Origin of the sequence: Arthrobacter sp. NPDC093139, assembly GCF_044754165.1 — a bacterium.
Taxonomy (GTDB): Bacteria; Actinomycetota; Actinomycetes; order Actinomycetales; family Micrococcaceae; genus Arthrobacter.
Window position 1 is genome coordinate 262,644 of record NZ_JBIVOO010000004.1, and the last position, 55,134, is coordinate 317,777.

Sequence of the window (55,134 nt, forward strand, 5' to 3'; positions counted from 1 at the left end):
CCGCGGTGGCCACAGCCGGTGAACCTCACGTGGGGCGACGTGGTCCTGGTTGAGGTGGAGCTGGGCAACTCGAGTCCGGAGCCGGTGTTGTTCAGCCCCGGCCAGCTCCGACTGAAACTGGCCCCGTCCGCCACTACTGTCACTCCCCAGGACGCCGGCCGCAACTCCGGGACCATCGCCCCGGGAACAACGGAACACCACTGGATCAGCTATCTGGCCCCCTCCGGCTCCTCAGGCATGGAGCTGGAATACACCGATCTGTGGCATGGCCGGACACAGGTCCTGTCGCTGCCGCCGCTGGCAAGCGGCGTGCAGCGGCCGTGAGCGTTTCTCCCCTGCCTGGCGCTCCCGTCAGTAAAACGGCTTCGTCAGTAAACGGGCTTCTGGGGCTCCACATCCCTGACCCAGGCGAGGATGCCGCCGTCGAGATGGCTCACGCGCCGGTAGCCGGCCTTCCTGGCTGCGGACAGCACCGCGGAGGACCGCGCCCCCGACTTGCAGTGGAAGACAATGTCCCTGTCCTGCGGCAGCTCGCCCCACGCCTCGCCGGAGAGGATCCTGCCCTGCGGGATGAGGACGGAGCCGTTGATCCTGACGATGTCGAACTCCCCCGCCTCCCTGACGTCAACGAGTTCGAAGTCCTTCAGTCCCGCCTCGCGGGAGGCCAGCATCGTGGCCAGCTGCGTGGCAGTAACGGTGTGTTCCGTGTCGGTGGCTTCCGGCGGGGTGATTCCACAGAATGCCTCGTAGTCCGTCAGCTCGGTGATCGGAGGGGCTGCCGGGTCCTTCGCCACCCTGATTTCGCGCCAACTGCCTCCCAGGGCGTCATAGAGCGCCACGCGGCCGAGCAGGGAACGCCCGACGCCGGTGATGAGCTTGACTGCCTCCGTCACCATCAGGGATCCGACCGCCGCGCACAGCATCCCGAACACTCCGCCCTCGCCACAGGAGGGCACCGAACCCGCCGGCGGAGCCTCCGGATACAGGTCCCGGTAAGTGGGGCCGTGCTTTTCCCAGAACACGCTGACCTGGCCGTCGAAACGGAAGATCGAACCCCAGACATAGGGCTTCCCGAGGATGGCCGCGGCATCGTTGACCAGGTAACGGGTGGCGAAGTTGTCTGCCCCGTCAAGGATGAGGTCGTAGCCAGAAAACAGCTCCAGGGCGTTGGAGGAGTCCAGCCTGACGTCGTGCAGGCGAACGTCCACCAGCGGGTTCAGGGCCGCGATGGCATCGCGCGCCGACTCGATTTTGGGCCGCCCAACGTCTGCGACGCCGTGGATGATCTGGCGCTGCAGGTTGCTCAGGTCAACGTCGTCGTCGTCGATGATCCCGATGGTCCCCACGCCGGCAGCGGCGAGGTAGAGCAGGGCCGGCGAGCCGAGTCCGCCGGCCCCAATCACCAGCACGCGGGCGTTCTTCAGGCGGCGTTGGCCGAGTGCGCCGATCTCCGGAATGATGAGATGCCGGGAGTAGCGCTCCACCTCATCTGGCGAAAGGCCCGGCGCCGGTTCGACGAGGGGAGCCGGTAAGGTGCGGGTTGCATTTGCAGTGTTTGCAGTGGACGGAAAAGCCATACTTCAATGTATGCCCGAAGATACCGCTGGGTCATATTACCTCCGGGTAAAGTGAATTTAACTGAAACGGAAAGAAGGCCCACAGTGATTCACGATGCACCGGTTGACCGACCCCAGGGTACGCAGTCCCCTGCAGGCGCAACCCGCGCCACCGGGCAGCGGTCAGCCAGGCTGCCCCGCGATGAACGCCGTGCCCAGCTGCTGAATGCCGCCCAGGAGGTCTTCGTTGCCAACGGCTACCACGGTGCCGCCATGGATGAGATCGCGGAAACGGCCCATGTGAGCAAACCGGTGCTCTACCAGCACTTTCCCTCTAAGCGCGAGCTGTACCTGGCACTCCTGGACAGCCACCTCGGTGTCCTCACCGACCTCATGATGGGGGCACTGAACTCCACCACCGATAACAAGGAGCGGGTCCAGGCCGTCATGCGGGCCTATTACCGCTTTATCGACAGCGATGACCAGGCGCATCGGCTCGTCTTCGAATCGGACCTGATCAACGATCCGGACGTCAGCTCACGCCTGGAGACCTTCAACAAGACCTTTGCCGATGCCATCGCGCACGTCATCGCCGAAGACACGAAGCTGCCGCATTTGGAAGCGCAGCTGCTTGGCCGGGCATTGGCCGGAATGGCCCAGGTGAGCGCGCGCTACTGGCTCGAAACCGACGGGAACCTGGACATCGATGTGGCCAGCGACCTGATCTACCGTTTAGCTTGGCGCGGAATCTCTCGCTTCCCCAAGGAGACCTAGACTACAAAGGGAGAACTACCCTTTGGAATTGCATCAACCTTGATTGGCTGGGAGGCCTTGCTGTGGAAGTAAAGATCGGCATTCAGAACATCGGCCGCGAAATTGTGCTGGAATCGGCCCAGGATGCTGACGCTGTGGCCAAGGTCGTGGCAGAGTCCCTCGCCAAGGGGACCGAGCTCCGCCTGAGCGACGAGAAGGGCCGCCAGATCATTGTGCCGGCCAACGTGCTGGGCTACGTCGAGATCGGCGCGGAAGAAGTCCGCCGGGTCGGCTTCGGCGCACTCTAGGACAGGACGTGCTGTCCCTCGTTATCGTCGCACTGGTCACCGTGGCTGCAGGCTTCATCGTCTGGGCGAATGACCGGCGCCACGCCAAGTACGGCATGTTCCTGCCGGCCGGCGTGGCCACGGCAGTGGGGATGCTTGCGTGGATCATTTGCATGGCCGCCGGCCTTGGCTACCAGCCAGGGCTGACCTGGATTCCGTGGATTCTTCCGATGGTGGCTGGCGCGGCTGCGGCCGTGGCGGTGGCTGGCTACCTGGGCAGGTTGCGCGCAAAACGGGACACGCAACGGCTCACGGCAGCTCTTAAGAAGTAGCCGCTTGGGCCCCGGTGATCACTCCCCGAGGTCCGGTCCGTGGCCTTCCTCGGTGCAGAGGCACAACTGGTTTCCTTGAACATCAGTGACCACCACCCGATGGGGTGCGTGGTCACTGTTCGTTGAGGCGCCCGTCGCCGCCACCTTCTCCAGGACAGGGCCCGATTCGGCCTTGGACCGGTGGATGTCTACGTAGAGGCGGTTACCGTCCGGCGTCGGCCCCTGCCGGAACGATACTCCGGGGCCACGGCCGTACGGGTCCACGAGGTGCCCGAACCGGCCCTTGCGGTAGCCCAGCGCGACGCGCCAGACCTCAGAGATCTCGCCTGCGTCCGCTGTCTCGATGCCGATGTCCACGGACCGGTACAGGCCCGGCTGGGCCTCCGCGCCTGCCGCCGCGGCAGCTTGACTGACCGACGCCGCGGCGCCGGTGTCACGTGCCGTTACCTCGCCTCCGACGTCGTGGGAGCTGAACCGGATGAACACCCGGTTGTAGCGCCAATCCAGGTCGGGATGGTGGTCACTTTCCTCGGCAAGGCGCCCGACGTCGGCAATCAGCGCAAGCGCGCCGGCCGCCGTCGGCGTTTTAAAGACGGTCACCAGGCCGCCGAGGCGGTAACGCCAGTCCGGCAGGTCCGCGAGTGCCGCGTCGATCTGGGGGCGGGTGAGGATGTCGTCCCTGGCGGCCACGGCTGCCTCCTTGGCGCGGGTTCGTGGGGTGAGCCTGCCGTGCCGCGGGGCCCCGGGTGTCCGGACTAGAGGAACTCTGCCCGGCCTTCCATGGCCGATGACGCCAGTGCATGCTCGCGGCGCGGGATCCGCCCGGCCGCTTTCGCCAGCCTACCGGCGATAACGGCGTGTTTGAAGGCTTCGCCCATGAGTGCCGGGTTCTGCGCCCGGGTCACGGCGGTGGCGAGGAGCACGGCATCGCAGCCGAGCTCCATGGCCAGGGCGGCATCCGATGCGGTGCCTATGCCGGCGTCCAGGACTACCGGGACGGAGGCACGCGAGACGATCAGTTCAATGTTGTGGGGATTGAGGATCCCCAGGCCTGTGCCGATGGGCGAGCCCAACGGCATGACCGCCGCGGCGCCCAGGTTTTCAAGACGCAACGCCAGGACGGGATCGTCATTCGTGTAGGCGAAGACCTTGAACCCGCGGTTGACCAGCTGTTCGGTGGCGTCCACGAGTTCCACTGCGTCCGGCAGGAGGGTGTGTTCATCGGCGATGACTTCCAGCTTCACCCAGTCAGTCTCCAAGGCCTCGCGGGCGAGCTCTGCCGTCATGACGGCGTCGCGGGCGGTAAAACAGCCCGCGGTGTTTGGGAGCACGCGGATGTCGTGGTCCAGGAGCAGCTGGAACAGGGACCCTGTCTCGGCCGGCGAATAGCGCCGCATGGCCACAGTGGTCAGTTCCGTGCCGGATGCCAGGAGCGCCGCCCCCAGCCCGTCCAAACTCGGGGCGCCGCCCGTGCCCATAATGAGCCGCGAGGTCAGTTCAACGCCGTCAATGACGAGGCGGTCAGCTGCGTCCGCCACGGTTCCGGGCTGATCTTCCGTTCCCGGCGGTGTTGCCTTTGTTTCAGTCATGGTCCTTATCCTCCCTGAACTGCCGTCACAAGCTCGATCTCGTCGCCCTCGGAGAGTGCCGTGCTGTGCCACAGGCTGCGGGGCACTACCTCCGCGTTGCGTGCCACTGCTACCCCGAGCCGCTGGCCGTCGGTGGCGTGTCCGTTGGCGGCCAGGTCCCGCCCGGTGACCTCGCTGACAAGCGTGGTGACGGAGGCGCCTGCCCCCACAGCGTGGGCGTTGCCGTTCAGTGTGATGTTCATGCGGGTTCCTTCTCCTGGTCAAATGTGACTGTGTTCGAAGCGGCAGTGACCGGCGGGGCGCTGCCCGCTCCGCCCGTCCGTTCGGTGGAGAACCGACCGGGACGGAAGGCCTTCCAGCGGCTGTCCTCCACGCCGTCCATCAGCTCGCGGCAGATGACGGCGGCGGCGGGCGTCAGCAGGACCCCGTGCCGGAAGAACCCGGTGGCGATGATCAGCCCGGGCACCACTGCGTCGGGCCCCTGATCGCCGCCGGAAGCTTCGGAGCCGGCGGCGGGTTTAAATCCGGCCGCGGGTTTGGAACGGGCGCCAGATTTGGATCCGGCGGCAACACGGCCCAGCAGGGGGGCGTTGTCCGGCGTTCCCGGCCGCGCCCGTGCCGTCGCCTCGAGCAGCTCCAGTTCGGCTACCGCGGGCACCAGCACCTGGGCATCCCTGAGCAGCTGGTAGACACCGCCGGCGCTGGGCGCGGCCTGTCCGTCCTCCCGCTGGGTGGCGCCAATAACCACAGTGCCGTCCTGCCGTGGAACAAGGTAGACGGGGATTCCGCGGACCATGCCCCGGACGGTAGCAGTCAGCAGCGGACGGAGCCGGTCCGGAACCTTGAGCCTGAGAATATCGCCGTACACCGATCGCAGGGGCAGATTCAGTCCCTCCGGCAGCCCGTCCAACGAGGCGGCCCCGAGACCGTTTGCCACCACAGTTTCAGCGGCCAGCACGCCGCCGCCGCCTGCAAGCCGGACACCCGTGACCCGTCCGCCGTCCTGTCCGTTGTCCTGGCCCCTGTCGTCCTGGCCCCTGTCCCAGAGCAGACCTACCGCGTTGTCACGGACCGCGTAGCCGTTCTCGGCGCCGGCCACGGCAGTCCGCGAGCCGGGTTCATGGCAGGCCAAGGCAGCTGCAATACTCGCCACCAGCTTCCGAGGATCCACCTGATGGTCCGCCGGGATGTCCAGCGCGCAGGAAATGCCGGGGCTCAGCAGCGGCTCCCGCAGCCGCGCCTCACGGATGGTCAGCGGGTCGACTGCCAGACCGGCGGCCAGCTGAACTTCACGCAGGTCCATCAGTGCGCGGCGGTCGGCAGGGTCCGCGCCCACAGCGATGGTCGGCGTCGCCAGATACCCCGTGTCGCGGCAGGCACCGTCACCGGTGAGCGCCGCCGCGAAGTCGGGCCACCGGGCCGAGGATTCGAGCATGAGCTCCAGGAGTTCCTCCTCCTGGTAATGCAGCTCGCTGACAGGGGCCAGCATCCCCGCGGCAGCCCAGCTCGCGCCTGTCCCGGGCTCCTTGTCGATGAGGACCACGGACCGTCCGGAGCGTCTCGCCTCCCAGGCGATCCCGTGGCCGATCACACCGCCGCCAATCACAGCCACATCGGCGTGGATCAGCGATACGGCAGAATTGTTCCCGCCGGTTCCAAGATTCATGGAAATCCTTCCCTACGCCGGTACTAACCGGATCAGGTCAAGCGGTCGGCTCTTACGCCCTCTCAGCCCTGCGCCTTTTGTGACAGCTGCAGCGGGCTCCCGCGGTACCAGCCCAGTTTAGAGGAACTAGGCTGGTTGCCATGACCGTGCCTGACATCCATGAAGCCCGCCTGTACCTTTGCACCGATGCCCGTAAGGAGCGCGGCGACTTCGCCGATTTCGTCGATGCGGCCTTTGCCGGTGGAGTGGACATCATCCAGCTGAGGGACAAAACCATCGAGGCGGCGGAAGAACTCGAACTCCTGGCAGTACTGCGCCAGGCCGCTTCCCGGCATGGCCGGCTCTGGGCCGTCAATGACCGGGCGGACATCGCTTCGCTGGCGGAGGCTCCGGTCTTTCACATCGGCCAGAAGGACCTGCCGCTGCCCTCGGCACGGAAGCTGCTGGACGACTCAGCGGCGATCGGGCTTTCCACCCACTCCCCCGACCAGATTGATGCCGCCATCGCGGCCGCACAGGCACCGCAGGGCCCTGACTACTTCTGCGTCGGACCGGTGTGGGCCACCCCCACCAAACCCGGGAGGGCCGCCGTCGGACTTGATCTCGTCCGGTATGCGGCCGGAGCTGTCGGCAGTGCCGGCGGGGAAAGCGGCCGGAGTGTTCCGTGGTTCGCCATCGGCGGGATCGATCTCAGCAACGTGGAACAGGTGGTCGCGGCGGGCGCAGAGCGCATCGTGGTGGTCCGGGCCATCACCGAGGCACCGGACCCGGCGGCCGCCGCGGCGGAACTGATTGCTGCCCTGGACGCCGGAACAGCCGGTACCGAGGGAGCGGACGCCGAGGATCGCCAGTCGTCGTCCTCTGCGCGGTCATGATCTGGCTATGCCACTAGAAGGGTCACTCTAGGCGGCCGTGAACTGTGCCCAGTCGGGAAAGGGGTCCGCGGGCAGAGGTGGGTCGAAGCTGGCGGGGTTGTCCGGCTCGGGGTTGTCCGGCTCGGGGTTGTCCGGCTCGGGGTTGTCCGGCTCGCGGTTGCCGGGCTCGAGGTTGCCGGGCTCGAGGTTGCCGGAGTCTGGGTTGTGGGGCCAGCGTGGGGGTTCCCGGTCCTGTTCTTCGCTTGGATAGGACCGTCCCGTGGGTGAGATCCAGCCGGGCGGACTGTCACGGGTCGCCTCGACCGGCTGCCAGGGCGTGGTGTGTTTGAGGCGGTGGTGCTTCCGGCACGGCTGGCCAAGGTTGCTGATACCGGTCCCGCCGCCTGCGGACCAGGCCAGTAGATGATCCGCCTCGTTATCCAGGGACTGGTTGCTGCAGCCGGGAAACGGGCACCGGCCGTCCCGCAGCCGCAGCCATTGCCGCATCGCCTTCGGCACACGGTAGCTGCTCCGGCCGATCTCCAGCGGCGCCCCGTCACGCGGATCGGTCAGCACCCGCAGAAACGACCCGGCCCCGTTCGCGACAAGCCTGCGGGCCATGGACGCCGGGATCGGCCCGTACCCGTCCAGCGCGGCCGGTTCCTCACCGGCCCCCAGCAGCGAGAACACCGGCACGGTGACCAGGACCTGCGCCGCGGGGGACGGGATACCCTCCGCCACACCGCCCAGCAGCCAGCAGGCGGTGACGTCCGCGCGCAGCTGCGCCAGGGTCCGGGATTCTCCAGGACCCTGCAGGGCGCGCCCGGCCTCGGTGGCCCGTGCCCAGATGCCCGCCGCGGTGTCCGCGGGCAAGTACACCGACAGCCACGCCATGCCGTCCCGGTCCGGCACGAACTCCATCCGCCGGTCCTTCACGCTCCTGCGGTGGCGGGCCTCGATGCCCACCGGATGGTGCCGCTCCCGCCAGGCACGCGCCCTGGCGCGGAACCTGCCCGGCACCAACTCCCCTGCCAGGCAACCCCGCGCACGCCCGGAAACACCCGTACCCGAAAGATCAGGATCCAGGACTCCTTGGCCCGGAAGATCAGGGCCCAGGGAGTCTGTTCCCAGGAAATGGGCTTCCAGGGCGGCCACAGCGGCAGGCTCCAGCCCTGAGGTTTCATCACACAGAACCCTGGCGTGCTGCCAGGAAATACTCCCTTCCTGCAGCGCGGCCAGCGTCAACGGCAGCCCGGTGGTCAGGGCGCGGGCCTCGGACAGCAGCGCACCGGCACCGCGTTCGCCCACCGTCAGCACACACGCAACCTCAGCGGTCACCGCCATCTCCTGGGCCGTGCGCTCCTGCGGCGAACCGGCCGGCGCCGCCAGCGCCTCGGCAGCAGCGGCGTACCCGGCCGCGAACTGAACCTTCAACGCGGCCACCCGGGCTTCCAACCTGCCAACCTCCGCCAGACCATCCAGACACGCCTCCGCCCAGTCCCGCACAGGATCAGCACCCGCAAACGGGCCAGCACCTGCCAGAGGGTCAGCACCGGCCAGAGGATCAGCACCCGTAAAAAGGTCAGCACCGCTCGAAGCCACGGTGCCGCCGCCGCGGCCGGCAACAGCAGCCAGCGCAGCGACAGAGGCCTCGATGCCCTCCAACGTGTCCCCGGCTGCCCTGCCATCCATTCCCACAGCATGACATCAGCCACCGACAAAAACGCCGCGATGGAATGCACCGACACATAGCCCGTGGCGCTCCTGCCGGAGCACCCAATTACGCCCTAGCCGCTCAGCCCAAGCTGCACCATCCGCTTGGAATGGTTTTCCGCGAGTTCCCTGGTGAGGCGTTGCACCAGTTCCCTGGCCGCGGCATGGTCCGCACCGCTGTCGGCTGCCGTGATCAGCTCGGTCAGGAAGGCGTGTTCGTAACCCACCCGCTGGGCCTGGGTGAGCGCTTCACCCAGGAGCCGCCGGCCCCATAACGCCAGGCGGGAGGCCAGCCGGGGGTCATCGGCCAGGGCCACCCGCAACCGCTCCCTCAGCACGGCCGTTGCTTCCTCGGTCGCCTGGATCTGCTGGATCAACTCCCGGGTCCCGGGATCCACATAGCGGGCCACGGCCTGGTAGAAATCGGCCGAGACCGTATCCACCACGTAGGCCTTCATCAGGGATTCGTACCAGTCGGCAGGCCGGGTCCGTTCATGGAAGTGGTCCACGGCGGCCTGGAACGGCACCATCGCGTCCTCGACATCCACGCCCATGTCCGCGAGCTTTTTGCTTACCAGCTCGTAATGCTGGAACTCGATGACGGCAATCCGGCCGAGCACGGCGCGGTCATGGAGTGTCGGGGAGTAGCGGGCGTCTGATGAGAGCCGTTCGAAGGCGGAAAGCTCCCCGTACGCCATCACACCGAACAGGTCAGCGACGAAACGATCGTAGTGAGCGGTGTCAGCCGAGGATGTGCCCATAACCCAAGACTAACTGCGGAAATCGGACTAACCTGATTTTCGTGCCACATCATCGCCTGTCCCCCAGCGTCCACGAACAGACCAACGCCCTGGCCGAGGCCCTGAGTGCGCTGCGGACGGAGCTGGAGCTTCCCGGGGAGTTCGCCGACCACGTACTGCGGGAGGCCGAAGCGGCCGTGGCGCGGCGGCGGCTCCCGGAGCTGGACCTGACCGGCGTCGAATTCCTGACCATCGATCCGCCGTCGTCCACGGACCTCGACCAGGCACTCTTCATTGAGCGGTCCGCAGACGGCTACCGGATCCTTTACGCCATCGCTGACGTGCCGTCCTTCGTAGTTCCCGGCGGTGCCCTCGACGCCGAAACCCGCCGCCGCGGCCAGACCTTCTACGCTCCGGACGGCCGCATCCCCCTGCACCCGGAGGTGATCAGCGAGAACGCTGGCAGCCTGCTCGCCGGCCAGCTGTGTTCGGCGTTCGTCTGGGAGTTCGACCTCGATGCGGCGGCCGAGGTTGTCTCCGTGCTGGTGCGTCGGGCCATGGTCCGCAGCCGGGCAAAGCTCAACTACAAGGGCGTCCAGGCAGAACTGGATGCCGGGACTGCCTCGCCCGTGCTGCAGCTCCTGCGCGAAGTGGGACTCAAGCGCGTGGAGCTCGAACGGGCCCGCGGCGGCGCCAGCCTGAACATGCCCGAGCAGGAGATCGTGCAGCTTCCCGACGGCGGCTACCGGATTGTGGCGGCGCCGCAGCTTCCGGTGGAGGACTGGAACGCCCAGATTTCCCTGATGACCGGCATGGCCGCCGCCTCGATGATGCTCGACGGCAAGGTGGGTATCCTCCGCACCATGCCGGCGCCGGACGAACGGTCCCTCGGCCACTTCCGGCGCCAGACGGCCGCCTTGGGGAAGCCGTGGGACGGAACGGTCAGTTACGGAGAGTACCTGCGCACGCTGGATCCCACCGACCACCGGCAGTTGGCCATCATGCATTCGGCCGGAATGCTCTTCCGCGGGGCCGGCTACACGTACTTTGACGGAACGGTGCCCGACGACGCCATCCAGTCCGCCATCGGCACGGCCTACGCCCACACCACGGCACCCCTGCGGCGGCTGATCGACCGCTTCGTCCTGGTCATCTGCGAGGCGCTGAGCAACAACCGCCCCGTGCCGGCGTGGGCGCGGGAAGCACTGCCGTCCCTGCCGGAGATCATGGCCGCCTCCGACCAACTGGCCGCCAAGATGGAGCGTCTGGCACTGGACACGGTGGAGGCGGCGCTGCTCATCAACCACATCGGCCAAGAGTTCGACGCCGTGGTGATCTCTGGGTCCAAACCCACTAAGAACAACGGCTCCGGCGGCAACAATGGCAACGGGAACGGCAAAGGCCCCAACGGCGGTGGCCCGTCCGGCATCGTCCAGATCGCCGAGCCTGCAGTCACCGCCCGCTGCGCCGGCGAAATGGAACCCGGTACCCGGGTGCGGGTCCGGCTGCTTTCCTCGGACATCGCCACACGCGACGTGCATCTCGAGCTGGTCGGCTGAGTCTGAGGCACAGGCTAGACTGAAGGGGTAGAAATGGATGCCCGGTCGTTGATTTCGTTTATTTTGAATCAACAAGCCCGCCCCTACGCGATCTTGAGACAGACCCGTTGGTCCCCAGTGCCAGCATTTAGATAGCCCGCGATCGGCTTCCACTGGAATTGCTTGCGCGCCTGAGTGTGCTCCGGATCGGCCCATCCGGCCGGCCGTTGAGCATGCGGCGCCAATGCCCAAATGAATAAGGAAACTCCACTGTGAGTGAATTGCATACCCACCAACTGCTCTCCGATGACTCCGGAACCGAGACCATTGAGCCGGAAGAGACCATCATCTCGGATGAGAAACCGCACGAGATCGCAGAGAAGTCCTTCTCGGACTACAACGTTCGCCCCGACATTGTCGAGTCCCTCGCCGACGCCGGCATCACCCATCCCTTCCCCATTCAGGCGATGACCCTGCCCGTGGCCCTGTCCGGCCACGACATCATCGGCCAGGCCAAGACGGGTACCGGCAAGACCCTCGGCTTCGGCATTCCCGCCCTGCAGCGCGTGGTGGGCCAGGACGACCCGGGCTTCGAGAAGCTGCCGGCCCAGGGCGCCCCGCAGGCGCTCGTGATCGTGCCGACCCGCGAACTCGCTGTACAGGTCGCCAACGATCTACAGACCGCTTCCCGGAAGCGCAACGCCCGCATCGCAACCATCTATGGCGGCCGTGCCTACGAGCCTCAGATCGAGGCGCTGCAGAAGGGCGTGGAAGTCGTCGTGGGTACGCCCGGACGCCTGATCGACCTCTACAAGCAGCGCCACCTGGTGCTGAAGAACGTCAAGATCGTTGTGCTGGACGAAGCCGATGAAATGCTGGACCTCGGCTTCCTGCCCGACGTCGAGACCCTGATCGCCGGTACGCCCCCGGTCCGCCAGACACTGCTGTTCTCGGCAACGATGCCCGGCCCCGTGATCGCCATGGCCCGGCGGTACATGACCCAGCCGACACACATCCGGGCTGCCGATCCGGACGATGAAGGCCTCACCAAGCGCGACATCCGCCAGCTCATCTACCGTGCGCACAGCATGGACAAGACCGAAGTCGTCGCCCGCATCCTCCAGGCCCGCGGACGCGGACGCACCATCATCTTCACGAAGACCAAGCGCACCGCCGCCAAGGTGGCTGAGGAACTCGTTGACCGCGGTTTCGCCGCGGCGGCCATCCACGGCGACCTCGGCCAGGGTGCCCGCGAACAGGCACTCCGGGCCTTCCGCAACAACAAGGTGGACGTCCTGGTGGCCACCGACGTCGCAGCCCGCGGCATCGACGTCGACGACGTCACGCACGTCATCAATTACCAGTGCGTCGAGGACGAGAAGATCTACCTGCACCGGGTGGGCCGCACCGGCCGCGCCGGCAACAAGGGCACCGCCGTGACGTTCGTGGACTGGGACGACATGCCGCGGTGGGGCCTCATCAACAAGGCGCTGGGCCTGAGCGTCCCCGAGCCCATCGAAACGTACTCCTCCTCGCCGCACCTTTTCGAGGACCTGGACATTCCGGAAGGCACCAAGGGCCGTCTCCCCCGCAGCAAGCGCACGCTGGCCGGCGTGGACGCGGAGGTCCTGGAGGACCTCGGCGAGACCGGCAAGAAGGTCTCCCGCGGCGGACGCGACAGCAGCCGCTCCGGTGGTCGCGAGACGGCACGCTCCGGCGGGCGTCGCAGCGACGAAACGGGCGGACGGTCGGGGGACCGCCGTCGTCGTTCCTCTGACGCGGCTGACGCCGGCACCGCACCTGCTGCGGCGGCAACCGCCACCGCAGCCGGAACAAGTGCCGAGCAGCCCACCCGCGCGCGGCGCACCCGCACGCGTACCCGCCGCCGCAACGGCGAGGTCGTGGCTGGCGGCGAGTCCACATCAACCGGCTCACAGCCGGGCAGCACCGAGGCCTAACAGCCTCAATGACTGAACCTGTCTGGGCGCCGGACGGCAGCAACCTGGTGGTTCACGCGGACAACGCGGAATTCCTCCCCACGCTGCCGGACGGCGCCTTCACACTCATTTACGTGGACCCGCCGTTCAACACCGGCCGGGCCCAGCAGCGCCAGGAAACCAAAATGGTGCTGAACGCCGACGGCGACGGCGACCGGGTCGGCTTCAAAGGCCGCTCCTACGACACCATCAAAGGCGCCCTGCACCGCTACGATGACGCGTTCAGCGACTACTGGTCCTTCCTCGAACCCCGTCTGGTGGAGGCCTGGCGCCTGCTTGCCGACGACGGCACCCTGTATCTGCACCTGGACTACCGCGAGGTGCACTACGCCAAGGTCATGCTGGACGCCATCTTCGGCCGGGAGTGTTTCCTCAACGAGATTATCTGGGCCTACGACTATGGCGCGCGCGCCAAATACCGCTGGCCTACCAAGCACGACAACATACTCGTCTACGTCAAGAACCCCGCCAGGTACCACTTCGACAGCGCCGAGGTGGACCGGGAACCGTACATGGCCCCGGGGCTGGTGACACCCGCGAAGCGTGAGCTGGGCAAGCTGCCCACCGACGTCTGGTGGCACACCATCGTCTCGCCCACGGGCAAGGAGAAGACCGGCTACCCCACCCAGAAACCCGAAGGCCTGGTGCGGCGGGTCGTCGCCGCTTCCAGCCGCCCCGGCGACTGGTGCCTGGACTTCTTCGCCGGGTCCGGCACCCTCGGCGCAGTGGCCGCGAAGATGGGACGCCGGTTCGTGTGCGTGGACCAGAACCAGCCAGCCATCGACGTCATGGCCAAGCGGCTCGGCACGCACGCCGAGTTCAAGTCCTACCCACGTAACTAGCTATACGGGGCGCGGTCAGCGAATGACCGCGGTGCCGGTAGCGAGCTCCTCCATTCGCCCAAACACCTCGGGTGACGTGAGGTTCTCCCCCAGCCGGTTGGGTTTGCCGGCGCCGTGGTAGTCCGATGAGCCCGTAATGAGCAATCCGTGCCTGGCCGCGAGGCCGCGCAGAAACTCGCGGCCTTCCTCGGAGTTGTCGCGGTGGTCCACCTCGAGGCCTGCGAGTCCGGCGTCGATCATGTCCCGGTACGTGCGCTCCCCCACGACGCGCCCGCGCGAGGACGCCACCGGATGGGCAAAGACCGGGACGCCTCCGGCTGCACGGACAAGCTCGACGGCGAGCGCCGGCTCAGGCGCGTAGTGCTGCACAAAGTACCGCGAATGCGAGGTCAGGATGGAGGTGAAGGCTTCGGACCTGTCCGCCACCACTCCGGCGGCCACGAGCGCATCGGCGATGTGCGGCCGTCCCAGCGTTGCCCCCGGCGCGACATGGTGAATCACATCATCCCAGCTCAGCGGGTAGTCCTCAGCGAGCAGCGTCACCATGCGTTCGGCCCGCGTCTGCCGCGCATCCTTGGCCTTGGTGATCTCATCCAGCAGCCCGGTGTGGGTGGGGTCGTGTAAATAGCTGAGGAGGTGCACGCTGATTCCCTGCTCCGTCCGGCAGGAGATCTCCATGCCGGGGACCAGCGCCACGCCGTATTCGAGCGCCGCGCTGGAGGCCTCGGCCCAGCCGTCAGTGGAATCGTGGTCGGTCAGTGCGATGACGTCCAGCCCCGCCGCCGCGGCGGCAGCCATGACCTCGGCCGGCGCCTCCGTGCCGTCGGAAACATTTGAGTGGGCGTGCAGATCTATCCTCACCAGCCCAGCCTAGTAGATGGCGGGCCTCCCCCGGCCCGGACAGGCTGGTTCCCCTTCCGTTCTGGCTGTGGTTCCCCACGCCGTTCCCCAGCAGTTCTGGGTGTGGTTCCCCCTGCGGGTACGACGTTGGCCTCAGCTGCGGGGCTGGTGAGACGATGGGACGGTGAACGATGCAGAAGACACCTACAACGGTGAAAATAAAGTCTCCCAGCCTCTCGAGGAGCGGGTCAACAACCGCTCGCAGCGGCCCAGTTCCGAGGCCTTCAAGGCCTTCATGGCCAGCAACTGGGCCCCGTCCCCGCAGGTAACCCCTGAGCGTGACGCCGTGGCTGACCACGCCGCCCGCCGCCGGCGCGTCATCTCCGGCCAGTTCAAAGGCGAACGCCTGGTGGTGCCGGCCGGTCCGCTCAAGGTCCGCTCCAACGACTGCGACTACCGTTTCCGGCCACACTCTGGCTTCGCGCACCTGACGGGTCTGGGCCTGGACCATGAGCCTGACGCCGCGCTCATTTTCGAACCGGTCGAGGAAGGCACCGGGGACGACGGCGGTAACCACCGCGTCACGCTCTACTTCCGCCCGCTGGCCGGACGGGACACCGAGCAGTTCTACGCCGATTCACGGTCCGGCGAGTTCTGGATCGGCGCACGCCCCACTCTGGCGGAGTTCGAAGCCCGCCTCGGCCTGCCGACGGCACACATCGACGAGCTCGAAATGGCCATCACCAAGAACGTAGGCGCCCCGGAAATCGGCGGCATCTCCATCCGTCTGGTGCGCAAGGTGGACGAGAACATCGACGCCCTCGTGGACACGGCGCGCTACAACACCGCCAAGGATCCGGACAACCTGGATCTGGGCGTGCTGGACGCCCTCGACGAGAAACTGTCCGAGGCCCTCTCCGAGCTCCGCCTGATCAAGGACGAATGGGAGGTGGAGCAGCTGCAGACCGCCGTGGCCGCCACGGTGGAAGGCTTCGTCGAAGTAGTCAAGGCCCTTCCCCGGGCACTGACCCATTTCCGCGGCGAGCGCGTTGTGGAGGGAGCTTTCTTTGCCCGCGCCCGCGAGGAAGGCAACGAGCTCGGCTACGACACGATCGCCGCCTCCGGCAACAACGCCACGGTGCTGCACTGGACCCGGAACACCGGCAGGATCCATGCCGGTGACCTCCTTCTCGTGGACGCCGGGGTCGAAGCCGATTCCCTGTACACCGCGGACATCACGCGCACCCTGCCCGCCACCGGTACGTTCTCTGACATCCAGCGCAAAATCTACGAAGCCGTTCTCGACGCCGCCGACGCCGGATTCGCCGCCGCGCAGATCGGCACGCGCTTCCGGGACATCCACACTGCGGCCACCACCGTCCTGGCGGAACGCCTTGCCGAATGGGGGCTCCTTCCGGTTCCCGTCCAAGAGGCCATCAGCGACCAGGGGCAGCAGCACCGGCGCTGGATGCCGCACGGCACCAGCCACCACCTGGGCCTTGACGTTCACGACTGCGCCCAGGCCAAGCGGGAGCTGTACCTGGACGGGGTGCTCGCCGAAGGCATGGTCTTCACCATCGAACCGGGCCTGTACTTCAAGAACGAGGATCTCGGCATCCCGGAGGAATACCGCGGAATCGGCATCCGGATCGAGGACGACATCCTGATGACCGCCGAGGGCCCGGTCAATCTCAGCGCCGCGCTCCCCCGCACTGCCGACGACGTCGAAGCCTGGATGGCGGGCATCTGGCAGGAGGCCAACGGCAAGGGTTAGCCCCCGCCGGGTTTGCGGCCAGCCAGGCTCTACAAGCGAAAAGGGAGGGGCACCGGATTTCTCCAGTGCCCCTCCCTGTCGGCTCGCCAAGCGCTAACGCTTCTCGTCCTCGCCCTGCGCCGGGTGGTTGGCGTCGTTGACGCGCACGCCGTACTGCGGGCGGCCATCAGGCAGGTCGGGGTAACGAACAGATGCCGGACGCTGGCCAGCGCGCTGCCCGGCGTCCTGGGCCCCGACGCCTTCCGGGGCGCGGCCGGGCTGGCCGGCCTGGCCCTCGACAGCCCCGTACTGCGGTGCGCCCGGAACCGGTGCGCCCTGCGCCTGGGACCCTGGAACCTGGGACTCGGGGTATTGTCCCTGGGCGTCCTGGGTCCGCTGGCCGTAGGGGTCGTTCCAACCGGCCGGCCGCTGGGGCGCCTGGCCCTGGTACGGGCCCTGGTGCCGGCCGGGCTCGGCGGGCTGCCCAGGCTGACCGGACTGGCCGGGCTGCCGGTACGGCTGGTTGTGGTAGTCACTCTGGGTGTAATTGGAAGGCCCTGTGTAGTGCGACGGCCCTGCGCCGGCCGTGGCGTCGGACGGCGTCATCGGCAGCTGCTGCAGCAGCCGGCGGGCCTCGTGTGCGGCCTCGAAGGAGACCACGACATCATAGTTGGTCGCAACCACCTGGCTCGTCGACGTAAAGTCACGCTTTCCGCGCTGCATGGCGTAAGTGACGATCCCGAACAGCATGAAGAACGCCGCGCCCATGAGGACTGAGCTGATAATCGAGAACGTCCCGCCAGCCGGTGTGAAGAACGACAGCATGACACCGACGAAGAGGCCAAACCACATGCCGCTCAAAGCACCCGAGAGGGCCACTCGAGGGTAGCTGAGCCGTCCCGTCACCCGTTCCACCATCTTCAGCTCATTGCCGACGATGGACACCATGTGCACCGGGAACTGCTGATCGGCGAGGTAGTCGACAGCCTTCTGGGCGTCCAGGTAGGAGGTATACGTGCCGACGGTGTCCCCGGTGGGGACTGCCCGGGATTCGTCGGAGCCGTTCGGGACGCCCTTGGGACCACCAAAAATGTTTGACATACACCCATTCTTGCCCATAAGGATGTGTGCGAGCTGAAATTCAGCTAAAAGAGAGCAGACTCGGTAGCCTGTAGGGGTGAGCACAAATCCTACACGCGTCTTCGTGGCGCGACTTCTGGGACTGGACGTCTTCGACCCCCTGGGCGACCGCCTGGGGCGGCTTCGCGACGTCGTCGTGCTCTCCCGCGGAAGCCGCGGCGCACCCCATGTGGTGGGCATCGTCGTCGAAGTGCCCGGCAAGAAGCGCGTCTTCGTTCCCATGACCCGGATTACGTCCATCGACCAGACGCAGATCATCTGCACCGGACTGGTCAACCTGCGCCGCTTCGAACAGCGCGGCGCCGAGACCCTCGTGGTCGCCGAGATGTTCGACCGGCGCGTGACGCTGCGTGACGGCAGCGGTGATGCCACCATCGAGGACATCGCCATGGACCAGCACCGTTCAGGCGACTGGTTCGTCAGCAAGCTGTTCGTCCGGCGCGGCCATTCACTGGCCCCGCTGAGCAGGCTCCGGCGCAACGAAACCATGATCATCGACTGGGCGGACGCGCACCAGGGTGCCAAGACCGAGCCACAGGCCGCCACGCAGTTCGTCGCCAATCACGAGGACCTCAAGCCTGCCGACTTCGCCGAGGCACTGCAGGAGATGAGCGACAAGCGGCGGTTCGAAGTGGCCAGCGAACTCCAGGACGAACGGCTTGCCGACGTGCTGCAGGAGCTGCCGGAGGACGACCAGGTGGAGATCCTCTCCGCGCTCGACGTCCAGCGCGCGGCCGATGTCCTGGAGGAGATGGACCCCGACGACGCCGCCGACCTCCTCGGCGAACTGCCGTCCGCGCAGGCCGAAGAGCTGCTGCAGCTGATGGAGCCGGAAGGTGCAGAGGACGTGCGCCGCCTCCTCGAATACGACGAAGACACCGCCGGCGGTCTGATGACCCCTGTTCCCGTCATCCTGCCGCCCGAGGCCACGGTGGCCGAAGCCCTCGCCCACGTCCGCCGCGAGGAATTGTCCCCTGCCCTCGCCTCCTCCATCTTCATTGCCCGGCCGCCGCTGGAAACTCCCACCGGCAGATTCCTGGGGGTGGTCCACATCCAGCAGCTGCTGCGGTTCCCGCCGTTCGAACCCCTGGGCAACCTGGTTGACAAAAACCTGGAGCCGCTCTCGGACCAGGCCCACATCAGCGAAGTTGCCCGCACCCTTGCCACCTACAATTTGAACTCCCTTCCGGTGGTCAACCAGGCCGGCCGTCTGGTTGGGGCAGTCACCGTCGACGACGTCCTTGACCACCTGCTTCCGGATGACTGGCGGGCAAATGACGGCGAGGCTCCGATCAGAAGGCTTGGAGGCCGCATTGGCTGAAAATACTGCAAAGGCACGGGGACGGGACAAGGCCGCCGGCAAAGGCAGCTTGGACACGCCCCTGAGCGGGCGTCAGCGCATCCTGCCGAAATTCTCGCCGGACCCGGACGCCTTCGGCCACGCCACGGAGGGCTTCGCCCGTTTCATGGGCACGCCGCAGTTCCTGCTCTACATGACGGTGTTCTGCGTTTTCTGGCTGGCCTGGAACACGTTCGCGCCCACTGACTGGCAGTTCGACAAAGTGGAGCTCGGCTTCACGCTCCTGACGCTGATGCTCTCGCTGCAGGCCTCCTACGCGGCACCGCTGCTGCTGCTGGCACAGAACCGCCAGGACGACCGCGACCGCGTCTCCCTCCAGCAGGACCGCCAGCGCGCCGAGCGCAATTTGTCCGACACCGAATACCTGACCCGGGAGCTGGCGTCGCTGCGGATCGCGCTGCGGGAAGTGGCTACCCGCGACTACGTCCGGGCCGAGCTGCGCAGCCTCCTGGAGGACCTGGTTGAGGCGCAGGAGGAACTCCGCAGCCACGATGCGACCGGGCAAGGCAGCCACGAGTCGCCGCGGGAGCTGGTCCGGGAAAAACTCAAGGAAAAGCGGCAGCGCAGTCCGCGGACCCAGCAGATCCCCAAGGTCAAGCCTGACAAGCCACGCCAGAGCCGGTCAACCGAGCCACGCCCCACCTCCCCCGAAAGCTGAGCATCCACAGCATGAGCACGTCCCTCGCCCCGGCAGTAAACGCTGCTTTGGCTACCGTTATCGACCCCGAGCTGCGCCGTCCCATCACGGAGCTCGGCATGGTTGATTCCGTGGAAATTTCCGACGACGGCACCGTCCGTCTGTCGGTGCTGCTCACCATCGCCGGCTGCCCCCTGCGGGACACGATCACGAAGGATTCGGAGGCCGCTTTGCTGGGCGTACCCGGTGTCACCGCCGTCAAGGTCGAACTCAAGGTGATGACGCAGGCCCAGCGCGATGCCCTCAAGGAACAGCTTCGGGGCCCGGGTGGCCAACGGGGCATTCCGTTCAACCAGCCGGGATCGCTGACCAAGGTGTTTGCCGTGGCCAGCGGCAAGGGCGGCGTGGGCAAATCATCGGTGACAGTGAACCTGGCCTGCTCCCTGGCCGCCCAGGGCCTCCGGGTGGGGATCGTGGACGCGGACGTCTACGGCTTCTCCGTACCGGGCCTGATGGGCATTACCCAGGCCCCCACCCGGGTGGATGACATGATCCTTCCCCCTGTGGCGTACGGCGTGAAGGTCATCTCGATTGGCATGTTCGTCGCCGGCAACCAGCCAGTGGCGTGGCGGGGTCCCATGCTGCACCGCGCACTGGAGCAGTTCCTTACCGACGTCTACTTCGGCGACCTCGACGTGCTGTTCCTCGACCTGCCGCCGGGCACCGGCGACATCGCGATCTCGGTTGCCCAGCTGCTTCCCAAAGCCGAAATCCTCGTGGTCACCACCCCGCAGGCTGCCGCCGCCGACGTCGCCGAGCGTGCCGGGGCCATTGCCACCCAGACCGGGCAGACAGTGGCCGGCGTCATCGAGAACATGTCCCACCTCGAAATGCCCGACGGCGGGCGGATGGAGCTGTTCGGAAGCGGCGGCGGGCAGCTGCTCACCGAACGGTTAAGTGCCACGACGGGCACGCCGGTACCGCTTCTCGGACAGATCCCGCTCGACATACTGTTGCGGGAGGGCGGGGATTCGGGCCAGCCGATCGTCCTCGGCCGCCCCGAAACACCCGCCGCGGCGGCGTTGTCCGCCATCGCCGGCAAACTGGCGTCAAGGCCGCGTGGCCTGACGGAAATGAAGCTGGACGTCCAGCCCCGGTAAGGGGAGGCCGAAATCCGACTCCAGTGACTGGGCCGTCGAAACCCAGGCCGGATGAGGCCCTAGGTGGCTTCCGTGTCGAACGGCGCGGCCTCGCCGTCGGGCAACCGTTCGACGGTTCGGCCGGGCCGCGATGCAGACTGGTCCACGGCCCCGGACACGGCCGCGCCGGCGGCGGCAACTGCGGGCCCGCCGGGGCTTACTGCCTTCGTGGTGTCTTCGAGCAGGGCTTCCCTGATGATGCGCCGGGGATCGTACTGACGGGGATCGTACTTCCTCCAGTCGACATCATCGATGTCTATGCCGACTTCTTCCTTGATCTGTTCCCGCGCACCGGACGCCATCCGCCGCAGTTCCCGAACGAGGTTTGTCAGTTTCTGGGTGTATTCGGGCAGGCGCTGGGGGCCGATCACCAGAATGCCGATGAGCAGCAGAAGGAGAAACTCCGGGCCGTTGATTCCAAACACTTTAGGAAGATTACCCTCTCCGGAGAGGCGCTGACGATTTCGCCGCCGTCACGGCGGCGCAGCGCCGCATCACCGCGCCAGGTGCCCGGTCATCTTGTCCAAGTGCAGGGCGAGTCTGCGCAGCCCGCGTTCCAGTCTTTCCACGACTGACTCATCGCCTGAACCTCGCGTCTCCGGGCCGGGGTCTGCCGCCACGCCATGGTCCAAACCGACCTGGCTTACAGGGCGTCCGGCCGCAGCCAAGGCTGCGACGGCATCGTCAGCAGCGTGCGCGGGCAGGTCCGATACGTACGTGAATGTGCTCCTGCCGGTCTGGTAAATGGCGCTCCACGGGGCGGTGGCCTTGATCCAGAGCCGTCCCGCCCCTGCGGGACCGGCCGCATTGACGGCCACGAAGCCATCGCTGCTGGCGGGGTGCCCCGTCAGGGGGTTGACCGGCACCTCCGGCAGGGCGGACGCCGCGGGCAGCTCCGGGTTGCTGGCTGCCGGCGCTGAGCGCTGTTCGAGGACAGTTGCCGTGTGCTGTCCGTCCGAGAGGCGCAGCTCCACGGCCGGCCGGCCAGCGTAGACCTTTGACGTGGCAGACACGATGTGGAAGCCCATGACCTGGAGATCGGGGCAGGCCCAGCCGTGCGAACGCAGAACCGCCACGTTCGAGCCGGCTGCGGGATCCGCTGACACATCCGCGCCGGAGCTGTCCCCGGCCTCCGTTCCGCCGCTGCCGGCGGCGTCCGCGGAACGCTCCGCCTGTCCTGAGAAAGCAGCGGCTGCGTACGGCCGCGGTTCCCCGGCGGCGATGTACGCGCCCGCCATGACGGCACCCGCAGCCACGATGGCAACGCCACCGGCGGCCAGGCCTGCCAGCCTGAACGGGTGTGCCTGCGGGGCCGGCGCGGCCGAAGCCATGGCCAGTTCCCGGGTGTTGAGCAGCAGCCGAGCTGTCAGCTCGTCGCTCGCCGCCGGGACAGCTGCTTGCCGAAGCCGTGCAAGATACTCGCGCTGCCGGCGGAGGGCAGCGGCGCAATCGGCGCACCCTCGGACGTGGTCAGGGGTACCCGGATGCCGAGACCCTGCCAGGGGCAAGGATGCGGCCGACTTCTTGGCCTTATGCAGCAAGCGGTTCAGTTGATGCATGGCGCCGATCAGAGAACGCCGGCGATGCGGGGCAGCTTGAGGCGCGGCTTGCGTGCCTGCTGCGGCCTCGGATCGCGGTGGGCAAGCTTTTCACGCAACATGGTGCGGCCACGGTGAATGCGCGAGCGCACCGTACCGAGCTTCACGCCCAGCGCTTCGGCAACCTCATCGTAGGACAGGCCCTCCAGGTCGCACAGCACTACCGCCGCCCGGAAGTCCGGGGGAAGCTCCTCCAGCGCAGCCTGGACGTCCAGGTCCAAATTGTTGAGCTCGAAACTCTGCTCGGGTCCCGGCTCGCGCCCCGGAAGGCGGGACTCGGCATCCTCCGCCAGCGCGTCGAAGCGGATCCGGCTCTTGCGCCGGGCCTGATCGAGGAACAGGTTGGTGGTGATGCGGTGCAGCCAGCCGTCGAGCGTGCCGGGCTTGAAATTCTCCAGGGAACGGAAGACGCGGACGAACACCTCCTGGGTGAGGTCCTCGGCGTCGTACTTGTTACCGGTGAGGCGATACGCAAGCCGGTAGACCTTTGCCGAGTGGTTGGTCACCACCTCTTCCCAGGTAGGCCTGACCCAGTCGGCCCCGGACTCTTCAACTGCAGGGACAGGTGCCACAACTGATCCTGACATCGTCCACTCCCCTCGTGGATGTACTAACGCCTGATGCGGTTTACATCATTGGTTCGGCGCCGATCACCACTTGGATGAGCGGATAATTATCATTTCAAACTTCGCTGGGAATTTCCTGACTGTGGGTCCCCCTTTAGCCGTAGGCGCAACCGAAACAGAGCCGGCGGCGGCCGGGCGCCCGTGGTATCCGGCATCACAGCCTGTCCCGCCGTCACCTTCCCGCGCCATGCCGCCGGACACAGTACTCTGTTAGAAACATCCACCTGCCGCCCAGAAAGCGAAACCCATGAGCGCCGATAAGTCCACGAGCTGGTCCTACGCAGAAGATCTGCCTGCCGAGGATGAGGTCCTGCTGCGCGCCCGGGAACGTTCGTTCGAACTGGGCGTAACGCCCATCGGCCGCGGGGTCGGGGCCGTGCTGACGGTTCTGGCCGCAGCGTCAAAGGCCCAGACGGCCGTCGAGATTGGCACCGGCGCCGGGGTGTCCGGTGTCTGCCTCCTTCGCGGCCTGGGTCCGCAGGCGGTGCTGACCACCATCGATGTGGATGTCGAGCACCTCAAAGCAGCACGCGAGGCCTTCCAGGAAGCCGGCAGCCCCGCGAACCGGACGCGCACCATTTCCGGCCGTGCCGGGGACGTCCTGCCCAGGCTGACAGACGCCGCATACGATCTGGTGTTTGTCGACGGGGACAAGCCCAACTTCCCGCGCTACGTGGACCAGGCCGTGCGCCTGCTCAAATCCGGCGGCCTCCTGATCGTCAACGATGCCCTGGACAAGGACCGCGTCTCCAACCCTGCCGCCCGTGACGCCACCACGGTGGTGCTGCGGCAGGTGGGCAAAGCCGTCCGCGACGACGACCGGCTCGCGTCCGCGATGCTGCCCACCGGCGACGGCCTGCTGGTAGCGGTCAAGAAGTAAGGCCGCGCTTAAGAAGTAAGGCAGGGCGCGCACCTTTCCGGTGCAGGCCCTGCCTGGCAATCTATTCCGTAACGCCGACGAGGCATTCCTTGAGGTTGGCCGCCTCGGCGGCATTGAGTTCAACCACCAGCCGCCCCCCACCTTCGAGCGGCACACGCATGATCAGGCTGCGGCCCTCCTTGGTTACTTCCATAGGGCCGTCGCCGGTGCGTGGTTTCATAGCCGCCATGAGGAATATCCCCTCCAGTAGTCCCAGGACCGAGCAGCCCGGACGGGCTGAGTCCGCATGGTCAAACAAGCCGCTATGGCGGCCGGTTCGGCAGCCGCCATGACTGAACTCTTCGAATGCTTTTTGTCCTTGCTTAGCTCCTATTATCCTGTAATTACCCGTCTGTAGCTAATCGATGGATATTCGATGGGGCACGGATTCACACGGCGGCGGCGCAGGTGTGGCCACGGCATCAGGGCGGATAGTCCCCGCCGCCGGGCAGCTCAGCCCAGGCCCACAGCCAGACCACCCAGACGATCTGAAGCAGGACGAACATGGTCAGGACAGCTCCGCGGTAGGCCCTCGACCGCGAGACCAAAGCCGCACCCAGGGCCAGCGGAAACAGCGGCAGCAGCATGCGGAAGGTGCTGGTCTGCGGGTGCAGGAACACCAGCAGGTATCCCATGTAGCAGGCGCACCACAGCCGCAGTTCCTCACCCAGCTGCAGCACAGGGCGCGAGAGCATGAGCAGCGCGAACACGGCTACAAAAGCGAACGGCGCCACGATGCCCAGCACCGGGCCGAACAGGAGCACACCGGTATCGAACCAGGGTTTGAATGGCACGAGGTCGTGCCCGCGCCACACGGTTTCGGTCTTGGTATAAGCCTCCATGTCGCCGGTTGCTGCCCACGCGATGGCTGGCCACAGGACCGCTGCTGCCCCACAGGCTGCGGTCAGACCGGCCAGCGACCACAGTTCCCGCGGACTGTGGGCCGCCGTTTGTGCTTGAAGACCGGCGGCAGTCTTCTGCCGGACGCCCCGCCACGCCTCCCAGAGGCGGTAGAGGAAGAGGATCCCGGCCATGGCTGCGAACGGAACACCCGTGGGCCTGGACAAACACATCAGCACGGCCACCGGGATCGCCGCAAGGTAATGCCGGCGGAGTACCAGCAGGAGCGCCGACGCCAGCAGGAGGATGTTCAGGGACTCGGCGTACGGAACCTGCAGTACCGGCGAGACGGGGAAGCAGGCAAAGAACGCCACGGCCCACAGCGACGGCACATGAGCTGCCCGGTGGCGGAACAAGGCGTAGACCACGAGGGACGCACCGAGGCCTGCCAGCATTGCGATGAGCGTGAGGGCGACTCCCGGATCGATGCCCGTGGCCGCCGAGAGAGTCCGCCCCAGCAGCGGGAAGAGCGGATAAAAAGCCCAGGCGTTTTCTTGGACGTTCCCCGCTTCGTCGACCGGAAGCTCTGAGGGATAGCCATTGACGATGACCTCGCCATACCAGCGGGCGTCCCAGATGTTGATGAAATGCCAGTAGTCGGGCTTGGCCGGGAACCAGGGGTTGACGCCCTGGTGCAGCGCGGCCGACATGAAGATGCACGCACTGACCAGCCTGGCCGCCGCGTAAATCACCACGACCTGGAGCCACCACGGCCATTGTGCAGCCGCCGCCCACAGACGTGCCACGGCTGCGCTCAACGCACCCGTCACTGCAGAGGGCCGACGCACCTCGGGGGTGCCGGACGCTGTCCATTCATTGCTGTCTGTGCGTGGACGGGAGCCTGGCCCGCCGGATGCTCCGGCGGCCTGCGGGCCGTGACCGGAGGCGGAACCGGTCAAGACTGCTCCTCTGCCACACGCCGGTCTGCCTGCATGGGCGGCTCCGCCGTTGCTCCATGGTTCGTTGCTGCAAGGCCCGGTGCAGCATGGTCCGTTGCTGCATGGTCCGTTGCTGCATGGTCCGCTGCCGCAATGTCCGCCGCCACGGACTGCTCCGCGGGGACAACGCCGGAGCCCTGGCCGCGAAGATGGGCGCGCAGACCGGCGATTTCGGCATCCTTGGAGGCAAGCTGGTCCCTCAGCTCATCAAGCACCTGGTCTACCTGATCCATCCGGTACCCTCGCAGCCCCAGGGAAAACCGGACACGGTCGACGTCGGCCGGCTTGGCCTCAGCCGGCAGCAGGACCGGCGGCAGCGAGGCCACAGGCTCCTCAAAGCCGTCGTCGAACACCATGCTGGTGGGGCGTTTTCTTCGGAGGATTCGAGCCCCGAGGTCTGTCCCGATGACAGCCGTGACCCCGATCAGGACGATCGCAAGGAAGACAAGGAAGAAACTCACATCACCCATGGTGCCAGACCCCGGCGCCGCCGCTACTCAGGCCGCTGGTCCCCGTTGGCCGACGGCGGGCGGACATGTCCGTGGAGGACGAGGTTGACGGCTTCTTCCGCGGTGTCCACCACCTGGATCAGGTCCAGGTCCTTCTCGGACACCATGCCCTCGGCCACCAGGGTGCCCTTGATCCACTCGATCATGGGCCCCCAGAAGGTGGTGCTCAGAAGAACGATGGGGAACGAAGTCACCTTCTGCGTCTGGACCAGGACCATTGCTTCGAACAGCTCGTCAAGCGTGCCGAGGCCGCCCGGAAGGACGATGAAGCCCTGCGCATACTTGACGAACATGGTCTTCCGCGCGAAGAAGTAACGGAAGTTGATGCCCAGGTCCACCCACTGGTTCAGGCCCTGTTCGAACGGCAGCTCAATTCCGAGACCGACGGAGACGCCGTTGCCTTCCACGGCTCCCCTGTTGGCGGCCTCCATGGATCCCGGACCGCCACCCGTGATGACGGCGACCCCCGCTTCCGCCAGCTTGCGTCCCACGTCGACGCCCATTTCGTAGTACATGCTGCCCGGTTTCGTGCGCGCCGAACCGAAGACACTGACGGCTTGGCCGAGGTCGGACAGCGCTCCGAAGCCTTCCACGAATTCACTCTGGATCCGCATGACACGCCATGGATCGGTGTGGATGAAGTGGCCCGGGCCCTTGGTATCAAGCAGCCGCTGGTCCGACATCTCCACCGCAGCCTGCTTGCGGCGCAGCTCGAGGGGCCCTTTACGGCGGGGCTGGGCGGATTTAGACGGATCTGCGTTGATGCTCATCGTCCAAGGCTAACCTGCTGACGTGCAGGTATCTCTTGAATTACGATCAGCAGGAAGTCGGAGTGATTGCGGTCATAAGTGCGTGATGTTCGATAGATTCTTTCCATGACTACTCAAGTGCCCGGCAATGCGCTCGTCTCCCTGAATGCCGTGAACAAGCATTACGGCCAGCTGCATGTTCTGAAGGACATCAATCTCCAGGTCCGCAAGGGCGAGGTCGTTGTGGTCATCGGGCCTTCGGGCTCGGGCAAGTCCACGCTGTGCCGCGCCATCAACCGCCTTGAAACGATTGATGACGGCGACATTTCGATTGACGGCAAGATGCTGCCCGAGGAAGGCAAGGAGCTCGCGCGCCTCCGCGCCGACGTCGGAATGGTCTTCCAGTCGTTCAACCTCTTTGCCCACAAAACCATCCTTGAAAACGTCACCCTCGGGCCGATCAAGGTTAAGGGCATGTCCAAGGCGGAAGCGGACAAGGAAGCCATGGCCCTGCTCGAGCGCGTCGGAGTCGGCCACCAGGCTCCGAAACTCCCGGCCCAGCTCTCCGGCGGCCAGCAGCAGCGCGTGGCCATCGCCCGCGCACTCGCCATGAAGCCTAAGGTCATGCTCTTTGACGAGCCGACGTCGGCCCTGGACCCCGAAATGATCAACGAGGTCTTGGACGTCATGATCCAGCTGGCGAAGGAAGGCATGACCATGATCGTCGTGACGCACGAGATGGGATTCGCCCGCAAGGCTGCGGACCGCGTCGTGTTCATGGCGGACGGTCAGATCGTGGAGGATGCCACGCCCGAAGAATTCTTCACCAATCCCCAGAGCAGCCGGGCCAAGGATTTCCTGTCCAAGCTCCTCACTCACTGAACCCTCCGGGTTCACCCTGGCCGCTATCGGCCGCCCAATGAAAGGAATGTCATGAAGGCATTTTTGACCCGAAGGAAATCCCTTCTCGTAGCAGCATCCGCAGCCCTGGCGCTGACTCTGAGCGCTTGCGGCGGCGGCGGCGGCACCGGCACCAACCCTTCGCCCGTGGAGAAACCGAGTTTCGCTGCAGGCTCCACGATGGAGAAGCTCTCGTCAGCCGGCAAGGTGACGATCGGCACCAAGTTCGACCAGCCCCTGTTCGGCCAGAAGGGCCTGGACGGCAAGCCGGTCGGCTTTGACGTGGAGATCGGCAAGCTCATCGCAGCCAAGCTGGGAATCCCGGCTGACAAGATCGAATGGGTCGAAACCGTCTCCGCCAACCGCGAGCAGTTCATCAAGCAGGGCAGGGTGGACCTGATCGTCGCCACCTACACGATCAACGACAAGCGCAAGACCGAGGTCGACTTCGCCGGTCCTTACTACGAAGCAGGACAGGCGCTCATGGTGAACAAGGACAACACGTCCATCACCAAGCCTGAGGACGTCAAAGGCAAGAACGTCTGCTCCGTGACCGGTTCCACACCTGCCGGCACCATCGTGGAGAAGTACGGCGCCATCCTAGTTCCGGCCGCCACCTACTCGGCCTGCCTTGAGCCGCTGCGCAACAAGCAGGTGGAGGCCATCACCACTGACAACGTGATCCTTGCCGGCTTCGTGAACAAGGAGCCGGATGCCTTCAAGCTGGCGTCGGACGAGACCTTCACCAAGGAGCCTTACGGCATTGGCCTGAAGAAGGACGACACCGTCTTCCGTAACTGGATCAACGACCAGCTTGAGGAATTCGCCAAGGACGGGTCCTACAAGAAGGCCTGGGAGGACACAGCCGGTGCGGTCATCAAGACGGCACCTGAACTTCCCGCCATCGACCGCTACTAGAGCAGGCGTGGCGGTCACCGGCGGCCGGGCATCCCCGGCACCGGTGACCGCCGCTCCTTTTTCCGAACAATTTCCCCCAAACGCAGCTGAAGGACCCTATGGACGTCATCATTGAAAGCCTCCCGCAGTATTGGGACGGCTTTCTCAGAACCCTGTTCCTGGCCGTCGTTTCCGGCATCATTGCCCTCGTGGCGGGCACACTGCTGGCAGCAGCCCGCGTATCCCCCGTGGCGGCGCTCCGCGGATTCAGCATGGCTTACGTGGAGGTGGTGCGTAACACTCCGCTGACCATCGCCTTCTTTTTCGCCGCGGTGGTCCTCCCCCGGCTGGGGGTGACCTTCCAGCAGTTCGAAATCGCCGCCATCATCGCCTTGAGCGCTTACACGGCTGCCTTCATCGCCGAAGCAGTCCGCTCGGGCGTCAACAGCGTCCCCGTGGGCCAGGCAGAGGCAGCGCGCAGCATCGGCATGACGTTCGGCCAGGTACTGTCCTTGATCATCCTTCCCCAGGCCCTGCGCACGGTGATTCCGCCCATGATCAACATCCTCATCGCGCTCGTCAAGAACTCCTCCGTGGCTGGCGCATTCTTCGTGCTGGAACTGTTCGGCTACGGCAAGCAGCTGGCCAATGACCACGGCGACGCCGTCATGTGGGTCCTCGCGGGCGTTGCATTCTTCTATCTCCTGATCACTGTGCCGCTGGGCTACATCGCTCACCAGGTCGAACGAAAGGTGGCGATCGCGCGATGACATCCGTTCTCTACGACGTCCCGGGGCCCAAAGCCCGCAGAATCTCGCTGATCGGCTCGGTCATCGGTGTCGTCCTCATTGCCGGCCTCCTCGCACTTGCCCTTTTCACGCTCGCCCAACAGGGAATCTTCGAGGCGCGGAGATGGGCTATCTTCGGGCAGGCGGATGTCTGGACACTGATCTTCGACGGCATCGGCGCCACGTTGAGTGCTGCCGCCATCGCAGCGGTGATCGCGTTCCCGCTGGGGCTCCTGCTTTGCCTCATGCGCATCTCGGATGTTGCATGGATCCGGGTTCCCACCCGCATCGTGCTGGAATTTTTCCGGGGCATGCCCGTGGTGCTGATGATGCTGTTTGTCCTGCTGGTGTTCGCCACCAGTCCCTTCATCGCGGTCGTGGCCGGGCTGGTCCTGTACAACGCGGCGATCTTCGCCGAGATCATCCGCGCCGGCATCCAGTCCCTCCCCAAGGGACAGCGCGAAGCCGGCCTGGCGATCGGTCTGACCAGCTTCCAGTCACGGCTCAGCGTCGAACTGCCGCAGGCCATCCGGCGCATGCTTCCGTCCCTGGTGGCCCAGCTCGTGGTCCTTCTGAAGGACACCTCACTGGGCTACATCGTCGCGTACGGCGAGCTCCTGCGTGCCGTACAGGTCATGGCTGACTTCCTGGGGCCGCAGTTCCTGTTCCCCGTGTTCTTCGTGGCGGCGGCGATCTACATAGCCATCAACCTGGCCGTGTCGCGCCTCGCCATCTGGATTGAGCGCCACGGCTCCAAGAAGGCAGCAGGCGGTGTCGCGAAAGCCCCCACCGCCGGCGTGACCACCGTGATCAAGTAGATCGCACGGTAATCAATCCGGGAGCCACTACGAAACGAAGGCCCGCAACCATCAGGTTGCGGGCCTTCGTTCGCAGTGATGTGCCGGCGTCAGGCCAGCCACTTCTGCAGCGCCCGCAGGCAGGCACGTACGGCTTCGGCCTCGACGTGTTCGTTGTCCTTGTGCGCAAGCAAAGCATCGCCCGGCCCGAAGTTCACCGCGGGGACGCCCAGTTCACTGAAACGCGCGACGTCGGTCCAGCCGTATTTGGGTTTGGGTTCCGCACCCACGGCGGCCACGAACGAGGCGGCGGCAGGGTGGTTAAGTCCGGGCCGCGCTCCGGCTGCGCTGTCCGTACGGACGACGTCGAACCCCTCGAGCAGTGCCCGCACATGGGCCTCGGCCTGGTCAGGCGTCTTGTCCGGCGCGAAGCGGTAGTTGATCTCGACGACGCAGCGGTCCGGTATGACGTTGCCCGCCGTGCCTCCCTGGATCTTCACGGCGTTGAGGCTTTCGCGGTAATCCAGTCCGTCCACGTTGATGGTCTGCGGCTCGTAGGCCGCGAGCCGTTCGAGGATGGGCGCGGCGGCGTGGATGGCGTTCCGTCCCATCCAGGCGCGCGCTGAGTGCGCCGCTTCGCCCTGAGTGGTGGCCTGCAGCCGCATGGTGCCGTTGCAGCCTCCCTCCACGGTGCCGTCCGTCGGCTCCAGGAGGATGGCAAAGTCTCCTTCGAGAAGCGGTCCGTGGTTGCGCACGAGCCTTCCAAGGCCGCTCTTCACGGCCTCCACTTCCTCATGGTCGTAGAAAACGAAGGTGACATCCTTGGACGGCTCGGCACCGCCGTCGAACAGGGAGGCCGCCAAGGCCAGCTGGACGGCTACGCCGCCCTTCATGTCGGTGGCACCCCGGCCGTACAGGACGCCGTCGCCGGCAACACCAGACGGCCAGGTGGAGGGCACCGTCCCCAGTGACTCCCCGGTGACCGGCAGCGGCACTGTGTCCAGATGGCCGGCCAGGATGACGCGCTCGGACCGTCCGAGGGATGTGCGGGCGATGATGGCGTCCCCGTCGCGCAGCAGGTTAAGGCCGGGGAGCTGCCGCAGGGCCACCTCCACGGCGTCGGCAAGCTCCGTTTCGTTGCCCGACACGCTGTTGATGTCGATCAGCGCGGCTGTCAGCAGCGCCACGTCCTGGCGGAGGTCGAGGGTTATGGGTGCGGTTTCGGCAATCACCATCCAACTCTATCCCCGGGGCGCGTTTCGGCGGGCGCAGCTCGGCTCGATAGACTTGGGCCATGACTGAAACCGCTTCTTCCGCCGTGCCCGCTGCCCAGACCCTGTCCGACGATTCCCGTTCGGCCTATGGATTCGGGGTGGCCACCATCGCCACCCGCAATGGGGACGCCACGGTGCTCGACGTCTGGTTCCCGGAGCCCGCCCTGGGCGTGGCAGCCGAAGCACTCCGCGCAATCGAGAACGCCGATGAGACGCTCGCCGACATCGCCGCCGCCGGCACCGACGCCGACCGCGGCACGGAACAGAAAGTGGTGTTCGTCCAGATCAACCTGGATGAAGCACCGGCCGACACGGCAGACGCCTACCTGCGGCTGCACCTGCTCTCACACCGCCTGGTCCGTCCCAACACCATCAACCTCGATGGCATCTTCGGCAAGCTCCCGAACGTCGTGTGGACCAACTTCGGTCCGTGCGCAGTGGACGGCTTCGAGCTGACCCGCGCCAAGCTGCGCAAGCGCGGCGCCGTGACCGTCTTTGGCGTTGACAAGTTCCCGCGCATGGTGGACTACGTTGTACCGACCGGCGTCCGCATTGCCGACGCCGACCGCGTCCGCCTCGGTGCCCACCTCGCCGAGGGCACCACGGTCATGCACGAGGGCTTCGTTAACTTCAATGCCGGAACGCTGGGCACGTCCATGGTCGAGGGCCGCATCTCCGCCGGTGTCGTGGCGGGCGACGGCACTGACGTCGGCGGCGGCGCATCAATCATGGGCACCCTTTCCGGCGGCGGCAAGGAAAAGATTGCCCTGGGCCGGCGGGTCCTCCTCGGCGCGAACTCGGGCGTGGGCATCAGCATCGGCGACGACTCCGTTGTGGAGGCCGGGCTCTACATCACTGCCGGCACCCGCGTGCGCGTCGTCGGTGCCAAGGACGCCGACGGTGAGGACACCAGCCGGATCATCAAGGCCGTGGAACTGTCGGGCGTCCCGAACCTGCTGTTCCGCCGCAACTCCACCACAGGCGAAGTGGAAGTGCTTCCCCGCAAGGGCCAGACGGTGGAGCTGAACGACGCCCTGCATGCCAACTGACCGTCCGGAGTCGGCCGGCACTGCTGCCGGCCGACTCCGGTCTTAAGGGAGTACTCACGTGACACGCCGACGCAAGGTGCGCGGAGCGATCGTTGCGGCGCTCTCCGTCGCGCTTGTCGGCGGAGGCGTTTACACCGCCGCAGCCCTGCTGCAGAAATCGGAGCGGCTGATCACGGAAGGGTGCGTGGCCGCCGTCGGATCCCAGCAGGCTGAACTGGCCACTGACCAGGCAGCAAACGCCGCACTCGTCGCCGCCATCTCTGTGCGGCGCGGACTGCCACCGCGAGCCGCCAGCATTGCCCTGGCCACCGCCATGCAGGAGTCCAAGCTGCGGAACATCGACCACGGTGACCTCGCAGGACCGGACTCCCGCGGTCTTTTCCAGCAGCGCCCGTCCCAGGGCTGGGGCAGCACGGAACAGGTCATGGATCCGCACTACGCGACCAATGCCTTTTACGACGCACTGGTAAAGGTGCAGGGCTACGAAGGCATGGATGTCACCGAAGCTGCGCAGCGTGTGCAGCGCTCGGCGTATCCGCGCGCGTATGCCCAGCATGAGGCGATGGGCCGCTCCTTCGCCTCGGCCCTGAGCGGGCAGACGCACGCCGCGCTGGACTGCACACTCCGCTCTCCTGAGCATGCGGGTGACCCTGCGGCGTTCCTCGGCGAACTGCAGGCACAGTACGGGAGCCTTCCTGCATCTGCCACCGGCCAGACGCTGGTACTGGAGGCCGCAGATGACCTGGCATGGTCGCTTGCGCATTGGGCAGTTGCAAACGCCAAGGAATTTGCTGTGGTGCAGGTGGATGTCGACGGAATGAGCTGGAACCGGCAGGCACGCAACGGGTGGCAGGAGTCGGCCGGCAGCGGCGGCACCGTAACGGTGACCTTTGCCGAGGCTCCGGCGGGATAAAGTCCTGCCTACACCAGCATTTCCACAACCGGCTGGACGTAGCTCCGGAACACTTCCGGTTGCTGCAGCAGGTCATGGCTCATAATGATTTTGTCCGGCTCCAGGAACCATGCCCGCTGCTCGTCGAGGGGCAGTTCGATGATGGTCAGGTCGAAGTCCCGCGAGTTCCTGCCCACTTCCAGCAGGCGGTCTTCCACGATGTCCTCCAACAGGTGCCCCGAGCCGCCGGCCACCCGCTCAGCCTCCAGCTCTGCATACTCCTTGCGGCGTTCGCGCGCCCACGTCAGGGCGGCGCCGAAGTGAGCCTGCAGGACCCTCCGCAGGGCAGGGGAATTGGCAAAGGCTCTGAAGCCCGGCGGCGACAGCTCCGGGGACATCTGCGGGTGCGCCTTCAGCAGCTGTTCCCACCAGGCTTCCCATTCGGTTTTCAGGGCGCTGATCCCGCCGACCTCTGCGGTCAGATGCGAATGGTCCGCGTGCCTGATTTTTGGAGCTGCATGGGACAGCGCAGGGAAGCCAGCACCGTCCAGCCCGGCGACATCTCGTATGTAAAGGGCGATGAGCAAGGGCCCCGACGTGTCCATGGTGATCCGCCAGCCTGGACCGCCTGTGTGCTGCATCCGTATGCCTCCTTGGCTTATTGATGTTCGCCCCGCTTGCCAACGGTTACCCGCTCTCCGGCTCCAGTCTATTCCCCCAGCCGGGGGACGTTAATGGCTGGCGGCTGCGGTCCTTCCCAGCCCCGCCACATGAGACTCCAGCACGTCCCGGCACATTTCCAGCGTCATCCATCCCGGCTGCAGGAGCGCATGCATCATCAGGCCGTCCAGCGTGGCAAGCAGCCGTTCCGCTTCGATGACCAGCCGCTGCCGGTCACCTCCCTCTTCATCCACCAGCCGGGTGACCAGCTGCCCGACGACGGCGGCCACCGCCCGGTGGCTTCTGTCCGCCTCCGCAGCCAGGAAAGGCCGGATCCTGGCGGCGTTTTTGAAGGCCAGCCAAGCGCAGGCGTCCAGTGCCCTCTCCTCATCCACAGGCAGGAATTCACTCAGCAGGGTTAAAACGGCAGCATGGTGTTCTTCACTGCCGGCGGGCGTCATGGCCAAATGCCCGTACGCGCGGTCCAGGCGTGCCACGATGCGGTCCACGACAGCCGCGAAGGAGAATGTCAGCAGCTCCTCGCTGCTCGCGAAGTAGTGGCGCACAGAACCGACAGCCAGCCCCGCCTCGTCCGCGACCTCACGGAGGGAAGCCCGCTCCAGCCCGTCAGAACCAATAATCCGGCAGACAGCATCGACGATCTCCCGGCGACGGACGGCGGCATCTACAATTTTCGGCACTCCTCGTTTTAGCACGCTTGTGCTGGAGCCACCGGCAGGCCCGCCGGACTCAAAAGCAGCGGCCGCCCACCTGAGGGTGGGCGGCCGCCGTCGTCGTTGTATTGTCCGGGGACGTTAGCTGGCAGGGTAGTCGCGCTCCGGCGATCCTGTGTAGAGCTGGCGCGGGCGGCCGATCTTTGTCGTGGGGTCGCTGATCATCTCGCGCCACTGTGCGATCCAGCCGGGCAGGCGTCCGATCGCGAACAGCACGGTGAACATCTTCTCCGGGAAGCCCATGGCCTTGTAGATCAGGCCGGTGTAGAAGTCCACGTTCGGGTAGAGCTTGCGCTGGATGAAGTAGTCGTCGTTCAGGGCCTTCTCTTCGAGGCGCATGGCGATGTCCAGCAGTTCGTCGTTGCCGCCGAGCTTGCCGAGGATCTCGTGTGCGGTGGCCTTGACGATCTTGGCACGCGGATCGTAGTTCTTGTAAACGCGGTGCCCGAAGCCCATGAGGCGGACGCCGTCTTCCTTGTTCTTGACCTTCTCCATGTAGTCCTCGGGCTTGGTGCCGTCGGCCTGGATCTGGCGGAGCATCTTCAGGACAGCCTCGTTGGCCCCGCCGTGCGCGGGGCCGAACAGGGCGTTGATTCCTGCGGACACGGAGGCGAACAGGTTGGCGTTGGAGGAACCCACCAGGCGCACCGTGGAGGTGGAGCAGTTCTGCTCGTGGTCGGCGTGCAGGATCAGGAGCAGGTCGAGGGCCTTGACGACCACCGGGTCCAGCTCGTACTGCTCGGCAGGCAGGCCGAAGCTCAGGCGGAGGAAGTTCTCCACGAGGTTCATGGAGTTGTCCGGGTACAGCATCGGCTGCCCGATGGACTTCTTGTGGGCGTAAGCAGCGATGACCGGGAGCTTGGCCATGAGGCGAATGGTGGAGACTTCCACCTGCTCGGCGTTGAACGGGTCCAGCGAGTCCTGGTAGAACGTGGACAGCGCGGAGACGGCCGAGGACAGCACGGGCATGGGGTGTGCGTCCCGCGGGAAGCCGCCGAAGAAGCCCTTCAGCTCCTCGTGCAGAAGCGTGTGGCGGCGGATCCGCTGGTCGAAGTCCTCCAGCTCGGCGGGAGTCGGCAGGTTTCCGTAAATCAGCAGGTAGGAGACTTCGAGGAAGCTGGAGTGCTGTGCGAGCTGCTCGATCGGGTAACCGCGGTACCGCAGGATCCCTGCGTCCCCATCGATGTAGGTGATCGCGGACGTTGTGGCGGCGGTGTTCATGAAGCCAGGGTCAAAGGCGACGGCGCCGGTCTGCTTCAGCAGTTTGGAAACGTCGTAGCCTTCGTTTCCCTCGACAACCTTGATGCGCGGGAGTTCGAGCTCGCCGCCTGCGTGGCGCAAGGTTGCGCTGGTGGTCTCAGTCATGGAGTCCCCTTCATGAGGCTTCTGGGCCTCTGTAGAAAGCTTGATCCAACATCAGGTGAGCCGCGCGGGGACCCCCGCACCGGCGGGACGTCCAACGGCCGTGCTGCCTTCTTGTAGAAAGCCACCATTGATAGTCAGTTAAAAAGTACCGCCACTTTCACCCTGCCACTAATCCGCGGGCCCCGAATGCCCCCAAAAACACCCAACTTGTGGCGCGTGTCACATGTATTGTTACGCGGCCACGGCAGCCGGAAAGGCTTTGCCCGGCGGCCTTCAGGAATGCCCGGACGGGCGCCTGTCACGCTGTTTCAGCCAGCCGGGCCACGGCGGCATCGATCCGTTCGTCGGAACCGGTCAGCGCCACCCTCACGTAGCCGTTTCCGGCGTCCCCATAAAACACGCCCGGCCCGGCAACGATGCCGCGCTCAGCCAGCCGGGAGATCGTGTCCCAGGTGGCTTCCCCTGCCGTGGACCAGAGGTAAAGCCCGGCATGCGATTCATGGATTTTCAGCCCGAAGGTTTCAAGGGCCGGAACAAGGCGATCACGGCGGCCTCGGTACAGGTCCTTCTGCGCCTGCACGTGCGCATCGTCCCCGAGGGCAACGCGCATGGCTTCCTGAACCGGGTACGGCACGATCATGCCGGCGTGCTTCCGGCTGTTCACGAGACTGGCCATGATGGCCGGGTCACCGGCGACAAACGCAGCACGGTAGCCGGCGAGGTTGGACTGCTTGCTCAGCGAGTACACAGCGAGCAGCCCTTCATGCGAACCGCCGGAGACGCGCGGGTCAAGGACGCTGGGCACGGCTTCTCCGCCCCGCTGAAGGTCCCATTCGCCCCAGCCAAGCTCCGCGTAACATTCGTCCGAGGCCACCAGGGCGCCGATTTCGCGGGCCTGGTCGACGATTTTCCGGAGCGACCGTGCGTCCCGGACGCTTCCCGTCGGATTGCCCGGTGAATTGACCCAGACCAGGCGGACTTTGGCGCGGGTGGCGGCGTCCAGTTCGTCGAGATCGTCAGCCGCTACGGCGGTGGCGCCGGCAAAGGTGGCTCCGATGTCGTAGGTCGGATAGGCGACCGTGGGGCGGACCACGACGTCGCCCGGCCGCAGTGCCAGCAGGAACGGCAGCCACGCCACCAGCTCCTTGGAACCGACCGTCGGCATGACATCGTGCGGGTCTAGGCTTTCCACACCGCGGCGCCGCGCGAACCAGGCCGCAATAGCTTCCCGGAGCGCCGCCGTCCCGTGGACAGTGGGATAGCCGGGGGCGTCCGCCGCGGCACGGAGCGCATCCTGAATCACCGTGGGCGTGGGGTCCACGGGCGTGCCGATGGACAAATTCACCAGTCCGCCCGGGTGTTCGGCCGCCTTGGCCACATACGGCGCCATGGCCTCCCATGGGTAGTCGGGCAGGCTCAGGCCGAAACTGCGCACAGCTGTAGTCACTTACGCGCCTCAGTGATCCTGGTTCTGCGGGGGCAGCGCTGCAATCATGGGGTGGTCCGTGTGGGTGTTGCCGACCTTGGCGGCACCGCCCGGCGAACCCAGGTCATCGAAGAACTCGACGTTGGCCTTGTAGTAGTCGGCCCATTCCTCCGGGGTGTCATCCTCGTAGTAGATGGCTTCGACGGGGCAGACAGGCTCGCAGGCGCCGCAGTCGACGCACTCATCCGGATGGATGTAGAGGGAACGCTCGCCTTCATAGATGCAATCGACGGGGCACTCCTCAATACATGCCTTGTCCTTGACATCTACACACGGCTGCGCGATTACGTACGTCACGTCCCTTGCCTCTCCACGTTGTTACCGGCGGCTGGCCGGCTGGTGCTTCCGGCCTGCATGCCGGTCTATCGACTTCAGAGCCTATTATCTCCCAGCCCCGCTCCGCGAACGAAGCGGCGCGTCACACTCGGGACGCGGCATACGATGAACCCGTGAGTGTGACACCGCCTTCAGCCCGTGAATTCCTCGCCGCCGCGTCGCCCGGAACCCGGGTGGTGGTCCGCTACCGGATCGACGGCGGGTTCACGGACGCCCTGGGAGACCTCCTGGAGTGCGGCGTCACCGACTGTACCGTGCGCACCCGCACTGCCGACGTCGTCATCCACCTCGACCGGGTGGTCGCCGCCAAGCAGGTACCGCCCCCGCCTGCGCGGCGCAGCCCGCGCACCGCCGGCTGAGACCCTGCCCGTCGGGTCAGGCGCCCTCGACCTGGCTGGGCAGCGTGCGCATTCCCCGCAACGGCGAAAACACCACCGGGGCCGCCGCGAGGAAACTGCCGGCCGTTCCGATCCAAATCACCGCGATGAGGCCGAGGTGCTCGGCGAGGAACCCGGACGCCAGGGCGGCCAGGGGCATCACCCCCCAGACAATAAACCGGATGGACGCGTTCATCCTGCCAAGCAGGCGGGGCGGACACACGCGCTGGCGCATGCTGAGCTGCATGATGTTGTAGATCAGGACAACAAAGCCGAAACAGAGCTCCGACAGGAGCAGCAGTGCCAGCGAAACCCCCGGCTCGGAGGCCATGGCGGCCAGCGGCAGTGGCACCAGGAAAACCGAGCTGGCAACCGCGCAGAGCGGTATGACCGTACCCTCGCCCACCCTTGCCGCCACCCGCGGTGCCGCCACCGCCCCGAGCAGTCCCCCCGCCGCACCCACGGCCATGACGAGTCCCATCCCCTGCGGCCCGAATCCAAGGTTCCGCAGGATCAGCACCGGCATCATGGTAAAGATAACCATGCCGAAGAAATTCATGGCTGCCGTGCAGGCCGCTATCCGGCTGATGAGGGGATGCCGGATCACGAAGGCGAGCCCCTCTTTGATCTCGACGCGCAGCGGACGGCGGTCCCCCCGGGCGGCGGCCACCTCCCGGTCACGCGTGCGGGCGAGGAAGGCGGCGGACAGGAGGTAGCCGACGGCTTCGCCCACAAACAGCACAGGTGCAGTGACCACCGCCAGCAGCAGGCCACCCACGGCCGGTCCGCCGATCCTGGCGACCTGGGCCGTGCCTTCCAGTTTGGAGTTGGCCTGGTTGACCTGGCCGGGAGCGACGAGGACCGGGACGTAGCTCTGATATGAGACGTCGAAGAACACCGTGGCCGTGCCAACGATCGCCGCGATGACATAGAGGTGCCAGATCTCCAGCATCCCTCCCCACCACAGCAGCGGAACCGCTGCCATTGCAGCCATCCGGGTGAGGTCGGCCTGGATCATGGTCGGACGCTTCAGCCAGCGGTCCACCCAAGCGCCGGCCGGGAGTCCCAGAATGAGGAATGCGGCGAGGCCCGCGGCATTCAGCACGCCAACCTCGAATTCCGAGGCCTGCAGCATGGACACGGCGAGGACCGGAAACGCCAGTTGCCCCAGCTGGGCACCGAACTGGCTCATGGCCTGCCCGGCCCAAAAAGTGGTGAAGTTGCGGTCCAGCAACAGCGATCTGGATGCTTGACCTGTGGCGGTCCGGTCGGCTGTCACCGACTCAGTTTCCAGTGGTGATTGATATATGTCAATCACTTTTTGCTGGCTAGACTGGCGCTATGACATCCGCCCCGGAAAGCGATGATGCGGACCTGGTGGCGAAGGGCCGTGCGCTCAGCTCCCCGATCAGGCTCCGGATCCTGCGGCTGTGCCTCCACCAGGCCCGCACCAACAAGGAAATCGCCGAATTGCTGGGCATCAACCCTGCTTCCAGCCTTCATCATGTGCGCACGCTGGTGCGCACCGGCTTCCTGCTGGCAGAGGAACGCCGGAAGGGACGGCGGGGCGCAGCTGAGGTCCCCTACATTGCCAGCCGCAAGTCTTGGAGCACGTCCGTGGACAATGTGGCCCCCATCCTCATTGAAACGTTCGTGCAGGAAACTCGGGACCTTCCGCCGGAGGACATTGAGGTGTGGAGGCTGGGCGTGAAGTTCAACGCGGCCCGGCGGCAGGAGATGCTGGGAAAGCTCCGCGCGGTGCTGGACGAGTACATGGCCCTTCCGGCCGACGACGACGGCGAGGCCACCTCCCTGATGATCGCCCACCACCGGGATCCAACGGCAGATTAGCCCTGTTCTCCCGCTGCTGCCGCCGGGACAGGCCCGACGGGCGTCTGCGCTGCCGGGCTCCGCCTGCGGTACCGTCGGCACCACGCCAGCATCAGCACGGTGACGACAGCGATCCCGTACACCCACATGTTCCCGGCCGGGTCCCCCGCGATGAGGCGCTTGCCGGCCGGCATGGTGGACCACCAGCCTGCCAGGACGTAGCAGAGAACCCCTGTGGCCGCCGTCGGCACCAGCGAACGGAAGGCCGCCCCCACCAGCAGCTGGAGGGATCCCAGCAGCACCAGCGCCGCTACCGCGCCGAGCGGCAGCACGACGTCGGCGGCCGCCAGCTGCTGGCGGTGCAGGGCTGTACCGGCGAAGGCAGCAAAAAGAGCTGCCGGCACGGCGGCGGCCAGACCGCCTGCCATGCCGGCAGCTCTCTTATTCACGCGGTATCCGTACCTGGCGGATGGTTGCGGTTATGCCTTTGCGCGGGCGCGGTTGGCCTTGGCACGCTCGTTGGTGTCCAGGATGACCTTGCGGATGCGGATGTCCTCCGGGGTGACCTCCACGCACTCGTCCTCGCGGGCGAATTCCAGCGACTCTTCAAGGGTCAGCTCGCGCGGCGGCGTCAGGTTCTCGAAGGAGTCCGATGAAGCGGCACGCATGTTGGTGAGCTTCTTCTCCTTGGTGATGTTGACGTCCATGTCATCGGCTCGGGAGTTCTCGCCGACGATCATGCCCTCGTAGACCTCGGACGTGGGCTTCACGAAGAAGGAACCGCGTTCCTGCAGGTTGATCATGGCGAACGGGGTCACCACGCCGGCGCGGTCGGCAACCATGGAACCGTTGGTGCGGTACTCGATCGGGCCGGCCCAGGGCTCGTAGCCTTCGGAGATCGAGGACGCGATGCCTGCACCGCGGGTGTCGGTGAGGAACTTGGTGCGGAAACCGATGAGGCCGCGGGCCGGGACGATGAACTCCATGCGGCACCATCCTGTGCCGTGGTTGGCCATGTTGGTCATGCGGCCCTTGCGGGCGGCCATGAGCTGCGTGACGGCACCCAGGTACTCTTCCGGCACGTCGATGGTCATGTGCTCCATCGGCTCGTGGATCTTGCCGTCGATGGTCCGGGTAACAACCTGCGGCTTGCCGACCGTGAGTTCGAAGCCTTCGCGGCGCATCTGCTCCACGAGGATGGCCAGCGCGAGCTCACCACGGCCCTGGACTTCCCAGGCGTCGGGACGCTCAGTGGGAAGAACCTTGATGGAGACGTTACCGATCAGTTCCTTGTCCAGGCGGTCCTTGACCTGGCGGGCCGTGACCTTGGCGCCCTTGACCTTGCCGGCCAGCGGGGAGGTGTTGATACCGATGGTCATGGAGATCGCGGGATCGTCCACGGTGATCAGCGGCAGCGGCTGCGGGTTCTCGGCGTCGGTCAGGGTTTCACCGATGGTGATCTCCTCGATGCCGGCGACAGCCACGATCTCACCGGGGCCTGCGGATTCAGCCGGAACGCGGTCCAGCGCCTTGGTGGCCAGCAGCTCGGTGATCTTCACGGTCTTCAGCTCGCCGTTGGCGCGGGCCCAGGCAACCTGCTGGCCCTTGCGCAGCGTGCCGTTGTAGATGCGCAGCAGGGCAAGGCGGCCCAGGAACGGGGAAGCGTCCAGGTTGGTGACGTGCGCCTGCAGGACACCTTCGGGGTTGTACGTGGGCGCGGGGATGTGTTCGATGATGGTCTTGAACAGCGGTTCCAGGTCCTCGTTGTCCGGGGCGGAGCCGTTGGCCGGCTGCTCCAGGGACGCGCGGCCAACCTTGGCAGCGGCGTAAACGACGGGAACTTCAAGAACCTTGTCCAGATCCAGGTCCGGAACTTCGTCGGCGAGGTCCGAAGCCAAGCCCAGGAGCAGGTCCATGGACTCGTGGACAACTTCGTCGATGCGGGCGTCGGGACGGTCGGTCTTGTTGACCAGCAGGATAACCGGCAGGTGTGCGGCGAGGGCCTTGCGGAGCACGAAGCGGGTCTGCGGCAGCGGGCCCTCGGAAGAATCGACCAGCAGCACGACGCCGTCAACCATGGACAGACCGCGCTCCACCTCGCCGCCGAAGTCGGCGTGGCCGGGGGTGTCGATGACGTTGATGGTGATGGTCTCACCGTTGGAGGACGGACCGTTGTAGGCCACCGTGGTGTTCTTGGCCAGGATGGTGATGCCCTTTTCGCGCTCCAGGTCACCCGAGTCCATCACGCGGTCTTCGAGGTGGTTGTGCTCGGCAAAGGAATTGGTCTGCTTGAGCATGGCGTCAACCAGGGTGGTCTTGCCGTGGTCAACGTGGGCCACAATCGCGACGTTGCGCAGGTCACTGCGCGATGCAGTGGCTACCGCAGTGTTGGTGGTGGTTTCAGACATGCGTTATTGCTCGATTCAGTGGTGAAGTCAGCTGTTGTATCGCGACATTTCCAACCGGAACGCACGACGGATTAGACCCTTTACACAGGGCACCTGCTTCAAGTCTAAACGCTCCCCCATTTATTGGCCTAAAACCGCAAAAACCGCGGCCCCTGCCGCGTTACCAAATCGTGAGTCGGCAACCCGCGTCACGTGGGCAGGATCACTGGCTTTTCCAGAACTGATCCATCACTATTGCTTGAACACTATGCAACAGGCCAGGAGTCCACGGATGCTACAAGCCTCAACGCGGGCTGTCCTGATTGCCCCCGTCATTGCCGCATGCCTGTTGTTGGGCGCGTGCGGTCTGCCCTTTCAGCAACATGCCGGGACAGGCGGCCCATCGGTTCCCCGCGCGGCTGCGGTGCCCGCGGCAGCGCCAGGGGAAGCAGTCGCCGCCGGCTCGCCGGCCACCGGCGGGTTCACGGCGGTGGATCCTTCCAGCCTGCCGGCGGGTGCCCTGTTCCGCAATCCTGCCAACGGCCGGGACGAAGTCATTACCGACAACATAGGCCGCACAGCGCTGCTGATCGGCGATTCACAGTCCGAGCCGGCGGCAAGCTGGCCGCGCCGCGCCCTGGCCGGACTGGGCTACGACGTCTTCTTCTGCGGCAGGGGAGGAACGGGCTTTGTGGCCTCCAACGGGGCCACGGGAAACTACGTCGATGCCCTGCAGCGGGGGCACTGGCACCTTCCCTACGGTTTCCCCCCGCTCGTCGTCATCGAGGGCGGCGGAAATGACGCCAAGCAGGGAGCCACCGACGCACAGATTGCCGCCAACGCCGGGAGCCTGATCACCACCCTGAAACAGCGCTACCCCGGCGCCAAGCTGGTGATGGTGGGAACTCTGGGCAAGGGCGCCGGAAACGGCGGCGGCCGGCGCGCCGAAGTGGATGCCCTGCTAGGCACCGTGGCGGCCGAGCATGGCATCCTGTTCGTCAGCGTCGGCGACTGGCTCACCCGCTACGGGCTTGAGGACCAGCTCGCCGACTCGGTCCACATGAACGACGACGGCCACCGCGCCCTGGGTGCATTGCTGCGCGGCCGGCTTTCAGCCCTCGGCCTCGACGCCGGCTAGCGCCGGGAGGTCAGTCCAGGCCGGCAGCGAGCAGCTGGGCACGCAGTTCCCGGCGCTCACGCTGACGTTCAGGGTCCGGCAGCGGGACGGCCGCCAGCAACCTTTGCGTGTACGGCTCCTGCGGGTTCCGGAGGATCTGGTCACGAGTCCCCTGCTCCACGATGCGTCCCCGTTGCATCACGCAGATCCTGTCGGCCAGCACGTCCACCACCGCTAAGTCGTGGGTCACGAAGAGGCAGGCGAAACCCAACTCGCGCTGCAGGTTTTGGAACAGTTCGAGCACTTTCGCCTGGACGGACACGTCGAGCGCGGACGTCGGCTCGTCCGCCACCATCAGCTTCGGCTTCAGCGAAAGGGCACGCGCAATGCCCACGCGCTGCTTCTGCCCGCCCGACAGCTCGTGCGGGTATCTGTTGCGGTACGCGCGGGGCAGTTCCACCTGGTCCAGCAACGCCTCAATCCGCTTCTGCAGGTCCGCGCCCTTCGCAACACGGGCAAGGTACATGGGTTCGCCGATGCTTTCGCCGATGGGCAGGCGCGGGTTCAGCGAGGACGACGGGTCCTGGAAGACCATTCCGATGTGGCGCCGCACGCTGTGCAGCTGCCTGCCGTTCTTCTTGGCCGCGGAAATGTCCTGGCCCACCACGCGCATGGTGCCGGCCGCGACGGGCAGCAGGCCCACGGCTGCCCGTCCGACGGTGGTCTTCCCGGAGCCGGACTCCCCCACGAGCCCCACGACCTGCCCCGGGTAGATGGTCAGGTTGGCGCCTTCCACGGCACGGAACGCAGGCACGCGGCCCTGCTTGGGGTACTCGATGGCCACGTCCGTGAGTTCAAGGACGGGCTCACCGGTGGGCCTGGCGGCCGCGGCGGCGGCCAGCGCGGCGGCGTTCTCGCGCTCCCTGCGGACCAGTTCCTCGTGATCCACGGATTCGAGTTCAGCGTGCGTTGCGGCCGCCAGCGCGGCAGTCACGTCCACGTCCGTCTCGGCCCCCTCACCGCCGCCCTGCCCAAGGTGCGGCACGGCGGCAAGGAGGGCCTGCGTGTAAGGGTGCTGCGGGTTGTGGAAGATCTGCTCCGCGGTGCCCGTTTCGACGATCAGCCCCCGGCGCATGACCGCGATGCGGTCAGCGAGGTCGGCCACGACACCCATGTCGTGGGTGATGAGGACGATCGCGCTGTCCAGCTTGTTTCGGAGGTTTCTCATGAGGTCGAGGATTTCGGCCTGAACCGTGACGTCGAGGGCCGTGGTGGGTTCGTCCGCGATCAGCAGTTTGGGGTCGCATGAGAGTGACTGTGCGATCATGGCACGCTGCCGCTGCCCGCCGGACAGCTGGTGCGGGTAGGACTTGAACGCCTTTTCGGGATCGGGCAGTTCCACGAGGTCCAGCATCTGCAGTGCGCGTTCGCGGGCCTGGTCCGGCGAGACCTCGTTGTGCAGCCGTATGGTTTCCACGATTTGCGCGCCCACGGTGTAGACGGGGTTCAGCGCGGTCATGGGTTCCTGGAAAATGACTGCCACATCCTTGCCGCGTACGCTGCGGATGTTGGATTCATCCGCACCCAGCAGCTCCTTTCCGGACAGCTTCACGCTGCCAGAGACACGGCTGTTGCTGGGCAGCAGTCCCAGCAGGGCCATGGAGCTCGCGCTCTTGCCCGACCCTGATTCGCCCACGATGGCCAGCACCTCGCCGGCGCGGACCTCATAGTCGAGGCCGACGGCGGCCGGCACCCACGTCTTCTCCACCCCGAAGTCGACGCTCAGGTTGCGCACCTCAAGGACCACCGGGCCTTTGCTGGAACGGGTCGTGGCGGGGCCGGTGCTGATGTAGTCAGACATTTTGGGGTTTTCCTTCCACCCGGGCCTGCGGGGCAGCTGAAATTAGTGCCGCGGCTCGGAATCCTGAATTATGGGGGGCATGAGCACTGCGCCGCACGCCGAAAACGCTGCGATTTTCAAGGCCCGCACCAACAAATGGTTCGCCGGGCTGGCCTGGCTGATAGCGGGGATCGGACTCGCCAGCACAGCCCTGACGGGCGGAGCAGAAGCGGTGCCCGGCATCGGGCCGCTGCTGCTCATCGCATACCTCGGCTGGCTCCTGTTCTGGCGCCCGTCCGTGGTGGTCCACGACGCCGGCGTCAGGCTGGAGAACCCGTTCCGGTCCGTGACCGTACCGTGGGCGGCCCTTGTCCAGGTGGACACGCGCTACGCCCTGACGCTGATCACGCCGTCCCGAAGCTACGGTGCGTGGGCGGCGCCCGCACCGGGGATCTGGGGCGGACGCAATGCCCGTCCCGAGGACCTCCAGGGGCTGCCGGGCAGCACGTATGGCCCCGGGCAGTCCGTCCGGCCCGGTGACCTGAAAAGCACGGACTCGGGACAGGCGGCCCAGCTGGTGCGCGCCCGCTGGCAGCAGCAGGTCGAATCCGGGGCCGTCGACGCCGGAAACGCCGGGGTGACGCCCGTGACAGTGACGGTCCGCTGGCTGGAGCTGGGCGCGACTGCAGCGCTCGTCGCGTTCAGCATCTGGGGCGTGGCCCTGCTGTAGGGCGCGGTTCACGTCAGGCTCCCCGGGTATCGCCGGGTGCCGGGCCGTCCCCGGCGGTCCTGTCCCCCGTACCGGCATCGTGGGCGGTGACTGGGGACTTCTCTGGCGCCATCGGGCTTCCAGCATCCCGGGCTTTCTTGGGATTGAACTTTTTCTGGCGGGGATCAAACGCGTCCCGCAGCCCGTCGCCGATGAAGTTGATGCTCAGGCAGATGAGGACGATGAACAGTCCGGGGAACCAGAACAGCCACGGACGGGTCGTGAAGGCCTCCTGGTTCTGTGAGATGAGCAGGCCAAGGGAGGTGTCCGGTGACTTCACGCCCACGCCGAGGTAGCTCAGTGCGGTCTCGGTGAGGATCGCCGCGGACATGGTCAGCGTGACGTTGACGATCAGGACACCGACGGCGTTGGGCAGGATGTGCTTGAAAATGATCCTCGCGTTGCTGGCCCCGGATATCCGCGCGGCGTCGACAAATTCACGTTCCCGCAAGGTCAGGAACTCACCCCGCATCAGCCTGGCCAGGCCCACCCAGCTGATGAGCCCAAGGAAGATGCCCAGCGCCAATACGCCGTTGGTGCTCGCAAACGAGGCAAACCAGCTCCCCTCGTCCCTCCGGCCCGCGAACTGGGCCATGACGGCTGCCAGGAGCAGCGCCGGAATGATGATGATGATGTCGGTCAGGCGCATGAGAATGGCCTCGGTCCAGCCACGGAAGTAACCGGACAGCGCGCCCACGGCCACGCCAATCAGGCCGGCGATGAGGCCGATGACCACCATGATCGTGATGGACTGCTGCGCTCCGCGCATGGTCATCGCGAACAGGTCCCGGCCGATGCGGTCTTGGCCGAAGGGATGTTCTCCCCAGGCCAGAGGCCACAGGGAGGCCGTCGGGGCGCCGTCGTTGACGAGCGGTGAAACGGCCACGTGCGTGTATTTCCACCATCCCGGGATTCCCGCATATCCCACGGACGTGAAGGCCGTCAGGAAGATGATGGCAAAGACAACCAGGCCCACAATCGCACCGGAATGGCCGAGGAACCGCTTGCGGACAATCTGTCCCTGGCTGAGCCCCTTGGCCTCGATAACCGGCTCGATGCCGGCGGCCTGCTGCCCTTTCAGGCCGGCCTGTTCAGCTACGATTTCGTCCTGCTGGCTCGGCTGGCTCATGATTTCACCCTTACTCGTGGATCCAGTGCGGAGTAGGCAAGGTCTGCGATGAGGTTGAACACCATGGCCGTGATGGCGACGCAGATAAAGACGCCCATGACGGGGTTCGGGTCCACATGCAGGATGCCGTCGAGGAACAGGAATCCCATGCCGCGGACCGAAAACACCGTCTCTGTGATGACGGCACCGCCGATGAGCCCGCCGATGTCGAAGGCGACGATCGTGGCCACCGGGATGAGGGCGTTGCGGAAAGCGTGCCGCATGACTACGGTCCGTTCGGAGAGGCCTTTGGCCCGCGCGGTCCGGATGTAGTCCATGTTCATGATCTCCAGCATGGAAGCGCGGGTGAATCTCGTATAGCCGGCCAGGGAGATCAGGATAAGTGCCGTTGTGGGCAGGATCAGGTGGGTGAACGAGTCGAGTCCAAGAATCCAGAAGTCACCCTCGATGTTCGGAGTGCCGGCGCCGATGGTGGCAATGGGGCGCCCGCGGACCCTGCTGTTGTTGAAATACGCGGGCCATGCCTGCATGAAGCGGTCCAGGACGATGAGGACCCCCAGAAGGAAGGACGTGATCGCCGCGGCGCGCATGGATTGGCCGCGGTCGTACCCGCCCACCAGGTAGCCGATCGCCATGCCAATGAGGACAGCGGCCACCGCAAGCAGCATGATCATGAGGAAGGTGGCCTGGTTGAGCAGTGGCTGGATGAGGAAGTAGGCAACGACGCCCGCGCCTGCGGCAATGAGCGCCGACTGCAGCGCTTTCCTGTTCCTCAGCCCTGCGGTCAGCAGCGTCACGGCAAAGGCCAGTCCCACTCCCGCGATGGCGATCACCACGGGGCCGAGCCCGGGTGTCTTGAACCAGAGCGTCACCGAGAAATAGATGAGCACGGCGGTTACTGCCGCGAAAACCGTTCCGCCAATCAGTGCCCGGCGCCTGGCATCACCCCCCGCGACGATGAGCGCTACCAGGCCGAACACGGCGCCGACGGCTATGGCCACCGGAAGAGGGATCTCAGGATTCCTGAGGAAGTTGTTGAAACCGATGGCACCGAATTCCTTCAGCAGCACGGCGACCCAGAAGATCGGCAGGGAAAAGAACAGGAACGCCATGAAGGTCACGCCGTAATCCAGGCTGCTGTACTGGCGCAGAGCAGTGATGATGCCGAGGGTGATTCCGATGAGTATCGCGAGGATGGTTGCCGCGGTGACGAGCGTGAGGGTCTGGACCAGGGCGTGCCCCAGCGCGTCGGTGATGGGCTGGCCCGCGATGTTCTTGCCCAGGTCACAGGTGCCGGCAAAGGGGACGAGGCATTGGGCGGCACCGCCGAGCCACTTGAAGTACCGCAGCGGCGCCGGTGTTTCCAAGTCCAGGAGCGCGGCGCGCGAATCCATCAGTTGCTGTTTGTTGGGGGCGCTGCTGGCCCGGAACTCTGCGAGCGGATCGCCGGACGCCGCGGTGAGCAGATACACCAGAAAGGATGCGCCCAGAAGAATGAGTGCAGCGGTGACTAGCCGCCGGACAATGTAGGTCACCATCGTGATAGAACCTCAGTATTCGGGCCCGGGGATTGCCCGGACCGGTCGCAGGTTTGGCCGTGCCCGCCTGTGTTGCCGGCACCGGCGGTGGATATCGCCACGAGGCGCCGGGACCATGGTGCTTGATCCCGGCGCCTCAGTTAGCTTGTTGCTGTTGTGGTCATCGGCTTACTTTTCGGCCCACTCCCAGAAGTTCCACCAGACACCCGTCTGGTTGGGCATGAACTTTACGCCGGTGATGCGGTCGCTGTACGCGTCCACACCGATGGACTGGAACAGCGGAAGACCGTAGGCGGCGGCCCAGATCTTCTGGTCAATCTGCCTGGTGAGCTCGTCCTGCTTGCCGCGGTCGGTCGTGACAATCAGTTCGTCCATCAGCTTGTCGGCCTCCGGATCGGAGAACTTGTTGAAGTTGGAACCGTTGCCCGTGCGGAAGATCTGCGGTACGCCGGAGACGCCGACGCCCGGGTTGATCCAGCCGAAGATGGCGGCGTCGTAGCCGCCCTTGCCGAGCGCCTTGCCCCAGTCGGAGGCACCAAGTCCGCCGTCGACGATCTTGAAGCCTGCCTTGGTCGCGGATTCACGGATCAGCGAGAACGCGTCCACGCGGTTCGGGTTGTCCTTGTTGTACATGATGCGGATTTCCGGAGTCTTGCCGGCGAGCAGCTGCTTGGCGCCGTCAATGTCCACATCCTGGTAGGCAGCCGAACCGTTTTCCTTCACCGAGTCGGCGTAGGCGGGCTGCGCGGGAACGAAGAGCTGTGAATCCAGCGGCTTTGCTTCCGGTTCCAGCTTCTTGATGATCTTGTCCACAATGTCCTTGCGGGGAACCGTCTTCATGAACGCTTGGCGTACATTCTTTTCCGCGAAGACGCCATAGAAGTTCAGGTCGACGTGGTCGTAGGAAAGCTGGTTGCCCTGCTCCACTGTTACGCCCTGGCTCTCGAGCGCCTTGAGCTGTTCAAGGGTGTCGGCGGACGCCTGCGGGGCGATGATGTCAGCCTCGCCGTTTTTCAGCGCCTGGACCTGTGCCGGTGCGGAACCGATGTAGCGGACGGTGATCTCGTCGAGCTTTGCTTCAGGGCCCCAGTTGTAGTCCTTGTTCTTGACCATGGTCAGGGACTGGTCCTGGTTCACGCTTTTGACGATGAACGGACCGTTCGAGAGGAACAGGCTCGGGTCGCTCGGCAGGGTCTTGGAATCGAATCCGGTGTTCCAGAGGTCAGCCATGGCCTTGAGCTTGCTGTCTACAGGCTTCGGCGCCTTGGCGTCACCGCGGGGCATGCTCTTGAGGTGGTCGATGAACTCCTGCGTGTCTGCCATGCCGGCCTTCTTCGCCAGAACGTGGGCGGGGATGTCGATCCCGGGGCCACCGAGGGCGATCTCCCAGTCGGCGAACGGCTTGGAGTACTTCAGAGTCATGGAACGGTTATTGTCACCGATTTCCGGGAAGTCGGTGAGTGCGAGGCCCGTTGGATCGCCGGCGTACGAGAAGTAAGACGTTCCCGCCTTTCCTTCCGCGTCAGCGTCGTTGTAGTACCCCGAGAAAGCGGCCCACTGCAGGAGCAGGTCCGCTGCGGTGACCGGTGTGCCGTCAGACCACTTGACGCCTTCGTTGATGGTGTATTTGACCGTGAGGGGGTCGTCAGAGGTCTTTTCCATCTTGCCGAACTTCTCATTGCGGACGACATTGAGCTGGTTGTCGATGTAATAGAAGCCGGAGTGGGTCGCGTAGCTGACCTTGGAGTTGATGTCAGTATTGCCGTCCGCCGTGTTGGGGTTGAACGTGTTGAATGCATTCACCTCGACAACGGTGGCGGTTCCCCCCTGCTTGCCCGCTGCGTTGCTGGTCGGGGTTGTCCCGGTGTTGGTGTTTGCGCAGGCGCTGAGTGCCAGCGCCGCAGCCGCGGCGACGCCTACTGCTTTGGAAATACGACCGAATCGCATTCCGCCTCCTATGTCTGTTTAGTGTGGAAAAGACCGCCGCTGTGTAGACGCCGGCCAAAACGCCACATCCCCCCAGTGAGCATGTGGCATGTCTCACATGGGAAGTAGCCTAGACCCGAAGGCATGGCTGGCGGACAGAAAGTTGTCCCTCAGTAAAGGTTGTTATCGAGATGCAACCTAGCAGGAACTGCAGGGCGTTCCGCCGCAGTCTTTGCCGGGTACCAAGTTATCCATGCCAATCACAACGAAAGCCCCAAGCCAAGGAATCACGGCTTTTGATTGTTAATCCTCAATCACTGAAGAGCAGACGCGGCCACCCTGATGTCCAAGCGGACCGCGCGCTCTTTTTCGTCCAAGGTCCTCTAGGCTGAGGACATCGGAACGGGATCCGGCACCGTGTTAATGGAAGGCTGGCACAATGACGACTCTGATCTGTCCCGGTTGCGGGAACGGGCCGCCAATGGCGAGCGTGACGCCGTAGGCCAACTCATCGAACTCGTAGCAGAACGAGAGGATTTCGACGAGCTCCGCGGTCTTGCCGACAGCGGCAGCAATGATGCTGCTGATCAACTTGTGGAACTGAATGACGAGGATGGCAGGGACAGCATGTGACACTCCCGCGGCGGGTACAGCGGCTGACTCTTGCCGCCTTCAGTGTGGCCGTCCTCTTGGGCGGGGCCAACTTTGTCGCGGTCCGGCTCAGCAACCAGGAGCTGGCCCCGTTCTGGGGTGCCGGCCTGCGCTTCGCCCTCGCCGCAGTGCTGTTCGTTCTCATCGCGCTTTTCCTGCGTCTCCGCTGGCCGCGTGGCCGGCTCTTGGCGCTGACGGCCGTCTACGGCGCCCTCGCGTTCGCAATACCATATGCGCTCCTGTATTGGGCGCTGACGCAGGCTACTGCAGGCTCCGCGACCGTGGTGATGGCCGGGGTCCCGCTGGTGACGTTGCTCCTTGCTGTGACCCAGCGACTCGAACGGTTCACCCTGAGAGCGCTGGCGGGTTCTGTCCTCGCCCTCGGCGGCATCGCGTGGATGGTCCTGGGCTCGCAGGGGGTCAGCGCTCCGGCGGGCGCGGTGCTAGCCATGCTCGGAGCCACGCTCGCCGTCGGCCAGAGCATCATCTTGGGAAAGCAACTGTCGGCCAACCACCCCGCCATGACCAACGCAGTCGCCATGACGATCGCCGCTCTGCTGCTGATCATGCTGTCCGCAGCGGTCAACGAGGTCTGGGGGCTGCCAAGTCAGCCCGGCGTGGCAGCGGCTTTGGCCTACCTGGTGACGCTGGGGTCGGTCGGCCTGTTCATCCTGGTCCTGCTCGTGGTGCGCACCTGGACCTCGTCGGCGAGCTCATACATGTTTGTCCTGTTTCCCGTCGTCACCATGGGTCTGGCGGCATGGCTCATCGAAGAGCCGGTGACCCTGCCTGCCGTCCTGGGCGCCGCACTGGTCATGACGGGCGTCTGGTTCGGCGCCCTGTCAGGGACCACGCTAAGTGGAACAGCCCCCTCAACACGCAGCCATTCACCGTAGCCCCGGGAGTGCACGTCTTCCGGAACGCCCCTCAACACGACGGTCAATCTGGATAGTCGGATCGCCCTGAGTAGGCGAGTGCCCGTGCCGGGGAAAGACAAGTACTGAGTACTGATGTCTTGGCCTCCACCCCTCATTTACCTTCGGGCTATGGGTGAAGACCGAGAGGACCGCGGAAGTGCCGGCATTCCTGTACCTGTCGTGATGGGCTGCCGAGGCATGCTGCCAGCGGCGATGTTCGGGTTCAAGGACGGTGTGGCCTGGGTGGCGGATGACGTGTTCGTGACTCGTTGTAAAGGCGGGATCCTGCTGGTTGAGCGATGGGATGGGCGGAGTGTGAGGTCTGCCGTTCTCCGTCCAGACAGCGAGGGTTTCCTCCGCGCACTGTGGGTGGCGCTCAACGCAGTTGCAGTGAACGGGTCTCCCGAATAACCAGTAGCAGGGAATCGCTTGAGGACTTCTTGCGGACTAAAGCGGGCCCCGCTTGGCCACTGTTTCGCATACGGCAGGTCCGCCGCTACTTCTTTGACGTAAAGAACGCGTCATTGTTGTCCATGGCGTAGATCGTAGCTTTGATAGTCCGGCTTATGCGGGTACGAACTAAGCAGCCTCCGCACTTTGGGGGAAATGCGGAGGCTGCATTGGTAACGCTAACAGGCGCTCAGTTTGTCACTCAACTTTATAAGCCTGCTGCCATGTAACAAGCCGTTCACGTGCCTGCCGTAACGTCGCGACTACCGTTACCGTAAAGGGCCTCTCAAGGGATCTGCGGCAGCGTAGGTGGCCCGCTCCGCGCGTGGGGGGCAGAGCGGCCCACCGCCGGGGTCTATCTTCACCACGCGCCTGTCGCTAACCGCCGGCACTGTTGCAATCGAATGGCAAGATGAAGGACATGAGCGACATCATCGACTTCCTCAATGCCCGCGTCGCGGAGGACGAGACAGAAGCGCGGCGGGAACTTGAACAGCTCGCAATGACCGAAGCAAAGGCTGACCTCCGTGCATTCGCCGAGTGCGAGGCGAAGCGAAAGATCATCGCCCATTATGAACGCATCGACTGGGACCACGAACCAGCGGGCGACCAGGACTACATGGAGAAGTTCCTCTTCATCATCGCCGAGGTCTACGCCGACCACCCCGACTACCGGGAAGAATGGCGACCTTGAGTACGGTCATTCGGGCAGGAATCCGGGGAGTCGGTTTCCCCACCCGATCATGCGTAGGTTCTCCACTGTGCGGCTGCATTCGGTGATGTCGGCCACTTTCCGTACTCCCACGAGTGCGCTTAAGGTTCAGAGGCAGATCAAGAGAGCGGGCAAGGGCCAGGTATCGATCACTGCCACGAAATATGGGCCATGTCGAGCACATCGGCGTGCATGCTGAGAGCAATGGCTGTTCCTTGGGGACGGCGGGTTGCCGCCACATCAGAACACCATCGGTTACTGGTGGCAGAGGACCGCACAAGGGCCGCGGCGGGCGCCATGATGGATGACGCGCTCAGCATTCCTGCGGACCCTGTGCGGACTGGCCTACCCTAATCCCCTTGTTTGCAAGGGAAAACGGGCCTTACTACACGTTGAAGCGGAACTCCACGACGTCGCCGTCGGCCATCACGTATTCCTTGCCTTCGATGCGGACCTTGCCGCGGGACTTCGCCTCGGCCATGGACCCCGCGTCGATGAGGTCTTCGAAGGAGACGACTTCGGCCTTGATGAAACCACGCTGGAAGTCGGAGTGGATTACTCCTGCCGCCTGCGGGGCGGTGTCCCCCCGGTGGATGGTCCAGGCCCTGGCCTCTTTGGGACCTGCCGTCAGGTACGTCTGCAGCCCCAGCGTGTGGAAGCCAACCCGCGCCAGCTGATCGAGTCCCGACTCGTCCTGGCCGTTCATCTCAAGCATTTCGCGGGCCTCGGCCTCGTCCAGCTCCACGAGGTCGGACTCCAGCTTCGCGTCGAGGAAGATGCAGTCAGCGGGCGCAACCATGGCGCGCAGCTCCGCCTGCTTCTCAGGGCTGCCAAGGATGGCTTCGTCGGCGTTGAAGACGTAGATAAAGGGCTTGGCCGTCAGGAGGCCAAGCTCCTTGAGGTGCTCCATCTCCAGCTTGTCGCTCTTGATGGAGGAGTATATGGTGTCGCCGCGCTCCAGGACCGCCTGCGCGGCCTTGATGGCAGCGAGCTCAGCGGCCTCCCGCTTCTTGATCTTGACCTCTTTTTCGATCCGGGGAATGGCCTTCTCGATGGTCTGCAGGTCTGCGAGGATCAGTTCGGTGTTGATGGTTTCCATGTCCGAACGGGGGTCGACTTTGCCGTCGACGTGGATAACGTCGGGGTCGTCGAAAACGCGCACCACTTCGGCGATGGCTTCGGCTTCGCGGATGTTGGCGAGGAACTGGTTGCCCAGCCCTTCTCCTTCGGATGCGCCCTTGACGATGCCGGCGATGTCGACGAAGGAGACGGCTGCGG

56 protein-coding genes and 1 riboswitch (2 of these 57 running past the window's edge) are annotated in these 55,134 nt (G+C 65.5%); of the genes, 25 read left to right on the plus strand and 31 right to left on the minus strand.

Annotated features, from left to right (window positions below; translation table 11 throughout):
• Positions 1-324, plus strand: partial view of a DUF4352 domain-containing protein gene (locus ACIP90_RS09060; protein WP_400578705.1) — the end only. It extends 375 nt beyond the left edge of the window; 324 of the gene's 699 nt are visible here — the last part of the coding sequence; its start codon lies beyond the left edge, outside the window; the stop codon is at positions 322-324.
• Positions 325-368: 44 nt separating this feature from the next.
• On the opposite strand, the gene moeB is transcribed toward ACIP90_RS09060, so the two are convergent.
• Entirely contained in the window at positions 369-1,577 is a 1,209-nt protein-coding gene (gene moeB / locus ACIP90_RS09065) for a molybdopterin-synthase adenylyltransferase MoeB (protein WP_400578707.1), read from the minus strand.
• Between the two features lie 6 nt (positions 1,578-1,583).
• On the opposite strand from moeB, the gene ACIP90_RS09070 reads away from it, so the two are divergent.
• From ACIP90_RS09070 to ACIP90_RS09080, 3 genes are all read left to right on the plus strand, one after another.
• Positions 1,584-2,330: a TetR/AcrR family transcriptional regulator gene (locus ACIP90_RS09070; protein WP_400578709.1), complete on the plus strand. Its 747-nt coding sequence runs from the start codon at positions 1,584-1,586 to the stop codon at positions 2,328-2,330.
• 62 nt (positions 2,331-2,392) lie between these two features.
• Positions 2,393-2,617: a DUF3107 domain-containing protein gene (locus ACIP90_RS09075; protein WP_205655431.1), complete on the plus strand. Its 225-nt coding sequence runs from the start codon at positions 2,393-2,395 to the stop codon at positions 2,615-2,617.
• Positions 2,618-2,625: 8 nt separating this feature from the next.
• On the plus strand, positions 2,626-2,928 hold the full coding sequence (locus ACIP90_RS09080) for a hypothetical protein (protein ID WP_400578711.1): 303 nt from the start codon (positions 2,626-2,628) through the stop codon (positions 2,926-2,928).
• A gap of 18 nt (positions 2,929-2,946) precedes the next feature.
• Here ACIP90_RS09080 and ACIP90_RS09085 read toward each other — a convergent pair whose 3' ends face one another.
• The 4 genes from ACIP90_RS09085 to ACIP90_RS09100 all read right to left on the minus strand — a co-directional run bounded on the left by ACIP90_RS09085 (position 2,947) and on the right by ACIP90_RS09100 (position 6,183).
• The gene (locus ACIP90_RS09085; protein WP_400578714.1) at positions 2,947-3,618 is read right to left on the minus strand and encodes a 4a-hydroxytetrahydrobiopterin dehydratase; all 672 of its coding nucleotides are present in this window, start codon (positions 3,616-3,618) and stop codon (positions 2,947-2,949) included.
• Positions 3,619-3,683: 65 nt separating this feature from the next.
• Entirely contained in the window at positions 3,684-4,517 is an 834-nt protein-coding gene (locus ACIP90_RS09090) for a thiazole synthase (protein WP_400578716.1), read from the minus strand.
• Between the two features lie 5 nt (positions 4,518-4,522).
• Positions 4,523-4,759, minus strand: coding sequence for a sulfur carrier protein ThiS (gene thiS, locus ACIP90_RS09095; protein WP_400578718.1), 237 nt, complete (start codon positions 4,757-4,759; stop codon positions 4,523-4,525).
• Complete coding sequence (locus tag ACIP90_RS09100) at positions 4,756-6,183, minus strand: FAD-dependent oxidoreductase (protein WP_400578720.1); 1,428 nt, start codon at positions 6,181-6,183, stop codon at positions 4,756-4,758. The genes thiS and ACIP90_RS09100 overlap by 4 nt, the downstream gene beginning before the upstream one ends.
• Positions 6,176-6,296: riboswitch (TPP riboswitch) on the minus strand. Its footprint overlaps the gene before it by 8 nt.
• Positions 6,297-6,323: 27 nt before the next feature.
• On the opposite strand from ACIP90_RS09100, the gene thiE reads away from it, so the two are divergent.
• Positions 6,324-7,058, plus strand: coding sequence for a thiamine phosphate synthase (thiE, locus tag ACIP90_RS09105; RefSeq protein ID WP_400578722.1), 735 nt, complete (start codon positions 6,324-6,326; stop codon positions 7,056-7,058).
• A 27-nt stretch (positions 7,059-7,085) separates the two neighbouring features.
• On the opposite strand, the gene ACIP90_RS09110 is transcribed toward thiE, so the two are convergent.
• Both ACIP90_RS09110 and ACIP90_RS09115 read right to left on the minus strand, forming a co-directional pair.
• Positions 7,086-8,729, minus strand: coding sequence for a DUF222 domain-containing protein (locus ACIP90_RS09110; protein WP_400578724.1), 1,644 nt, complete (start codon positions 8,727-8,729; stop codon positions 7,086-7,088).
• Positions 8,730-8,824: 95 nt separating this feature from the next.
• Positions 8,825-9,511 carry a ferritin-like fold-containing protein gene (locus ACIP90_RS09115; protein WP_400578726.1) on the minus strand — a complete coding sequence of 229 codons (687 nt, stop codon included), beginning with the start codon at positions 9,509-9,511 and terminating at the stop codon, positions 8,825-8,827.
• 41 nt (positions 9,512-9,552) lie between these two features.
• Between ACIP90_RS09115 and ACIP90_RS09120 the strand changes: the two genes are divergently transcribed.
• The 3 genes from ACIP90_RS09120 (at position 9,553) to ACIP90_RS09130 (ending at position 13,867) form a co-directional block, all read left to right on the plus strand.
• Positions 9,553-11,049 (plus strand): RNB domain-containing ribonuclease, encoded by a 1,497-nt coding sequence (locus tag ACIP90_RS09120; RefSeq protein WP_400578728.1) that lies wholly within the window; start codon positions 9,553-9,555, stop codon positions 11,047-11,049.
• A 251-nt stretch (positions 11,050-11,300) separates the two neighbouring features.
• A complete protein-coding gene (locus tag ACIP90_RS09125) occupies positions 11,301-12,986 on the plus strand; it encodes a DEAD/DEAH box helicase (RefSeq protein WP_400578730.1) in 1,686 nt (561 codons plus the stop codon).
• Positions 12,987-12,994: 8 nt separating this feature from the next.
• On the plus strand, positions 12,995-13,867 hold the full coding sequence (locus ACIP90_RS09130; protein WP_400578732.1) for a DNA-methyltransferase: 873 nt from the start codon (positions 12,995-12,997) through the stop codon (positions 13,865-13,867).
• A 15-nt stretch (positions 13,868-13,882) separates the two neighbouring features.
• On the opposite strand, the gene ACIP90_RS09135 is transcribed toward ACIP90_RS09130, so the two are convergent.
• Complete coding sequence (locus tag ACIP90_RS09135; protein ID WP_400578734.1) at positions 13,883-14,728, minus strand: PHP domain-containing protein; 846 nt, start codon at positions 14,726-14,728, stop codon at positions 13,883-13,885.
• A 163-nt stretch (positions 14,729-14,891) separates the two neighbouring features.
• Between ACIP90_RS09135 and ACIP90_RS09140 the strand changes: the two genes are divergently transcribed.
• Positions 14,892-16,481 (plus strand): aminopeptidase P family protein, encoded by a 1,590-nt coding sequence (locus tag ACIP90_RS09140; RefSeq protein ID WP_400578735.1) that lies wholly within the window; start codon positions 14,892-14,894, stop codon positions 16,479-16,481.
• A 93-nt stretch (positions 16,482-16,574) separates the two neighbouring features.
• Here ACIP90_RS09140 and ACIP90_RS09145 read toward each other — a convergent pair whose 3' ends face one another.
• Positions 16,575-17,561, minus strand: coding sequence for a general stress protein (locus ACIP90_RS09145; protein WP_400578737.1), 987 nt, complete (start codon positions 17,559-17,561; stop codon positions 16,575-16,577).
• A 76-nt stretch (positions 17,562-17,637) separates the two neighbouring features.
• Between ACIP90_RS09145 and ACIP90_RS09150 the strand changes: the two genes are divergently transcribed.
• From ACIP90_RS09150 to ACIP90_RS09160, 3 genes are read left to right on the plus strand one after another with little or no spacing between them, the layout of a single operon-like run.
• Entirely contained in the window at positions 17,638-18,921 is a 1,284-nt protein-coding gene (locus ACIP90_RS09150) for a magnesium transporter MgtE N-terminal domain-containing protein (RefSeq protein ID WP_400578739.1), read from the plus strand.
• On the plus strand, positions 18,875-19,618 hold the full coding sequence (locus ACIP90_RS09155; RefSeq protein WP_400578741.1) for a DUF1003 domain-containing protein: 744 nt from the start codon (positions 18,875-18,877) through the stop codon (positions 19,616-19,618). Before ACIP90_RS09150 ends, ACIP90_RS09155 begins: the two co-directional genes overlap by 47 nt.
• An 11-nt stretch (positions 19,619-19,629) precedes the next feature.
• Positions 19,630-20,757 carry an Mrp/NBP35 family ATP-binding protein gene (locus ACIP90_RS09160; RefSeq protein ID WP_400578742.1) on the plus strand — a complete coding sequence of 376 codons (1,128 nt, stop codon included), beginning with the start codon at positions 19,630-19,632 and terminating at the stop codon, positions 20,755-20,757.
• A gap of 59 nt (positions 20,758-20,816) precedes the next feature.
• Here the strand turns inward: ACIP90_RS09160 and ACIP90_RS09165 are convergent, their stop codons facing one another.
• From ACIP90_RS09165 to sigE, 3 genes are all read right to left on the minus strand, one after another.
• Entirely contained in the window at positions 20,817-21,221 is a 405-nt protein-coding gene (locus ACIP90_RS09165) for a twin-arginine translocase TatA/TatE family subunit (RefSeq protein ID WP_400578744.1), read from the minus strand.
• 69 nt (positions 21,222-21,290) lie between these two features.
• Entirely contained in the window at positions 21,291-22,355 is a 1,065-nt protein-coding gene (locus ACIP90_RS09170; protein WP_400578745.1) for an anti-sigma factor, read from the minus strand.
• A gap of 8 nt (positions 22,356-22,363) precedes the next feature.
• Positions 22,364-22,981, minus strand: coding sequence for an RNA polymerase sigma factor SigE (gene sigE / locus ACIP90_RS09175; RefSeq protein ID WP_400578747.1), 618 nt, complete (start codon positions 22,979-22,981; stop codon positions 22,364-22,366).
• A gap of 286 nt (positions 22,982-23,267) precedes the next feature.
• Between sigE and ACIP90_RS09180 the strand changes: the two genes are divergently transcribed.
• On the plus strand, positions 23,268-23,900 hold the full coding sequence (locus ACIP90_RS09180) for an O-methyltransferase (protein WP_205655450.1): 633 nt from the start codon (positions 23,268-23,270) through the stop codon (positions 23,898-23,900).
• A gap of 61 nt (positions 23,901-23,961) precedes the next feature.
• Here the strand turns inward: ACIP90_RS09180 and ACIP90_RS09185 are convergent, their stop codons facing one another.
• The 4 genes from ACIP90_RS09185 to ACIP90_RS09200 all read right to left on the minus strand — a co-directional run bounded on the left by ACIP90_RS09185 (position 23,962) and on the right by ACIP90_RS09200 (position 27,056).
• A complete protein-coding gene (locus ACIP90_RS09185) occupies positions 23,962-24,129 on the minus strand; it encodes a DUF3117 domain-containing protein (protein WP_009357720.1) in 168 nt (55 codons plus the stop codon).
• A 232-nt stretch (positions 24,130-24,361) separates the two neighbouring features.
• Entirely contained in the window at positions 24,362-25,609 is a 1,248-nt protein-coding gene (locus tag ACIP90_RS09190) for a hypothetical protein (RefSeq protein ID WP_400578930.1), read from the minus strand.
• A 125-nt stretch (positions 25,610-25,734) separates the two neighbouring features.
• Entirely contained in the window at positions 25,735-26,238 is a 504-nt protein-coding gene (locus ACIP90_RS09195) for a DivIVA domain-containing protein (RefSeq protein ID WP_400578749.1), read from the minus strand.
• 32 nt (positions 26,239-26,270) lie between these two features.
• The gene (locus ACIP90_RS09200) at positions 26,271-27,056 is read right to left on the minus strand and encodes a TIGR00730 family Rossman fold protein (RefSeq protein ID WP_400578751.1); all 786 of its coding nucleotides are present in this window, start codon (positions 27,054-27,056) and stop codon (positions 26,271-26,273) included.
• A gap of 105 nt (positions 27,057-27,161) precedes the next feature.
• Here ACIP90_RS09200 and ACIP90_RS09205 point away from each other — a divergent pair, with 105 nt between their 5' ends.
• The 4 genes from ACIP90_RS09205 (at position 27,162) to ACIP90_RS09220 (ending at position 30,438) form a co-directional block, all read left to right on the plus strand.
• The gene (locus tag ACIP90_RS09205) at positions 27,162-27,917 is read left to right on the plus strand and encodes an amino acid ABC transporter ATP-binding protein (RefSeq protein ID WP_400578752.1); all 756 of its coding nucleotides are present in this window, start codon (positions 27,162-27,164) and stop codon (positions 27,915-27,917) included.
• A gap of 51 nt (positions 27,918-27,968) precedes the next feature.
• Positions 27,969-28,853: a glutamate ABC transporter substrate-binding protein gene (locus tag ACIP90_RS09210; protein WP_400578754.1), complete on the plus strand. Its 885-nt coding sequence runs from the start codon at positions 27,969-27,971 to the stop codon at positions 28,851-28,853.
• Positions 28,854-28,951: 98 nt separating this feature from the next.
• Positions 28,952-29,602: an amino acid ABC transporter permease gene (locus ACIP90_RS09215; protein ID WP_400578756.1), complete on the plus strand. Its 651-nt coding sequence runs from the start codon at positions 28,952-28,954 to the stop codon at positions 29,600-29,602.
• Positions 29,599-30,438, plus strand: coding sequence for an amino acid ABC transporter permease (locus tag ACIP90_RS09220; RefSeq protein WP_400578758.1), 840 nt, complete (start codon positions 29,599-29,601; stop codon positions 30,436-30,438). The genes ACIP90_RS09215 and ACIP90_RS09220 overlap by 4 nt, the downstream gene beginning before the upstream one ends.
• An 89-nt stretch (positions 30,439-30,527) precedes the next feature.
• On the opposite strand, the gene dapE is transcribed toward ACIP90_RS09220, so the two are convergent.
• Positions 30,528-31,652 carry a succinyl-diaminopimelate desuccinylase gene (gene dapE, locus ACIP90_RS09225; RefSeq protein WP_400578760.1) on the minus strand — a complete coding sequence of 375 codons (1,125 nt, stop codon included), beginning with the start codon at positions 31,650-31,652 and terminating at the stop codon, positions 30,528-30,530.
• A gap of 59 nt (positions 31,653-31,711) precedes the next feature.
• Between dapE and dapD the strand changes: the two genes are divergently transcribed.
• Both dapD and ACIP90_RS09235 read left to right on the plus strand, forming a co-directional pair.
• Positions 31,712-32,740 carry a 2,3,4,5-tetrahydropyridine-2,6-dicarboxylate N-succinyltransferase gene (gene dapD / locus ACIP90_RS09230; RefSeq protein ID WP_400578762.1) on the plus strand — a complete coding sequence of 343 codons (1,029 nt, stop codon included), beginning with the start codon at positions 31,712-31,714 and terminating at the stop codon, positions 32,738-32,740.
• 58 nt (positions 32,741-32,798) lie between these two features.
• A complete protein-coding gene (locus ACIP90_RS09235) occupies positions 32,799-33,653 on the plus strand; it encodes a hypothetical protein (protein ID WP_400578764.1) in 855 nt (284 codons plus the stop codon).
• Between the two features lie 8 nt (positions 33,654-33,661).
• On the opposite strand, the gene ACIP90_RS09240 is transcribed toward ACIP90_RS09235, so the two are convergent.
• From ACIP90_RS09240 to fdxA, 5 genes are all read right to left on the minus strand, one after another.
• Complete coding sequence (locus ACIP90_RS09240) at positions 33,662-34,273, minus strand: hypothetical protein (protein ID WP_400578766.1); 612 nt, start codon at positions 34,271-34,273, stop codon at positions 33,662-33,664.
• A gap of 90 nt (positions 34,274-34,363) precedes the next feature.
• The gene (locus ACIP90_RS09245; RefSeq protein ID WP_400578768.1) at positions 34,364-34,993 is read right to left on the minus strand and encodes a TetR/AcrR family transcriptional regulator; all 630 of its coding nucleotides are present in this window, start codon (positions 34,991-34,993) and stop codon (positions 34,364-34,366) included.
• 114 nt (positions 34,994-35,107) lie between these two features.
• Positions 35,108-36,391, minus strand: coding sequence for a citrate synthase (locus tag ACIP90_RS09250; protein ID WP_400578770.1), 1,284 nt, complete (start codon positions 36,389-36,391; stop codon positions 35,108-35,110).
• 298 nt (positions 36,392-36,689) lie between these two features.
• Entirely contained in the window at positions 36,690-37,838 is a 1,149-nt protein-coding gene (gene dapC / locus ACIP90_RS09255; protein ID WP_400578772.1) for a succinyldiaminopimelate transaminase, read from the minus strand.
• 9 nt (positions 37,839-37,847) lie between these two features.
• A complete protein-coding gene (gene fdxA / locus ACIP90_RS09260) occupies positions 37,848-38,174 on the minus strand; it encodes a ferredoxin (protein WP_028269445.1) in 327 nt (108 codons plus the stop codon).
• Between the two features lie 152 nt (positions 38,175-38,326).
• Here fdxA and ACIP90_RS09265 point away from each other — a divergent pair, with 152 nt between their 5' ends.
• Positions 38,327-38,572, plus strand: coding sequence for a hypothetical protein (locus ACIP90_RS09265; RefSeq protein ID WP_400578775.1), 246 nt, complete (start codon positions 38,327-38,329; stop codon positions 38,570-38,572).
• Positions 38,573-38,588: 16 nt separating this feature from the next.
• Here ACIP90_RS09265 and ACIP90_RS09270 read toward each other — a convergent pair whose 3' ends face one another.
• Positions 38,589-39,869 carry an MFS transporter gene (locus ACIP90_RS09270; RefSeq protein WP_400578777.1) on the minus strand — a complete coding sequence of 427 codons (1,281 nt, stop codon included), beginning with the start codon at positions 39,867-39,869 and terminating at the stop codon, positions 38,589-38,591.
• Positions 39,870-39,931: 62 nt separating this feature from the next.
• On the opposite strand from ACIP90_RS09270, the gene ACIP90_RS09275 reads away from it, so the two are divergent.
• A complete protein-coding gene (locus tag ACIP90_RS09275; protein WP_400578779.1) occupies positions 39,932-40,441 on the plus strand; it encodes an ArsR/SmtB family transcription factor in 510 nt (169 codons plus the stop codon).
• Here the strand turns inward: ACIP90_RS09275 and ACIP90_RS09280 are convergent.
• Positions 40,438-40,869 (minus strand): hypothetical protein, encoded by a 432-nt coding sequence (locus tag ACIP90_RS09280; RefSeq protein ID WP_400578781.1) that lies wholly within the window; start codon positions 40,867-40,869, stop codon positions 40,438-40,440. The two genes, ACIP90_RS09275 and ACIP90_RS09280, sit on opposite strands and share 4 nt — an antisense overlap.
• A 30-nt stretch (positions 40,870-40,899) precedes the next feature.
• Positions 40,900-42,828: a translational GTPase TypA gene (gene typA, locus ACIP90_RS09285; protein WP_400578783.1), complete on the minus strand. Its 1,929-nt coding sequence runs from the start codon at positions 42,826-42,828 to the stop codon at positions 40,900-40,902.
• A gap of 271 nt (positions 42,829-43,099) precedes the next feature.
• Here typA and ACIP90_RS09290 point away from each other — a divergent pair, with 271 nt between their 5' ends.
• Positions 43,100-43,945 carry an SGNH/GDSL hydrolase family protein gene (locus tag ACIP90_RS09290; protein WP_400578785.1) on the plus strand — a complete coding sequence of 282 codons (846 nt, stop codon included), beginning with the start codon at positions 43,100-43,102 and terminating at the stop codon, positions 43,943-43,945.
• A 10-nt stretch (positions 43,946-43,955) separates the two neighbouring features.
• On the opposite strand, the gene ACIP90_RS09295 is transcribed toward ACIP90_RS09290, so the two are convergent.
• Entirely contained in the window at positions 43,956-45,785 is a 1,830-nt protein-coding gene (locus ACIP90_RS09295; protein WP_400578787.1) for an ABC transporter ATP-binding protein, read from the minus strand.
• 79 nt (positions 45,786-45,864) lie between these two features.
• Here ACIP90_RS09295 and ACIP90_RS09300 point away from each other — a divergent pair, with 79 nt between their 5' ends.
• The gene (locus ACIP90_RS09300) at positions 45,865-46,494 is read left to right on the plus strand and encodes a PH domain-containing protein (RefSeq protein WP_400578789.1); all 630 of its coding nucleotides are present in this window, start codon (positions 45,865-45,867) and stop codon (positions 46,492-46,494) included.
• Positions 46,495-46,507: 13 nt separating this feature from the next.
• Here the strand turns inward: ACIP90_RS09300 and ACIP90_RS09305 are convergent, their stop codons facing one another.
• The 4 genes from ACIP90_RS09305 to ACIP90_RS09320 form a co-directional block, all read right to left on the minus strand.
• A complete protein-coding gene (locus ACIP90_RS09305; RefSeq protein ID WP_400578791.1) occupies positions 46,508-47,662 on the minus strand; it encodes an ABC transporter permease in 1,155 nt (384 codons plus the stop codon).
• On the minus strand, positions 47,659-49,200 hold the full coding sequence (locus ACIP90_RS09310) for an ABC transporter permease (protein ID WP_400578793.1): 1,542 nt from the start codon (positions 49,198-49,200) through the stop codon (positions 47,659-47,661). Before ACIP90_RS09310 ends, ACIP90_RS09305 begins: the two co-directional genes overlap by 4 nt.
• A 168-nt stretch (positions 49,201-49,368) precedes the next feature.
• A complete protein-coding gene (locus ACIP90_RS09315) occupies positions 49,369-51,147 on the minus strand; it encodes an ABC transporter family substrate-binding protein (protein WP_400578795.1) in 1,779 nt (592 codons plus the stop codon).
• Between the two features lie 399 nt (positions 51,148-51,546).
• The gene (locus ACIP90_RS09320) at positions 51,547-51,762 is read right to left on the minus strand and encodes a hypothetical protein (protein ID WP_400578797.1); all 216 of its coding nucleotides are present in this window, start codon (positions 51,760-51,762) and stop codon (positions 51,547-51,549) included.
• Between ACIP90_RS09320 and ACIP90_RS09325 the strand changes: the two genes are divergently transcribed.
• Together ACIP90_RS09325 and ACIP90_RS09330 are read left to right on the plus strand one after the other, a co-directional pair.
• Positions 51,756-52,673 carry a DMT family transporter gene (locus ACIP90_RS09325; RefSeq protein WP_400578799.1) on the plus strand — a complete coding sequence of 306 codons (918 nt, stop codon included), beginning with the start codon at positions 51,756-51,758 and terminating at the stop codon, positions 52,671-52,673. The genes ACIP90_RS09320 and ACIP90_RS09325 overlap by 7 nt on opposite strands.
• 883 nt (positions 52,674-53,556) lie before the next feature.
• Entirely contained in the window at positions 53,557-53,838 is a 282-nt protein-coding gene (locus ACIP90_RS09330) for a DUF6221 family protein (RefSeq protein WP_400578801.1), read from the plus strand.
• A 403-nt stretch (positions 53,839-54,241) separates the two neighbouring features.
• Here the strand turns inward: ACIP90_RS09330 and ychF are convergent, their stop codons facing one another.
• Positions 54,242-55,134, minus strand: partial view of a redox-regulated ATPase YchF gene (ychF, locus tag ACIP90_RS09335; RefSeq protein WP_400578803.1) — the 3' portion only. 193 nt of this gene lie beyond the right edge of the window; only the last 893 of its 1,086 coding nucleotides appear in the window; the start codon falls outside the window, past its right edge; it ends in the stop codon at positions 54,242-54,244.

What these genes read in the sequence shown, in the direction of transcription:
- ACIP90_RS09330 (WP_400578801.1), top strand. Translation starts at nt 53,557, where the DNA reads ATGAAGGACATGAGCGACATCATCGACTTCCTCAATGCCCGCGTCGCG.
- ACIP90_RS09200 (WP_400578751.1), bottom strand. Translation starts at nt 27,056, where the DNA reads ATGAGCATCAACGCAGATCCGTCTAAATCCGCCCAGCCCCGCCGTAAA.
- ACIP90_RS09145 (WP_400578737.1), bottom strand. Translation starts at nt 17,561, where the DNA reads ATGTCAAACATTTTTGGTGGTCCCAAGGGCGTCCCGAACGGCTCCGAC.
- ACIP90_RS09250 (WP_400578770.1), bottom strand. Translation starts at nt 36,391, where the DNA reads ATGACTGAGACCACCAGCGCAACCTTGCGCCACGCAGGCGGCGAGCTC.
- ACIP90_RS09310 (WP_400578793.1), bottom strand. Translation starts at nt 49,200, where the DNA reads ATGGTGACCTACATTGTCCGGCGGCTAGTCACCGCTGCACTCATTCTT.
- ACIP90_RS09160 (WP_400578742.1), top strand. Translation starts at nt 19,630, where the DNA reads ATGAGCACGTCCCTCGCCCCGGCAGTAAACGCTGCTTTGGCTACCGTT.
- ACIP90_RS09275 (WP_400578779.1), top strand. Translation starts at nt 39,932, where the DNA reads ATGACATCCGCCCCGGAAAGCGATGATGCGGACCTGGTGGCGAAGGGC.
- ACIP90_RS09180 (WP_205655450.1), top strand. Translation starts at nt 23,268, where the DNA reads ATGAGCGCCGATAAGTCCACGAGCTGGTCCTACGCAGAAGATCTGCCT.
- typA (WP_400578783.1), bottom strand. Translation starts at nt 42,828, where the DNA reads ATGTCTGAAACCACCACCAACACTGCGGTAGCCACTGCATCGCGCAGT.
- ACIP90_RS09155 (WP_400578741.1), top strand. Translation starts at nt 18,875, where the DNA reads ATGACGGCGAGGCTCCGATCAGAAGGCTTGGAGGCCGCATTGGCTGAA.
- ACIP90_RS09300 (WP_400578789.1), top strand. Translation starts at nt 45,865, where the DNA reads ATGAGCACTGCGCCGCACGCCGAAAACGCTGCGATTTTCAAGGCCCGC.
- ACIP90_RS09305 (WP_400578791.1), bottom strand. Translation starts at nt 47,662, where the DNA reads ATGAGCCAGCCGAGCCAGCAGGACGAAATCGTAGCTGAACAGGCCGGC.
- dapD (WP_400578762.1), top strand. Translation starts at nt 31,712, where the DNA reads ATGACTGAAACCGCTTCTTCCGCCGTGCCCGCTGCCCAGACCCTGTCC.
- ACIP90_RS09210 (WP_400578754.1), top strand. Translation starts at nt 27,969, where the DNA reads ATGAAGGCATTTTTGACCCGAAGGAAATCCCTTCTCGTAGCAGCATCC.
- thiE (WP_400578722.1), top strand. Translation starts at nt 6,324, where the DNA reads ATGACCGTGCCTGACATCCATGAAGCCCGCCTGTACCTTTGCACCGAT.
- ACIP90_RS09295 (WP_400578787.1), bottom strand. Translation starts at nt 45,785, where the DNA reads ATGTCTGACTACATCAGCACCGGCCCCGCCACGACCCGTTCCAGCAAA.
- ACIP90_RS09290 (WP_400578785.1), top strand. Translation starts at nt 43,100, where the DNA reads ATGCTACAAGCCTCAACGCGGGCTGTCCTGATTGCCCCCGTCATTGCC.
- ACIP90_RS09215 (WP_400578756.1), top strand. Translation starts at nt 28,952, where the DNA reads ATGGACGTCATCATTGAAAGCCTCCCGCAGTATTGGGACGGCTTTCTC.
- ACIP90_RS09100 (WP_400578720.1), bottom strand. Translation starts at nt 6,183, where the DNA reads ATGAATCTTGGAACCGGCGGGAACAATTCTGCCGTATCGCTGATCCAC.
- ACIP90_RS09240 (WP_400578766.1), bottom strand. Translation starts at nt 34,273, where the DNA reads ATGCAGCACACAGGCGGTCCAGGCTGGCGGATCACCATGGACACGTCG.
- moeB (WP_400578707.1), bottom strand. Translation starts at nt 1,577, where the DNA reads ATGGCTTTTCCGTCCACTGCAAACACTGCAAATGCAACCCGCACCTTA.
- ACIP90_RS09130 (WP_400578732.1), top strand. Translation starts at nt 12,995, where the DNA reads ATGACTGAACCTGTCTGGGCGCCGGACGGCAGCAACCTGGTGGTTCAC.
- ACIP90_RS09170 (WP_400578745.1), bottom strand. Translation starts at nt 22,355, where the DNA reads ATGCATCAACTGAACCGCTTGCTGCATAAGGCCAAGAAGTCGGCCGCA.
- ACIP90_RS09110 (WP_400578724.1), bottom strand. Translation starts at nt 8,729, where the DNA reads ATGGATGGCAGGGCAGCCGGGGACACGTTGGAGGGCATCGAGGCCTCT.
- ACIP90_RS09205 (WP_400578752.1), top strand. Translation starts at nt 27,162, where the DNA reads ATGACTACTCAAGTGCCCGGCAATGCGCTCGTCTCCCTGAATGCCGTG.
- thiS (WP_400578718.1), bottom strand. Translation starts at nt 4,759, where the DNA reads ATGAACATCACACTGAACGGCAACGCCCACGCTGTGGGGGCAGGCGCC.
- sigE (WP_400578747.1), bottom strand. Translation starts at nt 22,981, where the DNA reads ATGTCAGGATCAGTTGTGGCACCTGTCCCTGCAGTTGAAGAGTCCGGG.
- ACIP90_RS09185 (WP_009357720.1), bottom strand. Translation starts at nt 24,129, where the DNA reads ATGGCGGCTATGAAACCACGCACCGGCGACGGCCCTATGGAAGTAACC.
- ACIP90_RS09315 (WP_400578795.1), bottom strand. Translation starts at nt 51,147, where the DNA reads ATGCGATTCGGTCGTATTTCCAAAGCAGTAGGCGTCGCCGCGGCTGCG.
- ACIP90_RS09115 (WP_400578726.1), bottom strand. Translation starts at nt 9,511, where the DNA reads ATGGGCACATCCTCGGCTGACACCGCTCACTACGATCGTTTCGTCGCT.
- ACIP90_RS09090 (WP_400578716.1), bottom strand. Translation starts at nt 4,517, where the DNA reads ATGACTGAAACAAAGGCAACACCGCCGGGAACGGAAGATCAGCCCGGA.
- dapE (WP_400578760.1), bottom strand. Translation starts at nt 31,652, where the DNA reads ATGGTGATTGCCGAAACCGCACCCATAACCCTCGACCTCCGCCAGGAC.
- ACIP90_RS09220 (WP_400578758.1), top strand. Translation starts at nt 29,599, where the DNA reads ATGACATCCGTTCTCTACGACGTCCCGGGGCCCAAAGCCCGCAGAATC.
- ACIP90_RS09070 (WP_400578709.1), top strand. Translation starts at nt 1,584, where the DNA reads ATGTATGCCCGAAGATACCGCTGGGTCATATTACCTCCGGGTAAAGTG.